We start from the raw sequence: 57282 nt of genomic DNA, 5'->3' as shown, positions 1-57282 counted from the left end.
CGGTTCTCGCGGTTCCCGATGAACCACATGTGGCGGGACTTCCTCGGCATGCTGCCCGCCCAGACGATGAAGGTGACCGGACAGATCCGCACGCCCGACGAGGTGCGCCGCAGCGACTACGACCTGATCTGCATCGGCTCGCCCACCTGGTGGCGCGACGTCAGCATGCCGCTGCGGTCCTTCCTGAAATCCCCCGAGGCGCGTCCGCTGCTCAACGGCAAGCCGTTCGCGGTCTTCGTGGTCTGCCGCCGGTACTGGAAGGAGAACCTCAACGCCGTGCGCAAACTCGCCGAGAAGGCCGGCGGCCGCTACGAGGGCGGGATCCACTTCGGCTACCCCGGGGACCAGTTGCGCTCGATGCTGTCGCTGACGAGCTACCTCGGGTCGGGGCAGTACCGCGAGAAGTACCTGGGCGTGCGCATCCCGGCCACCAACGTCAGCGAGACCCAGCTCGACGAGACCCGGCGCTTCGCCGCCGAACTCGCCGAACGGGTGGCCGCGGGGGGCGCCCGCACGTCCGGGCGGGGGGAGTGACGGCGGTGCCGCGTCGGTTCGAGGTGTCGACCCCGAGCACGGCCAGTGTCGCCGAGGTGCACGAGGCCTTCCGCAGCGAGGATTACTGGCGGGCCCGGCTGCTGGAATACGGTCGCGGCAGCATCGCGCTGGACTGCCTCGACGTCGACGGCGAGGGCACGGTGCTGGTGCGGACCACTCAGGACATGCGCAACGACGCGATGCCGGGATTCATCGCCAAAGCCATCCCCGGCGACCTCAAAGTCATCCGGCAGGAGACCTGGCGCCGCGCGGGCGAGGAGTTGCGCGCCGACGTCGCGATGCGCACCACCGGAGCACCTATATCGGGCACCGCCACAGCCACGGTGTCCCCGACCGTCCAAGGTTCGCTGCTCCGGTTCGCCGGCACCCTCACGGTCAAGGTCCCACTGCTCGGCGGGCAGATCGAGAAGTACATCAGCTCCAAGATCGTCGAGGAGATCCCCGGCGTGCAACGCTTCACGACCCGCTGGATATCCGGCACGGCGGACGAGACTGACTGATCAGCCGGGTGTGCTCGCCGACGGGTCGGGGCCGGTGCCCACCACGGCGGAAGCCCTCGCCCGTCTGGACGCGGCGATGGTCGAGGCGATGATGACCCAGCGTGCGGTTCGCCGGTTGCGGCCCGACCCGGTCGACGACACCCTGGTCCTGCGCTGCATCGAGTTGGCGCTGCGCGCGCCGACCGGGGCCAACGGGCAGAACTGGGAGTTCATCGTCGTCAAGGATCCGGTGGTCAAGGCGAAACTCGCACGGCGTTACCGGCAGGCCTGGAACGTCTACTACCGCACCGTCATCCGCAAGGTCGCCGAGCACGACGAGTCGATGGCCAAGACCGCCCGCGCCGTGCAGTGGCAGGTCGACCATTTCGCCGATCTCCCCGTTCTGGTGGTGGCCTGTCTGCGACTGACGGTCAAGGAGGGGCGGGTGCCCTACCTGCCGATGCCGCACGCCGCGGTGTCGGGTTTCTTCGGGTCGATCTATCCCAGCGTGCAGAACCTGCTGCTGGCCGCCCGCTGCATGGGTCTGGGGGCCTCGCTGATCACCCTGCCGCTGTGGAGCCTGGCCTCGGCCCGCCGGATCCTGGGCCTGCCGACCTCGGTCACGCCGTGCTGCATCGTGCCGATGGGCTGGCCTCGCGGCCGCTACGGCCCGACGACCCGCAGGCCTGTCAACGAGGTGGTCCACCTCGACACCTACGGCAACCGCGTGTGGCTGGACCGCTGAGCTAGGACCGCCGCCGCGCGGCCCGGCGCAGGGCCGGCAGCAGGATTCCCCGCGGGGCGAACCGGCCGCCGGCGCCCATCAGTTTGGGGCCCAGGCCCGGCACCACAACCCGCCTGCCCTCCTGAATCCCGGCGATCGCGGCGTCGGCGACCTCGTGTACCGGCGTGGTCATCGCGCCGAGGCCGGCCCCGGTGATCGGGGCGCCGGCGATTTCCCACCACTCGGTCGGCACCGGGCCCGGGCACAGCACCGTGCAGGAAACCCCGGTTCCGTGCAGCCCCTCGTGCACCGCCTCGGAGAACGTCTGGACGAACGCCTTGGTTGCGGAGTACACCGCCGCGTCGGGCAGCGGCTGGAAGCCGGCGATCGACCCGATATTGAGGACCGCGCCGGACCCACGGGCGATCATCCCGGGCAGCGCCGCTCGGGTGAGTTCCGTCAGAGCCAGCGCATTCACCGTGACCTGCTCGCTCTCCCGGTCCGGCGGAAGCGACTGGAACAGGCCGTTGGTGCCGAAGCCGGCGCTGTTGACCAGCCCGGCGGGCGCCGATGCGGTGATCCGGGCGGCCAGCCGGGCCCGTGCGGCGGCGTCGGCGAGATCCATCGGAAGCACCTCGGCGTCCACTGCCGGACCGAGTTCGTCGGCGAGTTCGACGAGCCGGTCGGCGCGCCGGGCCACCAGCACCAGGTGATAGCCCCGGCGACCGAGCCCCCGGGCGATCTCGGCGCCGATGCCCGAGGATGCGCCGGTGACGACGACGGCGCCGACGTCTGGTGTGGGAAGGCTCATGACTGCCGATCCGTCGAGTTGCGGTGGCTGACGATCCTATTGGGTGCCGGGCCCTACCCTGATCGCAATGCTTGAGGTCATCGACGAGGGCCGCGCCGGCCCGTCGCACCCCACTCCGCTGCTCTTCGTGCACGGCGCGTGGCACGCCGCGTGGTGCTGGAGCGAGAACTTCCTCGGGTACTTCGCCGATCGGGGATACCGCGCGCTGGCACTGAGCCTGCGCGGACACGGTGCCAGTCCCTCCGGGCGGCGGCTGCGCGACCTGTCGTTCGCGGACTACGTCGACGACGTCGCGTCGGTGGCCCGCGGGCTGCCGAGCCCGCCCGTGGTGATCGGCCACTCGATGGGCGGGGTGATCGTGCAGAAGTACCTGGAGTCCAACCCCGCCCCGGCGGCGGTGCTGATGGCGTCCATGCCGCCGCAGGGCTACCTTCGGTCCGGGTTGCGCTGGATCAGGCGGCACCCCTGGCATTTCGCGAAGCTCACCGTCACCGGCCACTCGCTGCCCTACGTCAGCACCCCGGAACTGGCCCGCGAGCGGTTCTTCTCGCCGAACACCCCGGAGCCGCTGGTGCGGCACTACGCCGGACTGCTGCAGGAGGAGAGCGCCCGGGCGGGGCTGGACGGCGTGGTGCGGTTGCCGCGGCCGGGGCGGGTGCGGGCCCCGATGCTGGTTCTGGGAGCACTCGAGGACGGCGCCGTCACCCGGCACGAGGTCCGCGCCACCGCCCGGGCCTACCGGACCGAGCCGGTCCTGTTCCCCGGCATGGGGCACGACATGATGCTGGAGCCGGGCTGGGCCGCGGTGGCCGAACACATCGACACCTGGCTGACCGGTCGCGGGCTCTAGCCAGGACGATTACGGCCGGGGGACGCGGCGCGCCGCGGTTTGCCCGATCCTGATAATTTCGTTAGAGTCCCTGCTAACGCCTGTTCACCGAGCCCGGAAAGGGTCCATCAATGCCTGCTGCTGCGCGTTCCTACGTCTCGACGGGCGTTGCCCTGGCGGGGGCGTTCGCCGTCACCGCCGCCCAGTTGGCGCCGCCGGTGCACCAGGCCGAGACCCGCGCCGTTCAGGCGGCCGTGAGCCTGACGGCGGCCGGCCAGGCGTGCTCCGGCTACCACACCGACGGTTGCGACATCTGGGCCAAGCAGACCTACACCGCAGTCGCCCTGAACCAGAACGCCATGTCGGCGGCCAACATCGCGGCGAACATCCTCACCGCCGTCGCCAGCATCCCGCGGGCCGTCGTCGACGGTCTCAACGACCTGTCCTACGCGCTGGAGCAGACCGGCAGCTGGTGGGTCTACACCTCGACCAACGCGCTGGGCTTCGACCCGGCCGACCCGCTCAAGGTCGCCGCGCTGGTCAACCTGGCCATCCCCTTCAAGGCGCTGTCCCACCCGCTGGGAGACCAGCTTTCCTGGTGGGCGCGGGCGAACCTGCCGACCAATCCCGGTTGCACCGGCAACGTCGGGCCGACCTGCGAGGACTTCGGCGCGATTCTCAACGTGATGTTCAAGGCACCGTTCCGCACGCTGGCCTCGGGCTACACCTTCCCGACCATCTACGACCCCATCAGCGAAGAGGAAGCCGCCATCGGCGAGGAGATCCCCGGCTCGACCGGCGCCGAACTGCCGTGGTCGGGCGCCTACGTCAAGATGAACCTCGCCGACTCCTTCAACTCGGTGGCCAACTACCTCAACGCCGACCCGGCACTGAACACCCCCGAGCGGGTCACCGGGGCCGAGGTCCGGGCCGCGCTGGCCCGGTTGGGCGCCGCGTCCAAGCTGGGCTTCTACCCGTTCGTCCCGAAGAGCTTCCTGCTCAAGGGCTGGCCGTACACCGCGCTGACCCCGCTGTTCACCCCGTTCATCAAGCAGCTGTGCCCGACCTGCGACCCCGCGAATCCGGGCGGTCCGGGACTGACCGAGGTGACCCCGCCGGCTGCGGCCACCCCGCCGGCAACCCTGGTCGGCGCTTCCGCCGCCGAGGCAGATCCGGCGCCCGCGGCCGCCCTCGCCGCGGCGCCGGCTGCCGACGCGAAACCGGCCAAGGACGACGCCCCGGCCGGTCTGGCCAAGAGCAGGAAGAAGGCCCGCGCGGCCGCCGTCGCCGCCCTGGCACCGAAGTCCGCCGCCAAGACCCCGACTGCCGGCAACCAGCGCCGGGCGGCCCAGCGGGCAGCCCGGGCCGCGGCCGCGGCCGCCAAGGACGCCGGCGCCGGCGCCCAGACCGGGTCTCAGGCTGAGTCTCAGGCCGCCGATTAGCATTCCGGTGTGAGTACCGATCAGCTCGACGCGATCATCGTCGGCGCCGGTTTCGGTGGTATGGGTGCTGCGATCCAGCTCAACCGGCTGGGTTATGACGACATCGCCATCGTCGATCGCGAGGACGACCTCGGCGGAACCTGGCACGTCAACCACTACCCAGGGCTGACCGTCGACGTACCGTCGACCACCTACTCCTACTGGTTCGAACCCAACCCCTACTGGTCGCGGCTGTACGCCCCCGGCGTGGAACTCAAGCGCTACGCCGAGCACGTCGCCGACAAATACGACCTGCGCCGCTACATGCGCTTCAACACCACCGTCGACAGCGCCCGATGGGACGAGGACGACCGGGCGTGGATCGTCACCCTCGCGGGCGGCGAGACGCTGCGCGCCCGGTTCCTCATCGCCGCAACGGGATACCTGTGCCAGCCCCGCATGCCTGACATTCCCGGGATCGAGACCTTCGAGGGGAGGGTCCTGCATGCCGCCAGGTGGGACGACGGCTTCTCGGCGCGGGGCCGTCGGGTGGCCGTCATCGGCACGGGATCGACCGGCGTGCAACTGATTCCGGAACTCGCCAAGGAGACCGCGGACCTCACCGTCTACCAGCGGACCCCGATCTGGGTGCTGCCCAAGCTGGACTTCGGATTCGCGCCCGCCGTCCAGCGGGGCTTCGACCGGGCTCCGCTGACCCAGCAGATCCTGCGCAAGTCCACCGACAACTTCACCGACATCCTCGTGCTCATCGCGATGTGGAAGTACCGGTACTTCAAGCCTTTCAACAAGGCGGTGGGTCTGATCGGCGCGCTGCACCGGTTCGTCTCGGTGCGGGACAGGAAGCTGCGCCGGGCGCTCAAACCGACCTACCAGTACGGCTGTAAGCGTCCGACCCTGTCGAACTCCTACTACCGCACGTTCAACAAACCGAACGTGCACCTGGAGACGGCCGGTATCGAGCGCATCGAACCCGACGGCGTGGTGGGTCGCGACGGCGGCAAGCGCGTGGTCGACACCCTGGTGTGCGCGACGGGATTCGATGTCTGGAACACCAACCTCCCGGCCATCGAGGTGATCGGCCGCGACGGGCGCAATCTCGGGAAATGGTGGCGGGAGAACAAGTTCCAGGCCTACGAGGGCCTGTCGGTTCCGGCGTTCCCGAACTTCCTGTCGCTGTCGAGTCCGTATGCCTGGGTGGGCATGTCGTGGTTCGACACCGTCGAGTGCCAGATGCGCCACATGAACCGGTTGTTCGGCGAGTTGCAGCGCCGCGGGGCGACGACGTTCGAGGTCACCGATGAGGCCAATGACCGCTTCCTGGCTCGGATGACCGATCTGCTCGCGGATTCCGTTTTCGTGCTGGGCAATTGCGCGGCGTCGCGGTCGTACTGGTTCAACGAGAGCGGCGAGGCGCCTCTGTTCCGTCCGACGTCGATCCGCAGCGCGGTCAGGGAGCAGGACCGGTTCCCGCTTTCGGACTACGCGATCGCCTGAGGTAGCATCGCGGCCATGTCTATTTCCGATGAGCTGGATCCGGTGGTGGTCGAGAAGGTCGAGGAGGGGCGTGTCCTCTTCGCCGAGGCCAGCGTCCGGCGAAATCCGCTGACGCCGTTGGCAATTCTGGCCGGGGTGGCCTACCTCGCCGCGAATGTCTTCGTCATCGTTCGCACGCCGGCCGCGTTCGTGTCGAAGAACGTGACGGGCAGCACGTCACTGCTGCTGGTGATCAGCAGCATCGTGATCTGCCTGGCCCTGATCGGCGGGGGCCTGGCGCTGCGGCGCTCCGCGGTCTCGGCCTGGTCGGCGGCTGCGGTCCTGCTGCTGGCACTGCTGGCGCCGCTGGCCACCGTGTGGGCCCTCCAGGTGAACCGGTCCGCGGGTGACAGATACAACCAGTCCGTAAATGCCACGAAACCGTGCCTCGACATCTACTCGCAGGCGCAGACCATCGCCAAGGACAATCCGAAGTTCCGGATGCCGGAGAAGGACCGCGACGAAGTCAGGTGCGCCGTCAACAAGGCGCTGGGCCGCTAGCCGGCTACTGCTGCTCGGCGCGGACCTCGACGAGGGTCTCCTCGTCGCACAGCCCCAGTTCGTGCGCCAGTTCGGCGGCGCCCTCGGCGTCGGTGACCAGGTGCAGCGGAACCCCCTCGCCGCGCAGCGCGGCGGCGCGGCTTCGCACGGCCGCATTGCGCTCGTCGTCGCTGTCTCCGACCTGCCGGATGACGATCAGCCGGACCCGGTCGGGGAATTCGCGGGCCATCTCCTCGTAGGTGAGCGGATCCCGCTGGCCGCTGTCCCCGATCAGGACGAACGGCATGTCCGGGTAGGCCTCCAGCAGCCGGCGGATGGCGGCCCGCTTGTGCTCGGCGCCGCTGCGGCGCAGGTATCGCTCGGTCGGGCCCCAGTCGGTCAGGAACATCGGGCCGACCGGAAATCCGCGCAGCTGGACGAACTCCTGCAGGGCGTCGTAGAAGGACCAGCTGCCGGTCGAGACGTAGAAGAAGGTCGGGACCGGCTTGCGGCCGCCGTCGTGGGTCGGCACGCCGCGGGCCAGCCCGCGGTACAGCGAGGCCATCCCCGCGATGGCCGCCCGCTCGCTGGCCTCCCGCAGCACGGTGCGGGCCACCATCGCGAGGCCCTCGGTAAGTCCGGTGAGCAGGATCGTGTCGTCGATGTCGGAGATGACCAGGAAGGGCGCCCTGAGCGACGGCTTGACGACCCGGCCGGTTCCCGACGCCGACTCGCCGTCCTCGATCGGCGTGGTGACGGCATGGGCCTCATGCCACCCGGTGCGCAGCCCGGGCACCGGCAGCGAGAAGTTGGCGAAGCCGCGGCTGTCGGTGACGGCGGTGGTGCTGTGCCGGCCGATGCGCAACTCGACCTCGGTCCCGACGATGCACAGCGCGGCGTGCCGGCGCAGGTTGGCCTGGGCGACCTCCCAGTAGGGGATCCGGCTGTCGCCGGGCAACTCCGGTGCCTCCACCACGCGAACCCGCACCTTGGCCACGTCGGCGGCGACGAACCCGCGATAGACGACTACGTGCAGACCGCGAAAGGCACCCGAGGTGATCTTCTGTTCGCGGCGGCGTTTGGTCAGGCTGCCCTCCACACCCGCCACGAAGGCGGCCGTCTCCGGACTGCGCAGCTTGGCGTTCAGCCCCGAAGCGATTCTGCGGGGAAGGCTCGGCACGCTTTACAGCATCCCAAACAGGCGGCCGTCGGGGTCCCGTTATCCGCCAGGTTGCGTACCGGGACTCTCCGGGCCTGACGTGCCGGGGGCCGACGGCAGGGGGCCGAAGGTGATGGTGCCCTGCTCGTTGATCCCGTTGAACGCCAGGGTCAGAGCCTGGACCTGGGAGGTGGCCGCGTCGCCGTTGATCTGCATCACGTACAGCCCGTTCTCGCCGGGGATCGTCACGGTCTCCTGCGCGATCAGGCGGGTCTCGCCGTCGCGAAGGTAGCTGCCCGCGTAGCGGACCGCGTCGTAACCGGAGAGCTGGAAGGTTTCCGGCGAGGTCTTGTTGTCATCGAACTGGGCCAGGTTCTTCAGCTCGTTGGGCGCCAGGTTGAGGATCTCGGCCGGGTCGGCGTTGCTGCCCAGTTTCGAGAACACCACCACGATCGACGGGGGGTCGGCCTCGAACGCGGGGTCGGTGTTGACGATCGCCGTGTAGGCCTCCTCGGGCGTGGCATCGCCGGCGTCCTGCCAGCCCATCACGGCCGGCATCGCGACGTTCGGAGCGTCGGGGTCGTCCTTGACCGGGGTCTCGCTGATCTCGTTCTGCTTGATGTAATCGGCTACGGTCGGTAGTTTCCCGGCGGTGCCGGTGGTGGGTGTCTTGGGCTTCTCGGAGGCCGATTCGGAGGCCTGTGCCTGCGACCCGGAGTCTTTTGTCGCGGTGTCCGAGCCCCGCGAGCAGCCGGCCAGACCGCCGGACGCGAACGGCAGTGTCAGGCAAACCGCGGCGATCGGAAGCCACCTCCGTCGGACAGCTGACATTCGCACGCTCCTTCGGGTCGTTTGCGCAGCTATGACATTGTCTGCCCGACATTATGCCCGACCGGCGATCGGCGGTTCGGCACCGGTGCCCGGCGAACCTTCGGCCGGCGGTGCGGCGCGCCGCCGCCACGGCCGGCGGCGGGGCGGTGGCTGAGATTCCGCTTCCGACCGCCCATGCCGGCGCCGGCCGCCGCGACCCGGACCGGCTGCTCGAGGGTTACCGGGCAGCCCGGGCCCAGGAGGCGCTGTTCGAGGTGCGTGGCGCCGGCAGCACGGGCTATGACGAGCTGATCGACGCCGCCGGTGAGGTCCGGCCGCACTGGCGCGAGTTGGGCGAGCTCATCGGGGATCGCGGCCGGGACGGGCTGGACCGGCTCAGCGAGGTGCTGAGCACCCTGGTCGACAACGACGGCATCACCTACATCGACCTCGGCCGCGACCCGCAGGCCGGGACCGACCCACAGGGTATCGCCATGCCCGGGCCGTGGCGCCTCGACGGCATCCCGCTGATGATGTCGGCCGGGGACTGGCACGCCCTGGAGTCGGGAGTGGTCCAGCGCTCCAGGCTGCTGGATGCGGTGCTCGGCGATCTCTACGGCGAGCAGCGAGCGCTCACCAGCGGAGTGCTGCCGCCGGAGCTGGTGTTCGCGCACCCCGGCTACATCCGCGCCGTCCGCGGCATCCGCAATCCCGGCCCGCATCAGCTGTTCATGCTGGGCTGCGACCTCAGCCGTGCCGCCGACGGACGGTTTCTGGTCAACGCCGACTGGACCCAGGCGCCGTCGGGTGCCGGGTACGCGCTGGCCGACCGCCGGGCGGTGGCCCGTGCCATCCCCGATATCTACGAGCGGATCCGGCCCAGGCCGGCGGCCCCGTTCGCCCAGGCGATGCGGCTGGGCCTGATCGACGCCGCACCGGAGTCGGCCGAGGACCCCGCGGTGGTGGTGCTCAGTCCGGGAACCCACTCCCAGACCGCTTTCGACCAGGCTTACCTGGCCACGGTACTCGGCTTCCCCTTGGTCGAGAGTGCGGATCTGGTGGTGCGTGACGGCAAGGTGTGGATGCGCTCGCTGGGTTCCCTCAAACAGGTCGATGTCGTGCTGCGCCGGGTCGACGCGGAGTACACCGATCCGCTGGATCTGCGTCCGGACTCCCGACTGGGGGTAGCGGGCCTGGTGGAAGCCCAACGGCGGGGTGCGGTGGCCGTGGTCAATTCACTGGGCAGCGGCGTGCTCGAAAGCCCTGGGCTGCAACGGTTCCTGCCCGAGCTGTGCGACTTGCTGCTCGGCGAGAAGCCGCTGCTGGACACCCCGGTTCACTACTGGGCGGGATTGGAGGGGGAGCGGTCGCTGATGATCGCCCGGCTCCGCGAGCTGCTGATCAAGTCCACGGTCAGCGGTGAGGTGATCGTCGGTCCCGCCCTCTCCGCGGGGCAATGTTCGGAGGTCGCGGACCGGATTCGCGCGCAGCCCTCGCAGTGGGTCGGTCAGGAACTGCCGCAGTTCTCCTCGGCGCCGACCGACCGGGCCGGCGGCCTGTCCGCGGCCAGCGTCGGGCTGCGGCTGTTCACCGTCGCCCAGCGCGGCGGGTACGCGCCCATGGTTGGCGGTCTCGGCTACGTGCTGGGGTCGGACTCGGGCGCGTTCACTCTCACCAAGCTTGCCGCCAAGGACATCTGGGTGCGTTCCCCGGAGCGGGCGGCCGTCGAGCGGGTGGTCAGCGCACCGTCGGTCAAACCGGCGACCGGCGCGGTCTTCGTCAGTTCGCCGCGGGTGTTGTCCGACCTCTTCTGGATAGGCCGCTACTCCGAACGCGCCGAGAATCTGGCCCGGTTGCTGATCGTGACCCGCGAGCGCTACCACGAGTACCGCAACCGGCCGGATGTGCAGGCCAGTGCGTGCCTGCCGGTCCTGCTCAGCGCCCTCTCGGAGGTCGCCGGCGCCGACAGCGCGACCGGCGTGCCCGATGCCGAACGCGTCGCCGGTGCGCCGGGGACCCTGTGGTCGCTGACCGCCGACCGTGCCGTGGCGGGTTCCCTGGCCCAGGCGGTGGACGGTCTGGCGGTGGCAGCCCGGGCGGTGCGCGACCAGATGTCGGGGGACACCTGGATGGTGCTGGCCGCGGTGGAGCGCACCCTCGCCGAGCAGGCGGCCCGGCCGCCGGAAAGCCGTCCCGGGCGCCAACGCGGCGACGACACCGCACTCGCCGCCGCTCAGCAGCGGACCCTGGCCGGCATGCTCGCGCTGTCCGGCATGGCCGCGGAGTCCATGGTGCGTGACGCGGGCTGGACCATGATGGACATCGGGAAACGGATCGAGCGGGGCCTGGCACTGACGGCCTTGCTGCGCTCGACGCTTACTGTGCGACGCATCCAGGCAGCGGAGCAGGCCATCACCGATTCGGTCCTGGTCGTCTGCGAGTCGTCGGTCATCTATCGCAGGCGCAATCTCGGGCGGGCGAGCGTCGCGGCCATCGCCGAACTGTTGCTTTTCGACGACAGCAATCCCAGATCGCTTGTCTATCAGCTGGATCGGCTGCGCGGCCACCTCCGCTCGCTGCCGGGCGCATCCGGGTCGTCGCGTCCGGAACGGTTGGTCGATGAGATTTCCGCCCGGCTGCGCCGGTCCGATCCCGGTGACCTGGAGGGCACCGACGGCCTGGGCGGGCGCGGCGAGTTGGAAGCGCTCCTGGGCGGGATGCACAGCGCGCTGGAGGACCTCTCGGACGTCATCACCAGCACGCAGCTTGCGCTGCCCGGTGACATGCAGCCGCTGTGGGGGCCCGACCAGAGGCGGGTGCTGCCGTGACGGCGCGCCGCTACCGGATCGTGCACCGAACGGAGTACCGCTACTCGGATGTGGTCACCAGTTCCTACGGTCGCGCCCACCTCACCCCGCGCGACACCGGGCGGCAGCGATGCGTGGACTTCAGCCTCGACATCGATCCCGCGCCGAGCGACCGATCGACCAGCCGCGACGCCTATGGCAATGTGAGCAGCTATTTCCATGTGACCGAGCGGCACCGCGCGCTGTCGGTGGTCGGAACCTCCGTGGTCGAGGTCGAGTCTCCGCACGGCCACCGGTCCGGTGCAGGCCTCGCCGCATGGGAGCTGTCCCGGCCGCAGGGCGCCGACGGTGTGCCGGCGGCCGAGTTCGCGCTCGACCTGCGCCCGCCGGAGATCACCGATGCGGTGCGCGCCTACGCGGCCCCCAGCTTCGGGCCGGGCCGCCCGTTGATCGAGGTTCTGACGGACCTCAACGGCCGGATCTTCCGCGATTTCAGCTATCGGTCCGGATCGACCACGGTGTCCACCGGCGTGGGTCAGGTCCTGGCGGCGCGGGAGGGAGTGTGTCAGGACTTCGCCCGGTTGGCGATCGCCTGCCTGCGCGCCAACGGGCTCGCGGCGAGCTACGTGTCGGGATACCTGGCGACAGATCCGCCGCCGGGCCGGGATCGGATGTACGGCGTCGACGCGACGCACGCCTGGGTCGCGGTGCGAACCGGTGAGAATCGCTGGCTGGGAATGGATCCCACCAACGATCAGCTGACCGACGAACGCTATATCACGGTCGGCTGGGGCCGCGACTACGCCGACGTGCCTCCGTTGCGGGGCATCATCTACACCGAGTCCGAGAACAGCACCATCGACGTGTCGGTGGACGTGACCCCGTTGTGATCGGACCCCGTTGTGATCGGACTCGGGGTGCGAAGCACCGCCCCGGGGCGCAGCGTCCGGGGCGGGTCAGTCTCGCCGGCGCGCCCGCCGGGTGAAGACCAGTCCGAGGAACGCCAGCGCCGGGGAGCCTCCGGTGACCTGGTAGCCGATGTCCCGCAGGATCGCGAGCTCGACGGCGCTCAGCTTGCGGATTCCCTGACCCGTCATGCTCTTGGCATTCATCATCTGGTCGTTGGGTCCGTAGAACGCGAAGTCGTTGAGGTGGGACACCGAACTTCCCGGCACCCACTGGCGGGGCGTGTACAGCGAGACCTTCCCGCGGTTCACGGCCACGGCATTGGGCCCGCTGAAGTACAGCCCGCCGTTGTCGCCGGTGAGGTTAGGGTTGTAGGCGGTGTTCCATTTGAAATCGCCCGTAATCACCTTGGCGCCGGCTGAATTGACGATGTAGCTGTCGAACACCGTCCACGCCGTGTCGCGATTGGCGCCTGGCTGAACGGTGTTGGACAGGAAACCGAAGGTATGCAGCAGTTCGTGCATCGCGGTCGCCTGGAAATCGAACTGGTTGCCGACCGCGGGGTCGGCGAACGCCCACGACTGCCCGAAGTTCCAGGTGATGGTGCCGTCCGCGGCCGGGCCGTTGGCGTCGACACCGGTCTGGATCTTCTTCTGCACCACGGTCTTGAGGAACCCTGCCGCCTGCGGATCGGCGAAATCACTACCCGCCGAGGCCAGCGTCAGCGACAGCGGCGCGTACTGCCCGGTGACCTCGTAGGTGACTGTCACCGGCGAGGTGACCACGAAGTACGACGCCAGGCGCGCCGCCGCGGCCTCCAGCGCGCCGCGGGCCTCCGGCGACCACAACTGCGAGCCGGACCGGTAGACGAACTGGAAGCGCAACTGCGGCGCGGCTTTGCCCTGGGTCACCGATACGCTCGCGGTCGTGCCGGAGGGGCGGCGCACACCGAGCAGGTTGATGTGGAAGCCGGTGTCGCTGGCGACTACGGCGAAGGTGTCGTTGCCCGCGAAATCCGTTCCGGGCGTGTAGGTGTAGCGGCCGTCCTGGCCCACCGTCGCGGTGCCGAAGCTGGGACTTGCGGTGATCTTGTAGGTCAGAGCGTCGCCGTCGGGGTCGACCGCGCCGATGGTTCCGGTGATCGGGCCGCCGCTCTGCCCGGTCAGCTGGACCGGGTTGACGGTCGGGGGCTTGTTGAAAAGGCTCCGGCGCACGAGCAGCGACCCGCCGCCGAAGAACGTCTTGAACTGAGACAACAGCCCGTTGGCGCCGAGGGCCGGCGAGGTGGCGGATCCGAGTGCCGTGCGCGCCGCGACCATCGGGGCCGGCCGCACGTCCGGATCGGGTCCGTCGACTGCCGCCGCCGGCGGCCGGATGTCGGTACCTGATGTCGCTGCGAGCGGAGGCGTCGCGATCCGGGGCCGGACAACCGGCCCGGCGCGCCGGTCAGCCCGGCCGGACACCGCCGCGGCCGCGCGGGGGACGCGGCTCCGGCCGGCAGCTTCCCGACCGCGCGGTGCGGCCGGCCCGTGCGCCGATGCGCTGTCGGCACCGGCGCCGGCGGAGTCGGCCGCGGCGACGGCCATCGTGCAATCCGTCCCCAGCGACAGGCCGAGTGCGACCGCGGCGGCCGCGGCGGCCGGTACGGCATACCTGACCGCCGGATGGCCGGCACGGATCGGCCCGCTGGACGGCCTCGGCATAGCAAACCCCAGTCTCGCGCGATTGCGCAGGTCAGTGTCCACCGAATCTAGCCGCGCGGCGAACCGGCCGTCAACAAGGCCACACCGGGCGGCGCCGACCGGGAGAACGTCAAAGCGCCGTCGCGCCACCCCCGCAACGCGTAGATTTCCACGCGTCACTCAGCCGGGAGGTCGCAGGTGAAGACCGAGAACATCAACCATGCGTTCCTCGACGGGGTGCTCGACGGCAGCCATGAAGACGTCTACTACCACTTCGGTATGGCGTCCCCGGACCCCGTACTGGACAAGCTGCGCGACGTCAGGGCCGTGATCCTGGCCGGATCAGGCGGCCGCATCAAGGAGTTTGCCGACCGCTGGAGCGCGATCTGCGGCGGCACCGAGATCGTGGCATTCCCCAAAGAGGACCGCTTCGTCACCCGCTACACCGCGGGTGTGCTGTTCGCCTCACACGGCATGGGTATGCCCAGCGCTTCGATCGCGCTCCAGGAACTCATGCGGCTGGTGTTCTTCCTCAAGCGCGGGAACCTGACCGCCATGGACGAGGTGTTCTGGTGCCGGGTCGGCACCAGCGGCGGTGTCGGGTTGCCCGCCGGCACCGTGGTGGTCACCTCGGAAGGAGTGATGGCCGACCTCAAGCCCTACCGGCTGCTCAAGGGCGGATCCGGCGAGTACCGCTTCGACGGCCGCTTTCCGCCGGCGGTCTACAACGCGATCATCGCCGCCAACGAACACACCGACTTCGACATCGTCTCGGGAAAGACGGTGGCCGGAAACGAGTTCTTCCTCGAGCAGTTCCGTCTCGACGGCGCGGTGTGCTTCGAAACCGCCGAGACCAAGATGGCCTGGCTGCGCTGGCTCGACGAGAACGGGGTGCGCAACATCGAGATGGAGGGCGCGATGCTGGCCGGCTATCTCAACCACTGGGGTTTCCCCAGATTCGGGATGATCTGCTGCACCCTGCTCAACCGGCTCGAGGGCGACCAGGTGACCGCCACCGCGGAACAGTTGCACAAGTTCAGCGAGGACTCCGGTGTCGCGCTGTTCAACTACCTCAGAGCCAGCCTGCTCCAGGGCTGACCGACCGACGATTCCCCGAGGAGGAGTCCTGTGAACAACCACGTCGCCGACTACACGGCACTTTTCGACCGGGCCAACCAGGCGGTGACCGCCGCGCTGGGCGCCGCCCCGGACGGGGTCGAGGTGCCAGAGGTGCTGCGCACCTCGGAGAACCTCGCCGGGCGTATCGACCACACCCTGCTCAAGGCCGACGCCACCCTGGCGGCGATCCAGACGCTGTGCGACGAGGCCAGGGAGCACCGGTTCGCCTCGGTCTGCGTCAACACCCGGTGGGTTCCCACCGCCGCCGAACTGCTGGCCGGATCCGGAGTCATGGTGTGCACCGTGGTCGGTTTCCCGCTCGGGGCGATGACCAGGCTGGCCAAAGCGGAGGAGGCCCGCATCACGGTGGCCGAGGGCGCCGACGAGGTGGACATGGTGCTCGACATCGGCGGGCTGCTCTCCGGTGACCTCGCCGCGGTCTACGACGACATGCTCGGGGTGGTGGGCGCGGCCCGGCCCGCTCCGGTCAAAGTGATCCTGGAGACCAGCATGCTCGACGACGACCAGAAGGCGATCGCCTGCCTGATCGCCCTGCGCTCGGGGGCGGCCTACGTCAAGACCTCCACCGGGTTCGGCGGCGGCGGAGCCAACGCCCACGACATCGCCCTCATGCGGGCGATGGTGGGAGACACCCTCGGCGTCAAGGCCTCCGGGGCGGTCCGCACCAGAGCGGACGCACACGCGATGGTCAAGGCGGGCGCCGACCGCATCGGCGCCTCGGCGTCAGTGGCCATCGTGTCCGGCGGCGAGGCGGCGGCGGGGGACTACTGATGGCTCTCGATGACACCCTGCTGGCCACGGCGCGTTCCTGGTTAGCCGAGGACCCCGACCCAGACACAGCCTCGGAGCTGACGGCACTGATAGCCAGAGCCGAAGCAGGGGAACAGGATTCGGTTGCCGAGCTCGCCGACTCCTTCGACGGGACACTGCAGTTCGGCACCGCGGGCCTGCGCGGCCGGCTCGGGCCGGGCAGCAACCGGATGAACCGGGTCGTGGTGGCCCGTGCAGCCGCCGGTCTGGCGGCGTATCTGGTCGCCAACGGCGGAAAGTCGGTCGTGGTCGGCTATGACGCCCGCCGCAACTCCGACGTCTTCGCCCGGGACACGGCTCGGATCATGGCCGGGGCGGGAATCGCCGCGATGGTCCTGCCGGCGGCATTGCCGACGCCGGTGCTGGCCTTCGCGATCCGCGAACTAGGCTGCGACGCCGGGGTGATGGTCACCGCCTCGCACAACCCGCCCGACGACAACGGCTACAAGGTCTACCTCGGCGACGGCAGCCAGATCGTCCCGCCCGCGGACTCGGAGATCTCGGCCCGTATCGCCGCGGTGGGCCCGCTGAGTTCCATCCCGCGCTCCGAGGACTACCGGACCCTGGACGCTTCGGTGCTCGATGCCTACGTCGACCGGGCAGTCTCGTTGCTGGGCGGCGGTCCGCGTGCGGTGTCCGCGGTCTACACCGCCATGCACGGTGTGGGCGGCGAGGTTTTCATGCGTGCCGTCGAGCAGTCCGGCTTCGGAGCGCCGACCGCGGTCGCCGCCCAGTTCGAACCCGACGGCCGCTTCCCGACGGTGAGCTTCCCCAACCCGGAGGAGCCCGGTGCGATGGACCTTTCGCTGGCCGATGCCCGCGCTCAGGACGCCGACGTCATCATCGCCAACGACCCCGACGCCGATCGCTGCGCGGCCGGGATCCGCTGCGGCGGGGACTACCGGATGCTCACCGGCGACGAGGTCGGCGCCCTGCTGGGCTGGTGGATCGCCGAACGCGGCCGGCGCGACGGAGCCCCGGCGACCGGGGTGTACGCCCAGTCGATCGTCTCCGGGACGCTGCTGGAACGCATCGCCGCCGACGCGGGTCTGGGGTATGCGACCACGCTGACCGGGTTCAAATGGATCTCGAAGGTGCCCGGTCTGCGCTTCGGCTACGAGGAGGCCCTGGGCTACTGCTGCGACCCCGAAGCGGTGAAGGACAAGGACGGCATCACCGCCTCGCTGTTGATGCTGGAGATGGTGGCGGCGCTCAAAGCCGAGGGCCGCAGCCCACAGGACGTGCTCGACGACCTTGCCCGCCGGCACGGCCTGTACGCGACGAGCCAACTGTCGGTGCGGGTTTCGGACACCTCGCTGATCGCCGGCGCGATGGCCCGGTTGCGGGCCGATCCGCCGACCGCGCTGGGTGGGCGCGGGGTGGTGCGGATGGATGACCTGGAGAAGGGGGTGGACGGCCTGCCGCCCACCGACGGGCTGCGCTTCACCCTCGACGGCGCCCGGGTCATCATCCGTCCGAGCGGCACCGAGCCGAAGCTCAAGTGCTACCTGCAGGTGGTGGTCCCGGTGGACGCCGGAGTCGACGCCGCCAAGGCTGCCGCCGGATCCGAACTGGACGCGCTGCGGGCCAGCGTCTCCGAGGCGCTCGCGCTCTAGCGTGACGACGGCGGAACACGATCGTCTCGACCAGGTCAGGGCGGGTTCGGCCGACTGGCGCCGGTGGGGCACCTACCTGAGCGAACGCGCCTGGGGCACGGTCCGGGAGGACTACAGCGCCGACGGCGACGCCTGGTCTTACTTCCCCTTCGAACACGCCCGCAGCCGCGCCTACCGCTGGAACGAGGACGGACTGGCCGGCTGGTGCGACCGCGACCAGATCATCTGCCTGGGCCTCGCGCTGTGGAACGGCAGGGACCCGATACTCAAGGAACGCCCGTACGGGCTGTCCAACGAGCAGGGCAACCACGGTGAGGACGCCAAGGACTACTGGTTCTACACCGACAACCTGCCCACCCACGCCTACGCGGCGATGCTCTACAAGTACCCGCAGGCGGCGTTTCCCTACCAGGACCTGTTGCGGACCAACCTCGACCGCGGACCTGAACTCGGCGAATACGAACTGTTCGACGCGTTGCGCGAGGACTGGCTGGCCCAGCGCTACTTCGACGTGCGGGTCGAGTACGCCAAGGCAGCCCCGGAGGATCTGGTGTGCCGCATCACGGTCACCAACCGCGGACCCGACCCGGCGCCGATCCACGTTCTCCCCCAGCTGTGGTACCGCAACACGTGGTCCTGGGACGGCGCCGATTCCGCGCCGCGGATCGTCAAGTCCGGCAACGGTTGTGCCCGTACCGAGCATCACGTCCTCGGACACCGTTGGTATGCCGTGCAGGCGGCGAGCGGCGGGATTCCGGACATGCTGTTCTGCGAGAACGAGACCAACGCCGAGATGTTGTTCGGATCCGCCAACGCGTCGGTCACCACCAAGGACGGGATCGGCGACTACGTCGTGTCCGGAGCGCTCGACGCGGTCAGCGAGTGCGAGGGCAGCAAGGTCGCCGCCCACGTTTCGGCGACGCTGGACCCGGGAACGGACCTGATCGTCACCATCCGATTCTCCCCGGCGGAGCTTCTGCTGCCGTTCGACGACGCCGATGCGGTGCTGGCCGCCCGACGCGCCGAGGCCGACGAGTTCTACGACTCGGTGGCGTCCCCGGAGCTCACCGCCGACGAACGTGTCGTCCAGCGTCAGGCGCTCGCCGGGTTGCTCTGGTGCAAGCAGTTCTACAACTATCAGGTACGCCGCTGGCTCAAAGGCGATCCGGCGCAACCGGTTCCGCCCGGGCAGCGCTGGACCGGACGCAACAGCGACTGGCAGCACTTCGTACTCACCGACGTCATCATGATGCCCGACGCCTGGGAGTACCCCTGGTTCGCGGCCTGGGACCTGGCCTTCCACTGCGTCGCGCTGGCCCTGATCGACCCGGAACTCGCCAAGCAGCAGGTGCTGTTGCTGCTGAAGTCGACGACCCAGCACCCGCACGGACAGATCCCCGCCTACGAGTGGTCCTTCGGCGACACGAACCCGCCGGTGCACGCATGGGCGGCATGGCAGGTCTACCGGCTCGACCGGATGCACACCGGTGTCGGTGACCGTGAGTTCCTCGCCGAGGTGTACCGCTCGGCGAGTCTGCACGCGATGTGGTGGCTCAACCAGAGGGACGGCCAGGACCGCGGGGTGTTCGGCGGCGGATTCCTCGGCATGGACAACATCGGGGTGTTCGACCGCGACAAGCCGCTGCCGACCGGCGGCACCCTGGCCCAGGTTGACGGCACGGCGTGGATGGCCGCCCTGATCTTCCACCTGCTGGAGATCACCATCGAACTGTCCCGCGAGGATCCCGGCTACCTGCAGATGTTCGGCCGCTGGGTCTGGGACGCCTGGCTGGTGGCCAACGCATTGGAGAAGGGCGCCGGGCACGTCAGTTTCTGGAACGAGCGCACCGGTTTCTACCACGACGTCATCGAACTGGCCGACGGCACCTGCCGCTCACTGGAGGTGTTCTCGCTGCAGGCCATCGTCCCGCTGTTCGCCGGCATCGCGGTGCCGATGACCGAGACCGACGCGGTCGGCACGATGAGCCGGCTGCTCGACGAGCTCTCCCGCATCTACGAACACACCGATCGCGACGTCCGCATCCGTCTCAGCGGCGGCGACGGCACCCACTTCATGCTGGCGGTGGTCCGGCCCGACCGACTGGCCGACATCCTCGACCGGGTCTTCGACCCCGAGCAGTTCCTGTCCCCGTACGGCATCCGGTCGCTGTCGCGCCACCACCGTGACCACCCCTACGTCTACCAGGTCGGCGGGCGCGACTACAGCGTCGGGTACGCGCCCGCGGAATCGCCGACCCGGATGTTCGGCGGTAACTCCAACTGGCGCGGCCCGGTATGGATGCCGCTGAATTTCCTTCTGGTGCAGGCCCTCAGTGCCTACGCCCGCTTCCTGGGGGATGCATTCACCATCCCCGATCCGGCCGACCCGACCGGCAGGGTGCCGCTGCGCACCGCCGCCGACCGGATGGCCCGCCGGCTCAGCGGGCTGTTCGTCCGCGGCGCCGACGGTCGCCGGCCGGTGCTGGGAGACAACGAGTACTTCCAGAGCGACCCGCACTGGCGGGATCTGGTGCCGTTCTGCGAGTACTTCGACGGCGACACCGGACGAGGTCTGGGCGCCGGTCACCAGACCGGCTGGACCGCGATGGTGGCACTGCTCCTGCAATTCGGCGGCGACCTGGGTTTCGACCGCCGCGAATCCTAGATTTCGGCGGCGTGCGTCATCTGGATGTGGTCGGGGGTGCGGCGCCGGCCGATGACCACCCAGGCGAAGATCGCTCCCGCCAGCGCGACGAAAGCCAGCACGAGCATCGAGGTGGTGATCGCGCCGGAACTCGCCCCGACGACGGCGTTCTTGACCGCGGTCACCGAGTCCTGGGGCAACCCGGCCAGCACGTCGTCGGCGCGGCCCATGTCGCCGTCCTGGACGGCGTCGGCGTAGCGGGCCGCGGTCTCACGAAGATCGGCACTCAGGCCCGGTCCGATCTTGGAGACCGTGAGTCCGCCGATGATCGAGGTGACCAGACCGACCCCGAGAGCGGCCGGGATGTTGAACGTCATCTGCATCAGACCCGAACCCATCCCGGCGCGCTCGGCGTCGACCGCCGACATGCCCGCCGTGTTGCAGGCCGGCAGCGAGATGCCGACGCCGATGCCCATGAGCGCCAGCGGAATCACCATCTGCGCCAGCGTCGTCTGTGGCCCGAAGAACAGTCCCATCCAGGCCAGCGCCGCGGCCTGCATCAGCAGCGACACGGTGATCGGCAGGCCGGGCCCGACCTTGTCGACCCAGCGCCCGGCCGGCGGCTCGAAGACCATGCAGATACCGGTGGTGATCAGGATGACGTTGGCTGCCTTGGCCGGGCTGTAGCCCAAGACGTTGATGAAGTAGAGCGATCCGACGAAGACCAGGAACGGGATATAGACGAACCCGACTGCGCTCTCGGCGAAGAAACCGCCGGAGAACAGCCGTTCCTTCCAGAGGCTGAAATCGACGAGGGGATGGGTGATCCGGGTTTCGAACACGCCGAAGACGGCCAGCAACCCGATGCCCGCGGCGATGGTTCCCCAGGTCCCGGTGGCTGTCCAGCTCACCGAGGAGTTCTGCAGGCCGTACGTCAGCAGCGTGATCCCGGTGGCCCCGAGGACCAGGCCCACCCAGTCGTACCTGCCTGTGGAGATCACACTCCGATATCCGCGGGTGGCGGCCAGCGTCACCGCGATCACCGCCGCGGTGAGCGGCAGTGCGACCCAGAACACCCAGCGCCAACTGGCGATGTCCATCATCCAGGCGGCGAACAGCGGGCCGAGCAGCAGGCCGAACCCGTGTGCGAAGCCCCACACCCCGACCGCCAGCCCGCGTTGTCGGAGCGGGAACGAGTTGACGACGATGGACAGCGTTGCGGGCGCGGAGATCCCGATCCCGATGCCCTGGACAGCCCGGCCGCTGATCATCAGCGGGCCGCCGACGGCGATGGCGGACATCAGCAGGCCGACGCCGAAGATGACGAACCCGATGACGATCATCCTGACCTCGCCGACCAGATCGCCCATCCGGCCGCCGGCCACCAGAGCGGCGCCGAAGGCGAGGCTGTAAGCGGTGATCGTCCAGGTCTGCGCGGAAAGACCCAGTCCCAGATCCTCTTTGATGGTCGGCAGCGCCGGGCCGATCACGGTGCTGAACATCTGGGCGATGAGCGCCCCGAATCCCATCGCCGCCAGAATCGCCCAGGCGGCCTTGCTCGCCTTCTGGCCGCCGACTCCGGCGGCAGTGGTGTCACCGGCCATGGCTCGGCTTCCTTTCCACGAGATCCCAGGGCCCGAACGCCTGGGGAAGAATCCCGGCCATCGTCTGGACGCCCTCGGGCGTCATCACCAGAAGATCGGGCCCGCCGTGTTCGTAGAGCAACTGGCGGCACCGACCGCACGGCATCAGCGGATCGCCGTTGCCGTCCACGCAGTACACCGCCGTGAGCCGCCCGCCGCCGGTGGCATAAAGCGCAGAGACCATGGAGCATTCAGCGCACAGGGTGATTCCGTAGGAGGCGTTCTCGACGTTCGCACCCGAGACCACCCGTCCGTCGTCGGCGAATCCGGCCACGCCCACAGGGAAATTCGAATACGGCGAGTAGGAATTGGCGGTGGCGGCGACGGCGGCCGCGCGCAGCCTCTCCCAGTCCACCTGCGGCTGAGTCATGTCCGCCTCCTCGCGCCTGCCACGCCATCGACCGCGTCAACGTAGCACCGGCGAAACCGGAAATACCCGGATTCGGCTGGCGTGAAGGGGTGCGACGGGACCGGTCGAACGACGTTGGCCTGCGACTTCCCGCCGTCCGGCGGGCCGGAGCTAGGCGGGTGCGGCGGTCAGCGGGATGTAGACCGTGCCCTGGCAGTCGCCGCTGCCGATGTTGGTGGCGAAGGTGCCGGTCAGTGATCCGTCCGACTGCGGGGTGTAGGTGGTCACCGAACTGGCCGGTTCGAAGGTGATCGTCCGGTCCGGAAGCAGGCAGTCCCAGCGCCAGTTATTGGTTCTCGACCACTGCGCGCCGTTCCAGGTGAACGTGGTCGACTGCGTCACGTTCTCCTTGGTGGCCGGACCGTCCACGATCGAGGCGACGCAGGTCCCGCTCGAACAGTCCGTGGCGAACTTGTAGGAGACGGTGTAGGGCTCCTCGGACTGCTTGGCCGCCGAACTTGTTCCCGACTTCTGGTCGGTGTGGAAGGTGATCCGGTACCAGCCGTTCCAGCTCGCCGGATCGGCCTGGGCAGGCAGGGCGCACGCCAGTGCCGTGGCCGCCGCCGCGGCGGCCACCGCCGATAGCCGCAACGTCGACCGGCTCAGCGGACGCAGACGCCGTTGACCAGCTGCTGGCAGACCGCGCCCGGTTGGCCGGCCCTCACCGACGGGCTGAACGAGTTGGTGATGCCCGGACCCACAGCCTTCTCGCTGGGGGTCAGGCTGGATGACGTCGCGCTGGGCGCCGAGGTGACGGTGGTGGTGCTGGTCGGTGCTTCCTTCTCGGTGGTCGGGCTGCACGCGGTCAAAGCCCCCATAGCCGCCAGCGCTGTACCTGCGGCGGCGATCGCGATCCGGCGCGGCAAAAGGCCAGAAGTCATGATGCGTCCTGTCTGTCAAAGTGAATCCCCTAGCCCGCCGATTTTCCGGGGGCTGTCCTGTTTCCATGGTAGCCGCCGGAGTCCGATCCCGCCCACGGCGGCCGTCAGGGGGCGGTGAAGCCCTCGCGCTTATGCGCCCCGTCGCAGAACGGTTTGTTCTCCGAGTGGCCGCAGCGGCACAGGAAACTCTTGCTGGTCTGTTTGATCACGGTGCCGTCCGACGCCAGGATCTCGACGTCGCCGGACACCTCGAGGGGGCCGTCGGTCAGGGTTTTGATGGTGACTTCACTCATGGCTGGCATTGTGCCGTACGGGTGAACCCCGGGCTCGCGACGGGGGACGCGCGGTCGGCTCAGCGCAGCGGCGTCGGTTCGACCACGCCGATCTCGGCCGGATTCGTCACCGCGGCCGGGAGGAACTTCTCGATGCAGAACACGAAGAGTGCGCCGCCGATCAGCCCGCCGATGATCGGGGCGATGACGGGCACCCAGAAGTACAACTGCGGACCGTTCGCGGAGAACCAGGCTTCGTGGTAACCGGTGATGAAGGAGGCCAGCCGGGGGCCGAAGTCGCGGGCCGGGTTGATGGCGTAACCGGCATTGGCGCCCCAGCCCAGACCGATGGCGACCACCAGCAGGCCGATGATCAGCGGGCCGGTGTTCGCCAACGGCGGGTTGTTGACCGCACTGGTCAGCGCGAAGATGACCGCCACCAGGATCGCGGTCCCGATCATCTGGTCGGTGAACGCGGTGTAGATCGACACGTTGGCGTCCGGCGAGGTGGAGAAGATTCCCTGGGTGGCCTTGGTGTGATCGGGGTCGACGTTGTGAATGAGGTCGCTGTAGTTGAACCGCACCACCAACGCCCCGACGAAGGCCCCGGCCACCTGGGCGGCGATGTAGGGGGCGATCTTGCGGGCGGGAAAACCCTTGAAGGCCGCCAGCGCCACGGTCACGGCGGGATTGAGGTGCGCGCCGCTGAGCCGCCCGGCGACATAGACCGCCATGGCCACCCCGAGACCCCAGCCCCAGGCGATCGAGTTGTAGTCCCCGGTCGATCCGGGGTCCGTCCCCAGCTTGCCGCCCCCGGTGACCACCTGTGCGACCACCCCGCATCCGAACAGGATCAGGATCATCGTCCCGAAGAATTCGGCCGAGCACTCGCCGAGCAGAGGAGTTCGTCTCACGTCAGGGACCGCCTTCCTGGGAAAAATGATGCACGGCAACGTAGCAACGCCGCCGGTGCGGGCGTGCCGAATTGGCCATTCTCCGTCGCCGGCCGCTGAGCGTTCGCGCCGACCGAGCTGTTCGAATCCGGCCATAACGGGTGGTCACTGTGGTAACTCTTTGCACCACGCACGCCGGAGGCGGCCTCAAGGCCAGGTCCGGCCGGTAGGGGACTGGAGGGGAGAGGCGGTGAAGGGCATGACTGCTGGAAGGTTTGTCGGCCGGGTCGGGGGACTGGCCGTGGCACTGGGCGTCGGTGCCGTCGTCTACGGCGGTGGAGCGACCGCGTCGGCGGACACCGCGGTTTCTGACAGCGGCGCCGGTTCGGCGCAGTCCCCGGGTGCGGCGCACGCCAAGCGCGGCCCGGCGCGACCGGCCCGCGCGGGGACGGCGGCCGCACCGCGAAGCACCGCACGCGCGAAGTCCCCGGCCGCCGGCCCGCCGTCGGCCGCTGGGGTCGTGACCGTCGCGCAACCCGCTGCGGCGCAGCCGGGTTCGGCCCGGCTCGCCGCTGCTGCGGCCCCCTCGCTGAGCGACCCGCGGCCCCGGCCGCCACTGGCGGCCGCGCGCAAGCAGCCGCTGTCCGGGTCGCTGAAAGCGGCCGGCGGTGTCACGGTGAACCCGACGGTCGAATGGGGCGGGACAATCGGGCCGGACCCCGCCAGAGGCGTTCCGGTCGCGACCGCACTGCCCGGGGTGCTCGTCGGCACCGTCAATGCAACCTCGGCGAGCGGCCTGCCACTGGCCTACGTGGGCGTCGGCAGGCCCAACGCCGGCGGCAAGATCGGCGGCGGCCCACTGCTTCCGCTGTCGAACTTCTACTCGCCCGACGGTGGGTTCAGCTACATCCCCGACGCCGCCACGTTGACCACCCCCGGAGCGGCCGAGCAGTTCAGGGTCATGGCCATGGAGCTGTCGAAGTTCGACCAGCGCATCATCAAAGTCCTGGGTCCGCTGGGCGGTCTGCTGGTGCCGCAGGCGCTGGCGGTCATCCACCGAATCCCGGTCGTCAACACCCTGGCCTCGCCGCTCATCGGCCGGGCGACCGTGGCCGAATTCACTGTGACACCCAATGCCCTGGCCGAGGACCGGCCGACGGCCTTCACCTACAAGATGCCGTCCTTCGACGGCACGTTGATCAGCCTGAACTACTTCCCGGCAACCAACGTCTCCACCGGCGCGGTCGACAACGCGCCGACCGTGCTGGCCGCCTCGGGTCTGGCGTGCGCGGCCAACACCGATCCGCTGACCCGCTACGGACAGCTGTTCATCAGTCAGCAGTTCGGCAGCCTCACCCCGGGTATCGCCCCGCTGCGGGACGACAGGTTCCAGTCGTTCGTGCTCGACCCGCAGACCTACGACGGCGGCGGCGGCTACAACGTGGTCACCTGGGATCCCCGCGGCGAGTTCGCTTCCGGGGGTCAGTTGAACATCGACAACCCGATGCTCGAGGGACGCGACGTCTCGTCGATGATCTCCTGGCTGACCGGTTCCACCAACCCGGCGGCCGGCCAGGTCTCGGCGGTCGACGGCGACCCGCGGGTCGGTATGACCGGCGGCTCCTACGGCGGCGGCATCCAGCTGACCACCGTCGACCCCCGGATCGATGCCATCACCCCGGAGATCGGCTGGAACTCGCTGATCAGTTCGCTGTACCCGGGCGACGGCAACACCGCCGCGTTCAAGACCGGCTGGGGCGCGATCCTGGTCGCGGCCCTGGCGGTCACCGGGGCGCGGGTGAACCCGTCGATCTACCAGGGCATCTTCACCGGGGCGGTGTTCGGTTTCCTGAGCCCGAGTTCCCAGGCGGTGCTGTCCAGCGTCGGCCCGACCGTCCTGCTCACCGAACAGCAGGCGCCCACCCTGCAGTTCCAGGGCATCGACGACACCTTGTTCCCGCTGTCGGAGTCGGTGGCCGCCGGCAAGACCATCAGCGCCAACGGGATCAGCCCGGACTACCGGCTGTTCTGGTTCTGCGGCGGACACGGCACCTGCGACATCGCCGAGAAGCCCGCCGAGCAGGACGCGCAGGGCGTGATCCAGAACCTGCGCTGGCTCGACCAGTACGTCGCCGGGAACGTCGATCAGCCGGCCGACGTCATCCCGAGGTTCCAGTGGTACGACCAGAACGGCCTCTACTGGAGCTCCGACAAGTTGCCGTGGGATCCGGCGTTCAACCAGGGCAGCTACGCACCGGCTGCGGGCAAGGGCGGGTTCCTGCCGCTGTGGCCGGTGCTGGGCGGCTCGGGCCCGTACCCGATCAGGGATCTGCCGTTCTCGATCGTCAACGCCGGGCCGGCCCGCAACGCGGTCAACCTCGAGCTGACCCCGCCGGTCGGCAAGCAGGTCGTCGGCTCCCCGACGCTCAGCTTCACCTACTCGGGTCTGGGCACCGGGCACACCGTGTATGCGCAGCTGGTCGATCAGACGACGCGTCTGGTGCTGAGCAATATCGTCACCCCGATCCAGGTCACGCTCAACGGTCGCGAGCAGACCGTCACCGTCCCGTTGGAAGACATCGTCTACACCGTCGAGGAGGGCGACTCGCTGCAGTTGCAGATCACCAGCTCCGCGGTGAACTACGAGAACTTCTGGAGCTACGGCTGGATCAACATCTCCGACATCAACGTCGAACTGCCGCTGCACACCCCGGGCACCTGACGCCGGACCAGCCGGGGACTCAGGGGTGACCGCCGTCAAGCCCTCCGCCCGGGCCCGTCGGTGGCGCCGCCGCGGCACGATCGCGGGGCTGGCCGTCCTGCTGGTCGGGGGGGTGGCCGCGGTCCTGGTGTGGCAGGAGCGTTCGTCGTCGCCGATGTCCGGGCCGTCGCCGACCTGGCGGGCCGGGGAGTCGACCAGTTCGGCGAACGCGGCTTCGCCGGTCGTGCCGCCCGCGCCGTCTCCCTATGACAACGCCCGGCGCCAACTGCGCGACCTGCCGGTGCGGGGGTGGGACCGCACCTCGGATTTCCAGCGCCGCCAGTTCGGCGAGGCCTGGAGTGACGACGTCAACGTGGAGTTCGGCCACAACGGCTGCAACACCCGCGACGACATCCTGCGCCGCGACCTGAAAAACCTTGTGGTGCGGCCGTTCACCTGCTTCGCGCAGAGTGGCACCCTGGTCGATCCCTACACCGGTGCGACCATCGACTTCGTACGCGGCCCGGACACCTCCAACAGCATCGAGATCGACCATGTCGTGTCACTGGCCGACGCCTGGTACAAGGGCGCGCGCGCCTGGGACGCGCAGCGGCGGCTGGACTTCGCCAACGATCCGCGCAACCTGCTCGCCGTGAGTCCAAAAGCCAATTTCGACAAAGCCTTCCGGGACGCCGCGTCCTGGCTGCCGCCCAATCAGGCCTTCCGGTGCGACTTCGTCGTACGTCAGATCGACGTCAAGACCGCCTACGGGCTGTGGCTGTCGGCCAAGGAGAGAAAGGCCCTCGCCGACGCCCTTGCGCGCTGCTGAGCGCCATCCTCAGTCCTGCTTACGAAGCAGTTTCTGCAGTGCCTTGCGGTCGGGCTCGAGCAGTTCGGCGATGCGCGGGTAGTTCACATCGGCGACGATGATCCCGCCCACGTCGTTGTTCACAGTGGAGAAGATGCCGTGCGCCTTCATCTTCTCGGTCTGGTATTTGTTGTCCTCGGTGGGGGTGACGTAGTAGACCGCTTCAGCCTTGAACCGGTGCACCAGCCAGAGATGGATCAAAGTCATCAGCCGCTTCTGACGCAACTTGGCCGAGTAGGTGTTCTGGTCGCGGACGGTCAGGATGCTGCGTCCGTGCCGGTCCTTGATCGGGTCGAAGAGCACGTCCGCGAGCTTCTCGCCGTCGGTGTCGCCGAAGATCGCCAGCTCCAGGACATCCGAGCCGGCCTGGTGCGGGCGCAGTTGCACGCGCAGCCGTTCGCCGAGCTTGTAGTGCTCGCTCCACAGCGCCAGCCAGTCCTCCAGGAGCTTCTTGGGCACCTCGGTCTGCACCAGGTGCTGCACCTGGGTCGAGCCCTTGCCCATCGCCTTGGTGGTGGCGGTGCGTCCGGACGAGGCGGCCAGCGCGGCGTCGCTGCGCGGTCCGCCGACCAGGGTCTGGGGGGTGCGATAGGGCGACTCGAGCAGGCGCATCTTGCGCTGCAAACGGGCCAGGGCCAGCATGCCCTCCTGGCGCAGCGCGGTGGCGAACTCCTCGGCGGCCACCCCGTCGATCTGGTGGCCGCCGTAGGTCATGAAGTTGAAGACGAAGCCCATCTTCCCGATCTCCTCCGGGAAGGCCCGCATCTGCTCATCGGTCATCCCGGTGGTATCCCAGTTGAACGAGGGCGAGAGGTTGTAGGCCAGCATCTTGTCCGGGTACACCGCATGCACGGCTTCGGCGAACTCGCGGGCATCAGCCAGGTCCGCGGTCTTGGTCTCCATCCAGAGCAGGTCGGCGAACGGCGCCGCGGCAAGGGATTTCGCAATCGCGTACGGAATGCCGCCGCGCACCTGGTAGTAGCCCTCCGGGGTGCGGGCCAGCTCGCAGTCCCAGGCGGCGCTCACGCCGAGTTCGGCGGCCTTCTCCCGGGCCGCGTACAGCGAGGCGGTCCGGGCGAACTCCACCCATTCGACCGGTTTCATCGCCATCGCCTCACCCTCGGCCTCCTTGAACCGCAGCACTTCGGCGACGGCGTTGCCGTAGGTCTCAAGGCCGGCGTCGGACTGCCACGCATCGACGAACTGGGACTCGACCCGGTCGAAGAGCACGTCGACCGAGCCGGTCCGGTCGGCGTTCCAAGCCGCGGCGGCCTCGTCGATCAGCGCGGTGATACCGCGGCTCTCAAGCCAGGCGCCGGCCTGAACGTACTCAGCCTCGGGCAGGGCGTAGAGCAGGTGCCCGTTGAGTTCGGTCACCCCGCTGTCGTGGAACCGGCGCATCATCGCCAGGAAGCACGCTTTGTACGGCGGGATCGTGAGGTTGGTGGCTCCGAGCAGGAACGGCTGGTCCCGCTCGTCGGCCCGGCCGTCGATCAGGTTGGCGGCCTCGGCGTCGGTTCGGGCCACGATGATTCCGGGCACGCCCATGATGTCGAGCTGGAACCGGGCGGTGTTGAGCCGCTTGATCTGTTCGTCCGACGGCACGAGCACCTTGCCGCCCTGGTGTCCGCACTTCTTGGTGCCGGGGCGCTGGTCCTCGATGTGGTAGCCGGAGACCCCGGCCTCGACGAAACGACGGATCAGGTTGCGCACGTGGGGATCCCCACCATGCCCGGTGTCGGCGTCGGCAATGATGAACGGCCGGTAGTCGACGGCCGGGGTGGCCGCGCGCTGTTCCGGCGTCATCTGCAGCCGCAGGTACTGCTGGTTGCGGTCGGCGGTGAGCAGGGCGCGCACCAGCCCGGCTGCCTCGTCGGGCACCTGGCTGAGCGGGTAGCTGGCCAGGTCCGGACCCGGATCCTCGGTGGTGGAGCCCTTCGCCGAGGTGGCCCAGCCGCCCAGATAGATGCCCTCGATCCCGCAGCGTTTCATGGTGGTCACCTGGCCCGGAGAGTAGGGACCGAAGGTGGTGATCGACTTGTGGTCGGCGAAAAGCTCGCGCAGCCGTGCGTAGAAGGCAGTTGCGGCGTCCCGCGCCACGGTGTACTCCACCGGTATCGTGCCGCGCTGCTCGACCACCTGGCGGGCGGTGTACAGCCGGGTGATGCCGTCGAACCGCGGGCTGTCGAAGTACCGCTGGGTCTCGGCGACCTGCTGCTCGAACGTCGTGGCTGAGTCCGCTCCGGCACTGGACATGGCTGCTCCTATCGCCCGGTTGAGCTGGCTTGCGATCAGGGTTTTATCTAACCCCGCCGGGATCGCGTGATCGCGGCGGGGGTGCGGCCATGCCGGTGGACCCGGCTCTGCTAGCTCGCCGGCACCTCGGCCGGCGGTTCGGCGGGCCCGGGTCCGGGTTCGCCGAGCCCGTCCGGTCCCGAGAGGTGGTCGACCGGGCCCGGCCCGGCGGTGTCGGCCACCGGAGCCGCGTCGGCCGGAGCCGCGGGGGCTGGTGCGGCGAGGTCAGCCGGCGGGCCGGCGTCGGCCGGTTCCGGGCCCCGCTGGTCCGGGGGCGCCTGCTCCGGGGGCACCTGCTCGGGCGCGGCCTCCGCGGGGATCTCGGCCGCGGTGATCTTCTCCTCGGCCTGCACCGGCAGATACATGTGATGGCTGAACTGCGACTGGTATGCGCCCCCGCCGCCGACGCGAACTCCGGCGCCGCCCTCACCGCTGGAGACCGGGGTGCCGTCCGGGAGGGTAACCGCGGCGTGGCCGCTGTTCCATCCGATCACCACCGAGTTCGGTGCGGAGCCGTAATGGAATCCACGCGCCAGCAGAGCAGGTTCGATGTTGCCGGTGTTGAACCGGCTGCCGAACGCGGGACGACCCGAGGCCACGTTGGCGACCCACGACGCCAGCCCGGAGCAGTCCGTGCCCGCCGGGGTGTCTCCACCGGGGATATACGGAGTGCCGGAGACCTGTGCGATAAGCGAAGCAATTGCCGCGATAGCAAACATGACACCAACGCTAACAATGCAAATGCCGTATCACCAAAACCTGTGGCGGGTCTCACTTTTCATTTCATCAGTGCTGCTCGTGATAAATAAATCCGTTTCCTCCCAACGATTTACATCTATCCGATACCGATTCGATACAGCAAATCTGTTATCTAGCAGCGGCATTCACCGATCTGTTTTCGTGCCGTAATGCCGCCAGGTTCTTAGTCGCCCGCACTTTTACCAGCGAGGATGCAGCAGGTTTGGCTGATTGCCGACGGACACGCGAAAAGTCACGGCAGGATTGGTCTATGCGAGTGCTGGTGCAACGCGTCACCTCCGCACAGGTGACGGTCGAGGGCGAAGTCGTCGGCGAGATCCGGCCGGAGCACCAGGGTCTGCTCGCCCTGGTGGGGGTGACCCACGACGACACCGCCGAGATGGCACGGCGACTCGCCGAGAAGCTCTGGGGTCTGCGGATCCTCGACGAGCAGCGCTGCGCCGCGGACGTCGGGGCGCCGATACTTGTGGTCAGCCAGTTCACCCTGTACGCCAGCACGGTCAAGGGCCGGAGGCCGTCCTGGAATGCCGCAGCCCCGGCTACGCTGGCCGAGCCGCTCGTCGCCGCCTTCGCCGAGGAGCTGCGCCGGCTGGGCGCCGAGGTGGCGACCGGTGTGTTCGGCGCGCACATGCAGATCGCTCTGGTCAACGACGGACCGGTCACGCTGGTGCTGGAGCTCTGAGGGCCGGCTGCGGCCGGGGCGATTTGTTACCGATCCGCGCCCCGGCGTCGACTTTCGGCGTGAGACAGTGAAGCCCTATGCACACGCACGACTACATCAGCTACGAGGAGTTCGGCCGGCGCTTCTTCGAGATCGCCGTCACCGAGGAGCGGGTGGCCGCTGCGTTCGCGGAAATCGCCGGCGGCGACATCGTGATGGGCCCGATGGCGCAGGGGCCTGCTGGTCTGGCCAAGGTCACCGCCCGGGTCAAGATCCAGCAGCCCAACGTGACCCGCAGCGTGGGGGACACCATCACCTTCGCCGTACGCATCCCGCTTCTGATCGAACTGATCGTGGATCTGCGCCTGGACAAGCAGAAGTTTCTCGTCGACGGCGATATCGCACTGCGCGCCACCGCGAGGGCCGCGGAGCCGCTGATCATCGTCATCGACGTCGCCAAGCCGAGGCCTTCGGACATCGCGGTGCACGTGACCTCCAAGTCCTTCCGCGGCGAGATCGTCCGGCTCATCGGCGGGGTGGACGGCGAGATCCGCCGCTTCGTGGCCGCCTACGTCGCCGAGGAGATCGACAGCCCGGCATCCCAGCAGGCGAAAATCATCGACGTCGCCACCCAGGTGGCCGCGGCCTGGGACGCCTAGAGGTCCAGCAGCAGGTGCCCGTCAGCCGGGGCCCGGGACACGCACGTCAGCATCAGGCCGCCGTCCCGCTCCGGTGCGGTCAACAGCGAATCGCGGTGCTGGACAACGCCGTCGAGAACGCCGATGCGGCAGGTGCCGCAGAATCCCTGCTGGCAGGAGTAGGGGGCGGCAACGCCGGCCCTTCGCAGCGCCGCCAGCAGCGTCTCGTCGGCGGCCACCTCCACGGTCGTTCCGGTGGACGCAACAGTGGCGGTGAAGCACCGCCCGTCCAGCACGGGAGGGGCCGCGAAACGCTCGTAGTGCAACTCGACCTCTTCGCGGTCACTGAGCCGCAGTCTCACCTGGGTCAGCATGTCGACGGGACCGCAGGCGTAAACCGTTGTCCCGTCTGGGCATTCGCCAAGAAGGTCCGCGGCGGTGGGGATGCCGTGGACATCATCGGTCCTGATCTGTATCCGGTCGCCGAAGCGGCGCACCTCGTCGAGGAAGGGAAGGCTGTCGGCGCTTCTGCCGACATAGATCATCGACCAGTCGACGCCGAGCCGCTCGGCCATCCCGAGCATCGGCAGGATGGGCGTGATGCCGATGCCTCCGGCGATGAATCGCAGCCGCCGGGTCGGCGATCCGTACCCCGGGACGCTCAGCGGGAAGGCATTCCGCGGCCCGCTGGTGGTAACGGACGACCCCACCGGCAGGGCGTCGTGCACCTCGATCGAACCCCCGCCCCCGTCGGGGATGCGGCGCACCGCGATCCGATACCGGCGGCGCTCTGCCGGATCGCCGCACAGCGAGTACTGCCGGACCCGTCCGCTGGGCAGTCCGATGTCGAGGTGAGCACCGGGATGCCAGGCCGGCAGCGGCGATCGGTCAGCCGCCGACAGGGTCAGTGCCACGACGTTCTCGTCGTGGGCGACCACCTGCCGTCCGGCCACCACCAGGGTCAGGGACCGGCGTTGCTCGGCGGGCCGGGTCGGTCGCCGCAGCCCGGTGATCGCCCAAAGACCGGCGACCGCCGCGTCGGCCAGCGCGAGCAGCGGGTTGGGGGCCGAGCGCAGACGGTCCAGCACTAGAGGTGCGCAGCGCGGGCGGCCGGGGAGCTCGCCAGGTAGGCCACGGCCTGCGCGGTGGATCCGACGTCCAGCGGCGAGTAGTCACGGCGGAAGTAGGCCAGCGTGTTGGTGCCGAACAGACTTCGGAACTCGGGCAGCAGGCCCAGCCTCGAGTCGCTCATGCGCGTCCGCTCCATCTGCCACAGGCTCATCCGTGCGTGTGGATCGTTGCGGCACAGGTAGTAGGTGGAGCGCTCGAAGAACGCGTACATCAGCGTCGCGGCCATCGCCATCGCGCGAATCCGGGCCAGGTAGCTGTCGTGGAAGTAGGTGGCGACGTCGTGCGCCACACAGCGGTGTTCGACCTCCTCGCTGCCGTGCCAGCGGAACAGGTCGACCATGGTCGGATCGGCGCCGAAGTCGTCCCAGGCGGAATTGAGGGCGAAGTCGCCGAGCACCGCCGTGTAGTGCTCGATCGCGGCGATCACCCACAGCCGTTCGCAGAGTTGGTTGTACCGCCTTGCGGGGTTCTTCGAGACGCTCGGGGCGAGGATCCTGCCCACGACGTAGTCGACCTGTCTGAGGATCGGCCTGGGATTCACCCCCCGGGCCTCCATGAACTCGTGCAGAACCTGCTCGTGGGTGTCGGCGTGGACGGACTCCTGGCCGATGAATCCCCGCATGTCCTCGGCGAGCCGTTCGTCCCTGACCAGTGGCAGCGCCTCGTTGTAGGTGCTCACGAACCATCGTTCGGCGGCCGGCAGCACGACGTTGAGCAGGCTGATCATGTGTGATGCCACCGGGTGGCCGGGAATCCAGTGCAGCGGGGACCCGGAGGGGTCGAAGTCGACCCTGCGGGCCTGGATCTGCACCGGGCCGGGGTCGATCTCCCGGGCGAAGCGGCGTGGCCGCAGCATCGGCTACCTCCCGAACGTTCTCGAGGCGATCCTAGCCCGGATCAGCCCACCGGGGTGGGCACCACGGTCACCACGCCGGGGGCTCCCGCGGTGGGCCGCGCGGCCTCGGTGGCCGGCGCCCCGGAAGTGCCCGAAGCGCCCTGGGTGCCCGCGGTGGCGGTGGTCGCGGGCTGCTGGGGACCGGCCGAGGCGGTGCAGTCGAGGTCCAGCTGCATCTTGTGTGAGGCGCTGAGCACCTTCTGGCTCTTGACGACGCACTGCGCCTGGGGAAGATCGCTGCCCACCGACCCGCCGAAGACCGTCTTGACGCCCTGCGCCCGGAGGATCGCCACCGCCTTGGCATACGGTTCGCCGACCACGTTGAGAGTGTTGACGCCCGGGTCGGCGAGTCCGGTGCCGGTTCCGGACCCGACGGCCAGGGCTCCGGCGGCGGAGCCGGCCGCAACGGCGGCCAGGATGAGCTTTCTCACGCAAGACCTTCCTGTACTGGACTCGAAGATAGCGCAGCGCGGGCGGGCGCCCCGGTCACAGGTGTATCGCCGCCAGGTCAGGGGATGTTTCAGAACGCTTCGCGGTGGAGTTCCTGCTCGACGACGGCGCCGATGTCGGACAGCCTCCGCATCGACGAGACCGACCGCGCCGTGCGCATGTTGGCCGCCAGCATCTCCTGGTGGCGGTGAACGAAACCCCAGTACCCGGCGGTGAACGGGCAGGCGTCCGGGCCCAGGCGTTTCTTGGGGTCGAACCGGCACGCCCCGCAGTGGTCGCTCATCCGGCTGATGTAGGCGCCCCCGGAGGTGTAGGGCTTGGTGGCGACTCTGCCGCCGTCGGCGTGCTGACTCATGCCGATGACGTTGGTGGGCATCACCCACGCGAAGCCATCGACGAAGGCCGAGGCGAACCAGTCCGACAGCGCGCGGGGGTGATAGCCCCGCTGCAGGGCGTGATTGCCCAGCACCATCAGCCGCTGGATGTGGTGCGCCCAGCCCCGGTCCCGAACCCCCGACAGTGCCTGGCGCAGACACTCCGCCTCCACCGCGCCGGCGTCCAGGCCGGCCCACCAGTCGGGCAGCGGGGTGTGCGCCCCGAGGTGGTTGGCGTCGAGGTAGTCCGGGCCGAAGTGCCAGTAAAGCTGCCACATGTACTCACGCCAGCCGAGGATCTGACGGACGAATCCCTCGACCGCGGCCAGTGGCGCGGCGCCGCCGCGGTAGGCCTGCTCGGCGGCGTGCACGGCGTCCAGCGGATGCAGCACCCCCAGGTTGAGCGGCACCGACAGCAGCGAGTGCGACATCGCCCAGTCGGCTCCCATCATGGCGTCCTCGTAGCGGCCGAACAGGCTCAGCCGATGGTCGATGAACTGCCGTAGCGCCGCGTCCGCCTCGGCGGGGGTGACGGCGAACAGCCGCGGCCCGTCGGCGCCGACGGTCTCGATGGCCATCGCGTCGAGGTCGCGCCGCACCGCGGCGTCGATGTCGTCCTCCTCCGGCCGGTAGGGCGGCGGGACGTCGAGCGAGTGCGCCCCCCTCGGCGGTGGCTCGCGGTTGTCGGTGTCGAAGTTCCACCGGCCGCCGGCCGGGTCGGAGCCCTCCATCAGCACGCCGAACCGCCGCCGCTGCTCGCGGTAGAAGTCCTCCATGCGGAACCGGGTCCGGCTTGCGCCGTCTTTCCGGCGTGCCCACCGCCCGAACTCCTCGCGCGACAGGGCGAAGGTGGGGGTGGGCAGGACGTCGGCGACGAGTCCGTCGCGGCGTAGCTGATGGACGAACCGTTCGGCGGCGTGCGAGGTGGGCTGGTGAACCAGGACCGGCTGGCCGTAGCTGCGCAGCGCCTCGATGTAACTGTCGGCCCGGATGAGCGTGGCCCGCTCGCCCAGTTCGGCGCCGGCGTGCCGCAGCGCCGAGAGGATCAGGTGCAGCTTCTGGCGGTGAAAACGTCGGCGGCGCAACGCCGAAGTCGCCTCGACGAGCAGCACGGGACGCTCGGCATGCTCCCCGCCGTAAACCCGGGGGCCTAGCTGGTCGGCGAACAGCCACAGCGGGGTGTCATCGCTCGTCATCGAGTCGATGCTAACGGTCTGCAACCTCCTGGTTCTGCGCTACGATCCGGCCGTTCGGCAACGCGGCAGATCGAGGAGGCCTTGGATGGTCCGGCTACCGGAGTTGCGCGCGCTTCGCTCGCTGGGGTTCCAGTCGAAGCTGTTGGTGATGCTGCTGACGGTGAGCGTGCTGTCGGTGCTCGTCGCCGGGCTGATCGGCTACGTCTCCGGCACCAATTCGTTGCGTGACGCCGAGTACCAACGACTCACCCAACTGCGGGAGTCCCGCGCCCGGGAGGTCACCACCTTCTACACCGGCCTGAGCAACGCTGCGACGGTGCTCACCCATTCCAACGCCGCGATCACGGCGATGAAAGACTTCACCGGGGCGTTCGCCGAGCTGCAGAAGACCCCATTGCCGCCCGGCGCGAAGGAGGCGGTGGACAAGTACTACACGGACGTCTTCGACCCGGCCCTGGAGAAGTACAGCGGTCAGAAGGTCGACGGGGCGTTGTACCGTCCGACGTCCAACGCCCAGACCTATCTGCAGAGCCTCTACACGGTGCCGGCCAAAGGCGACTTCGCCGCTTCGGCGAAGATCATGAACGCCGGTGACCCGAGCGCCTGGACCAAGTTCAACGAGCGTTACCAACCCTTCTTCGGTGACTTCGCCAGCAGGTTCCCGTTCGACGACGCCCTGCTGATCGACACCGACGGCAACGTCGTCTACTCGACACTGAAGCAGATCGACCTGGGCGCCAACGTCAACGGCGGCTCGTTCAAGGCCGGAAAACTGGCCGAGGGTTTCCGCAAGGCCATGCAGGCGACATCGGTGGACGAGATCGTCCTGACCGACTTCGAGGAGTACGCCCCGGCCTACGGACTGCCGACACCGTGGATCCTCACCCCGGTCGGTGACGGTGGCGGTATCTACGGCGTTCTGGCCATGCAGCTCTCGTCGGAGGAGCTGGACAACGTCATGACCGGTAACCGCGGCTGGGACCGCGACGGGCTGGGAAAGACCGGTGAGACCTATCTGGTCGGACCGGACAAACTGATGCGCTCGGTGTCCCGACTCCTACTCGAGGACCCGGAGCGTTTTGCCCGCGAATCCGCCGAACACGGCACTCCTGAGGACATCGTCAAGCGGGAACTCGCCGCCGAGGACACCGTGTTGCTGCAGTCGATGGGCGACAGCACATCGGTCGCCGAGGCGCTCAGCGGGAATACCGGGGTGCGCACGGGAGACAACTACCTTGGCCGGAATGTCAAAGTGCTGTCCGCCTACGGACCGCTGAATCTGCCAGGCCTGCGCTACGCAGTCATCGCCAGGATCCATGAGAGCGAGGCGCTGGCGCCGGTCGCCAGGTTCGCGCGCAACATCGCCCTCTCAACGGGCGCGATCGTGCTGTTGGTGTGTCTCTTGGCTCTGCTGTTCGCCCGAATCCTGACCAGGCCGGTGAAACAGCTCGCAGCCGCCGTTGAACGAGTCAAGGGTGGGGAGCTCGGAATCCGCGTTCCGGTGACGTCACGTGACGAGATCGGAGAACTGGCCTCGTCATTCAACGACCTGAGCACCAGCCTGCAGACCAAACAACAGCTCATCGAAGCCCAGCGCAAAGAGAATGACGAGCTGCTCGCCAGCCTCATGCCCGAACCGGTGGCCCGCCGGTTCCGGGAAGGTGAGGAGAACATCAGCACCGAACACCGCGACGTCTCGGTGATCTACGCCCAACTGCTCGGGTTCGACGAGTTCGCCCGCACCCTAAGCACCGAAGAGTCGGTGTCCATGCTCAATTCGCTTGTGGAGGCGTTCGACGGCGCCGCCGAACGGCACGGGGTGGAGCGGGTACGCAGTATGCAGGACAACGGATTGCTGGCCACCTGCGGTCTGGTGGTGCCGCGGGTCGACCACGCCAGTCGCACCATCGCGTTCGCCCGGGAACTCGCCGACATTCTCGACCGTTTCAACGACCAGCACGCTTCGGCGTTGTCCATGCGGATCGGGATCGACAGCGGACCGGTCACCAGCGGTCTGGTCGGGGAGCGCTCCACCGTCTATGCATTGTGGGGCGAGGCCGTCGACCTCGCCCACCGGGTCCACGCCGCGACACGAACTCCCGGCGTCTTCGTCAGCGACCGGGTATACAACTCGGTGGTCGGCATCTACCCGTTCACCGAAGCCGGCACCATCAGCGGGTCCGACGGTCCCGAAGCGGTGTGGCGTTTGGACGTCGGAACGCGGCAGCCGGCATGACCACCCTGACCGGTCAACCGTGGTTCTGGCCGGCCCTCGCCGTCGTCGTCGGGTTGCCGCTGGCCCTGCTGATCCTCAACGAAGTCCAGGGCGTACTGCTCCGGCGAGGTAGCGCCTATGCCAGACCCGTTGCGCTGCTGCGCAATTGGTTACTGCCGGCCGCCGCGGTATACCTGCTCATCGACCAGTTGAACCACGGTGACGAACTTGCCGCCCACGCCACCTGGACAAAGGTGGCGGCCACCGTCGTCGGGTTTGTCATCATGCTGGTGCTGCTGTCAGGCGCGAACGCGGCGCTGTTCGGTGAAGCCCGTGCCGGAACGTGGCGTGATCGGCTGCCCGGGATATTCGTCGACCTCGGCCGGCTCATCCTGATCATCATCGGCATCGGACTTCTGCTCTCCTGGGTGTGGGGCGCCAACATCGGCGGGTTGATCACCGCCGTGGGAGTAACCTCGATCGTCATCGGACTGGCCGTGCAGAACGCCGTCGGCCCGGTGATTTCGGGTCTGTTGCTGCTCTTCGAGCAGCCTTTCCGGATCGGGGACTGGCTGGACACCAAATTCGGCAAGGGCCGTGTGGTGGAGGTGAACTGGCGCGCGGTTCACCTCGATACCGAGAACGGTCTGCAGGTGGTGCCCAACGCCGCCCTCGCCGGCGACGCGTTTGTCAATCTCAGTCGCACGACGGCTCCGTACTTCAAGGCCAAGGCGACCTTGACCTTCTCCGCCGACGACCCGCCAGGTCAGGTCAAATCCGCGCTCTTGGCGGTCGCCGAAGCGCTGCCCGCCAAGCTGGTGGGCACCTCGGCGGCAGTAGTGGCTATCGGCGATTCGACGTACCGGGTTTCGGTTCCGATCGCCTCACCCGCCGACGACGGCGGCACCACCACACTGTTGCAGCACCGCGCCTGGTACGCGGCCCAGCGGGCGGGGTTGCACCTGGGCGGCATGAAGACGAACGGCAAGCAGAAGCGTGCCTACGTCACTGAACAGATCCAGATGATCGGTGCCGCCTTCGGACTCGGCCCCGAAGCGATTGCGACCATGCTGGCCGGCGCCCGGGTGCTGCCGTTCGCCGAGGGCGAGATCATCCAGAACGTCAGCACTGTTCCGCAGGCCGTCGGCTTCATCACGGACGGAGATGTCGGGATGTTCGCCGTCGCCCCGGACGGACGGCGGCTCTCGCTGGGGACACTCACCGTGGGCGATTACATCGGTGGATCTTCACTGACCCGGCAGCGCATGATCACCGGTGTGGTGGCGCTAACGGACACCACCCTGGTCGCGGTTCCGCGAGAAGCCATGAACATCGTTGTCGAGCAGGACCATCGGTTGGCTCGCCAGATCGGGGAGACGATCGACCTGCGCCGGCGGGCGGCCCGAGAGGCGCTGGCCGAAGCCGCGCAGGTGGTTCGCTAACCCAGCTGCTCTACCAGCCGGTCCAGAAAGACGGTGTGGCCGTTGAGCAGTTTGGCCCGTGCCTGCTCTATCGGCAGCCAGGCCACCCGGTCGAGCTCGGGAAATTCCCGCAGCCGCCCGGAGCCCCGCGGCCACTCGAGGGTGAAGGTGTTGCTGCAGAACCCGGCCAGGTCGAGGTCGGCTCCGACGGCGAACACGGTGAGCACCTTGCTGCTGGGCTGCCTGGCCGAGCCGAGATCCAGGCGCGGACCCTCCGGCGCCGGGCAGCCCAGTTCCTCGGCGAACTCGCGTCGCGCCGCCGCCCACGGATCCTCCCCGGAGGCGTACTCGCCCTTGGGAATCGACCAGGCGCCGTCATCCTTGCGGGCCCAGAACGGCCCGCCGGGATGGCCGATGAGAACCTCCAGCGCCGCACCGGCGCCGCGGTAGAGCAGCAGACCCGCGCTCAGTGCCGGCACAAGCCTCAGCCGGAGCCCGGATCGGTGGCCTCCCGCATGGCCTCGGCCAGCGCCGCGGCCCGCCGGTCGGTCAGCACATCCTCGTTCAGCATCTGCTGACCGTCCGGGCCGGCCAGCGGCACCCGCCAGTTCGGGTACTCGTCGGTGGTGCCGGGCTGGTTCTGGGTGCGGCGCTCGCCGACCGCGTCGGTCAGCGCCAGCGCCAGCAGCCGCGACCGGGTGCGGCCCAGATAGCGGTACAGCGCAACCGTCACGTCCTCTTCGTCGGCCTCGGCTCCGAGCAGCCCGACCCGGCGCAACTCGGCCAGCCAGGCCTCCTGCTCGGCCTGGTCGTCGGCCAGTTCCTCCTCGGCCGGCCGGGTGAGCAGCCCGAGCTCGTGGCGCAGCCTGACGTGGGCGCCCTCCAGGTAACCGGGGGTGGGCGGCAGGTCGTGGGTGGTCACCGAGGACAGGCACAGCTCCCGCCAGCGCTCGGCCTCCAGTGGCCCGCCGTGGCCGTCGCGGTCGAGCTCGAACCACAGGATCGAGGTGCCCAGCAGTCCGCGGTCGCGCAGGTAGTCGCGCACCCAGGGCTCGACGGTGCCCAGGTCCTCTCCGACCACCACCGCACCGGCCCGGTGCGCCTCCAGCGCGACGATGCCGATCATGGCGTCGTGGTTGTAGCGGACGTAGGTGCCCTTGGTGGGTAGCTCGCCGTCGGGGACCCACCACAGCCGGAACAATCCGATGACGTGGTCGATCCGCACGCCGCCGGCATGGCGCAGGATCGCCTCGATCAGGGCCCGGAACGGTTGGTAGCCAAGCTCTTCGAGCCGGTCGGGCCGCCATGGCGGCTGGGACCAGTCCTGGCCCAGCTGATTGAACTCATCCGGCGGGGCACCGGCGGTCACGCCCTGGGCCAGCACGTCCTGCAGCGACCACGCGTCGGCGCCGTTCGGGTGGACTCCGACGGCGAGGTCGTGCATGATGCCCAGCGGCATCCCGGTCCGCAGCGCCTGGGATTGCGCTGCGGCCAGCTGGTCGTCGAGCTGCCACTGCATCCAGCGGTGGAACTCCACCGCGCGGTGGTGCCGATCGGCGAACTCGGCGACCTCGGGACTGGCCGGATTCTGCAGTCCCGCAGGCCATGTGCGCCAGTCGTTGCCGTGTTCCTCGGCCAGCGCGCACCAGGTCGCGAAGTCGTCGAGTGCGGTGCCCTCCCGCTCTTTGAACGCCTCGAACGCCAATTGGCGGCCGGCCGAGCGGGCCACCTCGTACACCTTGTACAGCGCTGAGCGCTTGGCGGCCCAGACCGCATCGCGGTCGATGATGTCGGATGCGGCGGCATGGGACTGCAGTGCGGTCCGCAGTTTCGCGATCTTGCCGCGGCCGCGCACGAACGCGAACTCCGGTATGGCCTCCACGCGCAGATAGAGCGGGCTGACGAATCGCCGCGAGGTGGGCAGGTAGGGGGACGGCTCCATCGGCTTTCCGGGGGCCGCCGCGTGCAGCGGATTGATCAGGACATAGCCGGCGCGGTGCCGCGAACCCGCCCAGACCGCCAGGTCCGCGAGATCAGTGAGGTCGCCGAAACCCCAGGATCCCCGCGATCGCACGCTGTAGAGCTGAGTCGCCAGGCCCCAGACCCGCCGGGCTCCCATCCGGGCCGGCAGGCCCAGCCACGACGGGGTGACGATCAGCGGGGCCTCGGCTTCGAAGTTCCCCGAGCGCAGGTGCACCCGGTGGTATCCGAGCGGAAGATCGCCCGGCAGCACGAAGGTGGCCTCACCGACGAGCCTGCCCTCGAGCGGAAACGGGGGAGTGAAGTTGTCGGCCTGGCGCAGGCCGGCGCGGACCGTGCCGTCCTCCAGGCGCACCCACACCTGGGCCGGAGCGCCGTGGTCGACGTGAACCCAGAACGCGGTGTCGCTGCCCGAGCGCGCGACGATGGTCGGCGGCAACGCCCGTGCCCAGTGCCGCCGGTCCTGCTCGGCCAGCGCCGCGGCGCGCTCCTCGGCGGTCCCGGCGGGCACCCCGAGGGCGGCCAGGGCCGCAACGATGGTCCGCTCCTCGACGGCGACCCGGGTCCCGGTCCAGTCCTCGTACGCGGCCGCCACTCCGAGCCGGTGGGCGAGTGCGGCCAGTGCCGGGTCGGTCATGACGGTCATCTTGCTCTGTCGCCGGCATCCGCGGCGCGGTTCGGGGTCAGCCTGCCGAGCCGGACAACTCGACGGTCAGCACCCCGGCGATGATCAGCGCGATGCCGGCCAACATCGTCGGGGTCAGCGGCTCGGCGAACAGGAATCTGGCCGACAGTGCGACCAGCGCCACGCCGCACGCCGACCAGACGCCGTAGGCGATGCCGACCGGCATGCCCAGCGCCAGGGTCCAGGAGATCAGCGCGAAGGACAGCACATAGCCGATCACGACGGGGGCGATCCACGCCCGCTTGCGGAATCCGTCGGAGGCCCGCATCCCCAGCGTGGAGAGCACCTCCAGCAGGATGCCGCCGCCCAGCGTCAGCCACATCATGACTCGGCCGCCGGGCGCGGCATCGCCGGGTGCGAACCCAGCTCGACCATCAGCACCCCCGCGATGATCAACCCGATGCCGGCCATGACCGGTGCGGTGAACGGCTCGCCGAAAACCGCCGAGGCGAGCACGGCGGTCAGGGCGGTCCCCGACGCGGCCCAGATCCCGTAGGCAACGCCCACCGGCACCCCCGCGCGAAGCACCCTGGTCAGCAGCGCGAAGGAGGCGGAGTAACCGGCCACCACCAGTACGATCCACAGCCGCTGGTCCTGAAACGCGCGCAGCGCGAGTGTCCCGGTAACCTCGGTGGCGATCGCCCCGGCCAGCAGCGCCCATCTCCGCATGGTTGTCGACGATAGCGACGCGGCGGCCGGACTAAGCTTCCTCTCGGGAGGTGTCAGGTGGACCGAATCGCCGACGTGGTGTCCGTCCTTCCGCCGCCGATGCGCGATCCGGTGCTGTTCGCCGTTCCCGTCTTCCTGCTGCTGCTGGCCATCGAGTGGACCGCCGCGCGCCGACTCGAGCACGTCGGCCCCGCGCCCGGGACCGAACCCGGCCGGCCCGCATCGGGGGCCTACCTGGGCCGTGACGCGCGGGCCTCGATCCTGATGGGCCTGGTGTCGGTCGCCACGATGGGTTTCTGGAAGTTCCTGGGTCTGCTGGGCTATGGCGCGCTGTACGCCTACGTCGCACCATGGCATCTCTCGGCGCGGCAGTGGTACACCTGGGTGATCGCGATCGTGGGGGTGGACGTGCTGTTCTACGCCTACCATCGCATCGCCCACCGGGTCCGGCTGATCTGGGCCACCCACCAGGCGCACCACTCCAGCCGGTACTTCAACTTCGCCACCGCGCTGCGCCAGAAGTGGAACAACAGCGGGGAACTGATCATGTGGATTCCGTTGCCGCTGCTGGGCGTTCCGCCGTGGATGGTGTTCACCAGCTTCTCGATAAGCCTGGTCTACCAGTTCTGGATCCACACCGAGCGGATCGGCACCCTGCCGCGTCCGATCGAGTTCGTCTTCAACACTCCGTCCCACCACCGGGTGCACCATGGGACCGACGCGATGTACCTGGACCGCAACTACGGCGGCATCCTGATCATCTGGGACCGGCTGTTCGGATCATTTCAACCCGAGTCGGTCCGGCCGCACTACGGCCTGACCAAGCAGGTGAACACGTTCGACATCTGGAAGCTGGAGACCCACGAGTACCTGGCGATCGCGCGCGACGTGCGCTCGGCCACCGGATGGCGAGACCGGCTCGGATACGTCTTCGGCCCGCCCGGATGGGAACCGGTGCACCGGAGCACCTCCGCCGCCTCCAGAGAATTCGTCGCGAAAGGCTAGGAGCGTTGGACGTCAACGAGACATTGCTGCCCGGCGTCGGGCTGCGCTACGAGTTCGACAACGCCGACGGCGATCGCATCGGGGTGATCGCCCACCGCAAGGGCGACTTCGAGGTCCTGGTGTACCAGGCCGCAGACCGCGACACCGGAAGACGGGTGTTCCGGCTCACCGATCGGGAAGCCGAGACGCTGGCGCAGATACTCGGCGCCCCGCGGATGGTGGAGAGCTATGCCGACCTGACCAGGGAGGTGCCCGGACTGGAAGCCGGACAGGTCGGGGTCGGAGCGCACTCGCCGTTCGTCGGGCGACCGCTGGGCGACACCAAGACGCGCACCCGTACCGGCGCCTCGATCGTGGCGATCGTCCGTGACGACGAAGTGCTGGCCTCGCCGGGGCCCGAGGAGATGCTGCGCGACGGGGACGTTCTGGTGGTGATCGGCACCGCCGACGGGATCGCGGCGGCGCGGCTCATCGTCGAACAAGGCTGAGCCGGTGGAGATTTCGGCGCCGCTGCTGCTCGAGCTAGGCGCCATCCTGATCGTGCTGACCGTCCTGGGCTCGCTGGCCCGGCGTTACGGGCTGTCGCCGATCCCGCTGTACCTGCTGACCGGTCTGGTCCTCGGCACCGGCGGGGTCGCGCCGGTGGATGCGGCCGCCGACTTCGTCGAGACCGGCGCGTCGATCGGGGTCGTGCTGCTGCTGCTGACCCTCGGGCTGGAATTCTCCGTCGGCGAGTTCTCCGAGTCACTGCGCCGCCACCTTCCATCGGCAGCCGTGGATCTGGTGCTCAACGCCGTCCCCGGGGCCATCGCGGGGTGGCTGCTCGGCCTTGACGCGGTCGGCATCGTGGCGCTGGCCGGTATCACCTACATCTCATCTTCCGGTGTGATCGCACGCCTGCTCAGTGACCTCGACCGGCTCGGGAACCGGGAGACCCCGGCGGTGCTGTCGGTACTGGTGCTCGAGGACTTCGCGATGGCCGCCTACCTGCCGGTGCTGACGGTGCTGGCCTCGGGAGGCACCGCGGCCGAAGCGCTGATCTGGACGGCGGTGGCGCTGGGCGCGCTGGCACTGGCCTTCCTGGTGTCTTTCCGCTGGGGCCACCGGGTGGGCCAGGTGCTCGGCCACCCCGAGGACGAGCAGCTGCTGCTGCGCATCCTCGGACTGACGCTGATCGTCGCCGCGGTCGCCGAGCAACTGCACGCATCAGCCGCGGTGGGTGCGTTCCTGGTCGGGCTCACCCTGACCGGGCCGACCGCCGAGCGCGCCCGCACGGTGCTGTCGCCGCTGCGCGACCTGTTCGCGGCGGTGTTCTTCGTCGCGATCGGCCTGACGGTGGCGCCGGCCGACCTGCTGCCGATGCTGCCGGTCGCCCTGGCGCTGGCGGCGGTGACCGCGTTGACCAAGGTGATAAGCGGCGCCTACGCGGCCCGGCGCGAGGGTGCGGCGCGGCGCGGGCAGCGCAGGGCCGGGACCGCCCTGATCGCACGGGGAGAGTTCTCGCTGGTGATCATCGGACTGGCCGGGGCCGGCGCCGGGATACTCAGCGCCGTGGCCACCCCCTACGTCTTCATCCTGGCGTTCGCCGGACCCGTGCTCACCCGGTTCGTCCGGTGAACCCGGAAGCAGCACAATAGGAGAGAAATGAGAACGGTGCCGACGGTCTTCGACAGTGACGTCGACCAACGCCTGATCACGGCCGCGCTGGAGCCGTCGGTGGTCGGGTCGATGTGGCTGGACCCCGAGGTGGTGGGACCCCGGCCGGTATTTCCGGCGCTGTCCGGTCCGCTGCACTGTGACCTGCTCGTGGTCGGAGGCGGATACACCGGGCTGTGGACCGCCCTGCACGCCGCCGAGCGCAACCCGGGAGAGACGGTCGCGCTGATCGAGGGCTCCCGGCTGGGCTGGGCGGCATCCGGGCGCAACGGCGGCTTCGTCGACGCCAGTCTCACCCACGGCGCGCACAACGGAAAATCGCGCTGGCCCAACGAGTTCTGCCAACTCGAGAGGCTGGGCATGGAAAACCTCGACGGAATGCAGGCCGAGATCGAGGCCTGCGGAATGAACGTCGGGTGGGAACGAACCGGAATGCTGACCGTGGCCACCGAACCGCACCAGGTCACCTGGCTGGAGGAGATGGCCGGCGACGGCCAGGGCCGCTTCCTCGGCGAGGCCGAGGTTCGTGCCCGGGTCGACTCGCCGACCTACCGGGCCGCCGTGTTCGAGTCGGAGTCCTGCGCGATCGTGCACCCGTCGCGACTCGTGTTCGAACTGGCCAGGGTCTGCGCGGAACGCGGGGTGCGGATTCTCGAGAACACCACCGCCGTCGCCGTCCGGCGGGAATCAGGCTCGGTCAGGGTCACCACCACCGGCGGCGTCGTCAGGGCGCGGCGTGTTGTGCTGGCCACCAACGTCTTTCCCAGCCTGCTCCGGCGCAACCGGCTCTACACGGTTCCGGTCTACGACTACGTGCTGGCCACCGAGCCGCTCACCGACGCGCAACTGGGCCGGATCGGCTGGCAGGGGCGGGAGGGGATCAGCGACAGCGCGAACCAGTTCCACTACTACCGGTTGTCGGCCGACAACCGGATCGTCTGGGGCGGATACGATGCGGTGTACCACTACGGCCGGCGGGTCGATTCGCGTCGCGAGGAACGCCCGGAGTCGTTCCGCAAGCTGGCGGCGCACTTCTTCATCACCTTCCCGCAACTGCGCGACGTCCGCTTCAGCCACCGGTGGGCCGGACCCATCGACACCAACACCCGGTTCTGCGCGCACTGGGGTCAGGCGGGCGGCGGGCGCATCGCCTACGTCAACGGTTTCACCGGTCTGGGTGTGGCGGCAACCCGGTTCGCCGCCGACGTCTGCCTGGACCTGCTGGACGGGCGTCCCACCGAACGGACCCAGCTCGAGATGGTCCGCCGCAAGCCGCTGCCGTTCCCGCCCGAGCCGATGGCCAGCTTCGGCATCCAGGCGACCCGGTGGTCACTGAACCGTGCCGACCACCACGCCGGAAGGCGAAACCTGCTGTTGCGCACCCTCGACCGCCTGGGCCTGGGCTTCGATTCATAGTGCCGTCGGGTACTGGTGGCGCCGGGACGGTTGGTATTGCCCACCCGGCGGCTGACCGCCGGGATTTTCCAGTAGGCTCGCGGACGCCCGCCCGCGCCGTGGGCGGCCTACAGGAGGTAGAAACAGTCGTGGGAGACACACTCAACGCAGGACAGCAGCTGGGCAGAGGCGCCTCGCTCACATCCAGCAATGGGGCTTACACCCTGACGCTGCAGGACGACGGCAACCTCGTCCTGGCCGCGCGCGGGGAGGCCGTCTGGGCCACCGGTACCGACAACCAGGGCGCGGACCGGGCCGAGGTGCAGTCGGACGGCAACTTCGTCATCTACGCCGGCGACAAGCCGGTCTGGCACACCGACACCAAAGGCAAGAAGGACGTCCGGCTGGTCCTGCAGGACGACCGCAACGTCGTGCTGTACTCGGCGGACGGAGCCGCCTGGTCGTCGCGCACCGAGACCGACGCTCCGCCGCCGCCGGTGGTCGAGGCCGAGGTCGCCCCGGTGGCCAACGAGGTGCGCACCCACACCGTGGTTGCCGGCGACACCCTGTTCAACATCGCCAAGCAGTACCTCGGCGACGGCAACCGCTACATGGAGCTGGCCAAGGCCAACAACATCCCCAATCCGGACCACATCGAGGTCGGGCAGGTCATCTCCATCCCCTGAACTGGGGCTTAGGGAATTTCGCCGGCACCCCGGACGGCGACCGGCGAGGATCGCGGTAAAGAGTCGGTAACGATCTTCCATCGGAGCCGATACACAGCTCATACGCTGTTGCGATCCTCCGAACGGGTCGCTGACCGGATCGAGGTGAGTGGTGGGCGGTTTCCCGCGAGCCATCGTCCTCGCCGCGGCGGCCGGAGCAGCGTTGACCGGTCTGGCTCCGGCCGCCGCGTCGGACACCGGGGTCGAGGTATTTCCCGGCATGGAGATCCGCCAGGGCACCACCGTGTGCACCCTGGGTTTCATCGACCCCGTCGCCCGGATCGGGTACTCCGCCGGCCACTGCCGCGGAAGCGACTCGGTGACCGACCGGGACGGCCGGGTCGTCGGCGTCGTCGTCGCCGCCCGGGACAACACCCCCAACGGTGCCGTGGTGCGTACCGACGAGGTGATCACCGACTACGAGACGATCGCGCTCGCGCGGGGCGTGACCGTCAACCCGATCCTGCCCGGCGGCCGCCGACTGGTGGTCGACCCAGTGGCGCAATTGGTTCCCGGCCAGCCGATCTGCCATTTCGGGGTGGTGACCGGCGAGAGTTGCGGTTCGGTGGAGCGGGTCAACAACGGCTGGTTCACCATGACCAACGGCGTCGTCAGTCAGCGGGGCGACTCCGGCGGGCCGGTCTACACCCTGGCCGCGGACGGCACCGCGGTGATGGCCGGGCTTTTCAACAGCACCTGGGGCCAGCTGCCGGCGGCGGTGTCCTGGCAGGCCACCGGACAGCAGGTCCGCGCGGACAACGCCGCGGCCGTCCTCAACGTCGCCGCCACCGGTAACTAGAACACGTTCTAGCCAGCCGGGCGCACCGGCGATATTCTCGTGCCCATGAGCGGGCTGGACGTTCCGGCCACGATCGACGCTTCCGAGGTGACCGACTGGTCCGACGACGTCGACGTCGTGGTGATCGGTTTCGGTATCGGCGGGGGGTGCGCGGCGGTCACGGCCGCCGCCGCCGGGGCGCGGGTTCTGGTCCTCGAGCGAGCCGCGGTGGCAGGCGGTACCACCGCTCTGGCCGGCGGCCATTTCTACCTCGGCGGGGGCACGGCCGTCCAGCAGGCGACCGGCCACCCGGACAGCCCCGGGGAGATGTACAAATACCTCGTCGCGATGTCGAGGGAACCCGAGCACGACAAGATCCGCGTCTACTGCGAAGGCAGCGTCGAGCACTTCAACTGGCTTGAAGAGCTCGGTGTGCATTTCGAACGCAGCTACTACCCGGAGAAGGCGGTGATCCAGCCCGGCACCGAGGGTCTGATGTACACCGGCAACGAAAAGGTCTGGCCCTTCAAGGATCTCGCGGTGCCGGCGCCGCGCGGGCACAAGGTCCCGGTGCCCGGCGACACCCGGGGCGCGGCCATGGTGATAGACCTACTGCTCAAGCGAGCCGCTGAGCTCGGTGTGCAGATCCGCTACGAGACCGGCGCGACGCAGCTGATCGTGCACGACGGTGCGGTTAACGGGGTCCGCTGGCGGCGATTCGCCGAGACCGGTTCGGTGCGCGCCGGATCGGTGGTGATCGCTGCGGGCGGGTTCGTGATGAACTCCGACATGGTGGCCGCCAACACCCCCAAACTGGCGGAGAAGCCTTTCGTCCTCGGCAACACCTACGACGACGGACTGGGCATCCGGCTCGGTGTCTCGGCGGGCGGGGCCACCAAACACATGGATCAGGCCTTCATCACGGCTCCGGCCTACCCGCCGGCGATCCTGCTGACCGGAGTGATCGTCAACAGACTGGGCAGGCGGTTCGTCGCCGAGGACTCCTACCATTCCCGCACTTCGGGTTTCGTGATGGACCAGCCCGACAGCGTGGCGTACCTGATCGTCGACGAGGCGCACCTGCAGCGTCCGGAGTTCCCACTGATCAAATTCATCGACGGCTGGGAGACCGTCGAGGAGATGGAGTCCTCGCTGGGCATCCCGGCCGGAAGTCTGGTCGAGACGCTGAACCGCTACAACACCTACGCGGCCAGGGGGGAGGATCCCGACTTCCACAAGCAGCCGGAGTTCCTCGCCCCGCAGGACCGCGGACCGTGGGCGGCTTTCGACCTGTCGCTGGGCAAGGCCATGTACTCCGGCTTCACCGTGGGTGGACTGGCCACCGGTGTCGACGGCCAGGTGCTGCGGGAGGACGGCAGCGTCGTCCCGGGTCTGTACGCCGCCGGGGCGTGTGCCTCCAATCTCGCCCAGGACGGCAAAGGTTATTCCAGCGGAACGCAATTGGGGTCGGGGTCGTTCTTCGGTCGCCGCGCCGGAGCGCATGCGGCGCAGTGGGCGGGGGCGCTCGGCGAAGGGTTCGGCCGGCGTCGGGCCTAGAGCCCGACCGGTTCGGGGTTTCGGTCCAGTTCCCAGCTGCCGTCACCGAGCAGCCGCAGGTGGTGGTCGTGGTGCTGCTCGACCGTCGCGCGGTGGGTCACCGAGACGACGATGCTGCGCGGGAGTCGCTCCCGCAGCATCCGGTAGATGGCGAACTCCTGGCCCTCGTCGATGGCGGAGGTGGACTCGTCGAGGAAGATGACCCTGGGTTTCTGCAGCAGCACCCGGGCGAAGGAGATCCGCTGCTGCTCGCCCGGGGAGAGCACTTTGGTCCAGTCCTGGACCTCGTTGAGCCGTCCGCCCAGGTGGCCCAGGGCGACGGCGTCGAGTGCGGAGACGAGATCCTCGTCGGCGATGGTGCACTCCCGGTCCGGGTAGGACAGCACCGCCCGCAGGTCCCCGAGCGGCAGGTAGGGGACCTGGGACAGGAACATGGCGTCTCCGTCTCCGTCGGGCCGGCTCACGGTCCCGCTGGCGTACGGCCACAATCGCGCGATGCTGCGCAGCAGGGTGGTGCGTCCGCATCCCGACGTCCCGGTTATCACCAGGGAATCGCCGGGCTCCAGTCGCAGGTTCAGCCCGTGCAGCAACTGGCGGCCCTGCGGGTTGCGGACCTCGACGTCGCGTAACTCGATCGACCCGTCGTGGCTCTGCTCGGCGGTCAGCCTGGGCAGCGCCCGCGCCTGTTCGTCGGCGGTGACCAGACCGTCGAGGCGGATGATGGTGGCGCGGTAGGCGGCGAACGAGTCGTAGACGGAGCGGAAGAAGGACAGCGAGTCGTGGACGCTGTTGAACGCGCTGGCCGACTGGGTGACGTCGCCGAACGTGATCTGGCGGCTGAAGAGCCGCTGCGCCTGCACGATCAGCGGCAGGGGATTGATGAACTGGGTGATCGACTGGTTCCAGCCGAGCAGGGCCAGGGTGCGCAGCACGTACCCGCGATAGTTGGAGATCACCGCGGCGAAACGCGCGCGCAGAACTGACTTTTCGGCGCCCTCACCGCGGTAGAAGCTGATCGACTCGGCGGCGTCGCGCATCCGGACCAACGCGTACCGGAATGCGGCGTTGGTCAGTTCGTTGCGGAAGCTGAAGCGGATCAGGGGCCGCCCGATCCAGAAGGCGACGACGGTGGTGGCGAACACGTACGCCAGGGCGATCCAGAACAGCGCGTGGTTGAGGGTGAACCCCAGGAAGGTCAGCGGGCCGGACAGATTCCACAGGATGGGCGTGAAGGCCACCACCGACACCATCGCGTTGATCGCCCCGAACAGCAGCGTGGTCGTGGTTCCCACCGTCGGGGTGTTGGCGCCCGTTCCGGTGCCCGCGGTGAACGCGTCGATGTCGAGTTGGATGCGCTGGTCGGGGTTGTCGACCGGGTTGTCCAGGAACCGCCCGCGGTAGAACGACTCGTCGTCGAGCCAGTCCCCGGTGAGCCGGTCGGTCAGCCACACCCGCCAGCGGATGATGAAGTGCTGAGTCAGGTAGATGTCGATCAGCTGCCGCCCCACATACGCCGCGGCGATCAGGGCGAAGGTGATGATCGCGGTCCAGAATCCGCGGACGCCGGACTCCCGCACCGCCTCGTCGCCCGCCCCGGCCCCCTCGAAGGCCACCTGCAGCGAGGAGTACAGGTCGTTGGCCTGGTAGCTCAGCAGGACCTGCAGGCGCACCGCGATGAGCGTCGTGAACAGCAGCACGCCCAGCCACAGCCAGACCCTGAGGCTGCCGGGGCCGCGGAAGTACCCGCCGGTCACCCGCCAGAACTGCCGGCCCCATCCGGTGTAGCGGGCCAGCAGTACCAGTGCGACGACCGTCGCGGCGGCGGTGATCAGCCAAGCCTTGCCCGTCCACAGCAACGACTGCGGGATCTCATGCGCCCAGTCCAGCGAGGGCTCGTACATCTCCATGGCCGTCCACCTCCGCGGCCCAGCATGGCAGCAACTCCCGGGGCGTCCGGGCCGATTGACGGACCCGGGCTCAGACGGTGGCGGGCTCCGGCCCGCGGACCGGGCCGAGCCGCCACTCGCCCTCTCCGAGCAGTTCCAGATGCTGTTGGTGGTAGGTGTCGACGGCGGGCCGGTGGCTCACGCTGACCACGATGGTGTCCGGTAGTTCGGTGCGGACCAGGTCGTAGACGGCGTATTCGAGCCCCTCGTCGAGTGCCGAGGTGGCCTCGTCGAGAAACACCGCCTTCGGCTTGGTGAGCAGGATCCTGGCGAAGGCGATCCGCTGCTGCTCGCCCGGCGAGAGTACCTTGGCCCAGTCCTCGTCGTCGTTGAGCCGTGCCGTCAGATGCGTCAGCGCCACCTTAGACAGCGTCCGCTGGAGCTCCTCGTCGGGGACGTCCCCGGACGCGGCGGGGTAGGACAGCACCGTCCGCAGGTCGCCGAGCGGCACATACGGCATCTGTGAGAGGAACATCGTGTCGTGGTCACCGAGCGGCCGCGACACCGATCCACTGGTGTAGGGCCACATCTCCGCCACACTGCGCAGCAGGGTGGTCTTCCCGGTGCCGGAGCGACCGGTGACCACCAGGCTCTCGCCGGGCTCAAGGCGCAGGTCCAGCGGGTCCACCAGCTGGCCGCCGCTGGGGGTGCGGACTTCGACGCGGCGCAGTTCGACCGAGCCGTCGGCGCTGGGCAGGGTCTGCAGACTCGGCATGTCGCGGGCGTCGGCGTTGGCCTCGACGAGTCCGTGCAGACGGATGATCGCCGCGCGATAGGCGGCGAACTGGTCGTAGGCGTTGCGGAAGAACGACAGCGAGTCGCTGATGTTGGAGAAGGCACTGGCCGACTGAGTGACATCGCCGAAGTCCATTTCGCCCTTGAAAAGCCTTGGCGCCTGGACGATCAGCGGCAGCGGGGTGATGATCTGGCTCATCGCCAGGTTCCACCCGGTGAACCCCAGCGTGCGCCGGACGAAGGCGCGGTAGTTGGAGATGATCGACATGAACCGGGTGTTCAGGATCTTTCGCTCGGTGTTCTCGCCGCGGTAGAAGCCGACCGCCTCGGCCGCGTCACGCAAGCGGACCAGTGCGTAACGGAAGGCGGCGTTGGTCAACTCGTTTCGGAAACTCAGCCGGATCAGCGGCCGGCCGATCCAGAAGGCCACGACGGTAGCGAAGAACACATAGATGAACGCCACCCAGAACAGTGCCCGGGGCAGGGTGACGCCGAACAGCGTGACCGGACCCGACAGGTTCCACAGGATCGGTATGAAGGCGAACACCGTGCACACCGATGAGATGGATCCGAACAGGAGTATCGAACCGGTTCCGACCGTCGGGGAGTTCGGCGACGCGCCGACACCGGTGGTGAAGACGTCGACGTCCTGCTGGATGCGCTGGTCGGGGTTGTCGGTGTTGTTGTCGGTGAACCGGCCGCGGTAGTAGGCGTGATCGCCGAGCCAGTCGCTGGTGAGGCGGTCGGTCAGCCAGGTGCGCCAGCGGATGATGAAGCGCTGGGTGAGGTAGATGTCGAGCATCACCTGGCTGATGTAGATCGTCGCCAGGATGCCGAAAATACCCAGGGCCACCCAGAAACCGTGGATCGCGTCGTCGCGGATCACGTCCTCGTTGGCGCTGGTGGCCTCGAAGGCGATCTGCAGCGAGGTGTACAGGTCGTTGCTGAAAAAGCTGAGCAGCACGTTGATCCGCACCGAGATCATCACCGACAGCAGCAGCACCGCCAGCCAGATCCAGACCTTCACCGACCCGCGGCCTTTGAAGTAGTCGCCGGTGATGCGCCAGTACTGCCTTCCCCACACGGTGAACCTGGACAGCAGGAAGAGCACGATCAGCGTGGCCACCGCCGCGATCGCCCAGTACCGCAGGATCCACAGCAGGGACGGGACGAGTTCGTGCCCCCAGTCCATTGACGGCTTGTAGGGCTCCAACGCGCTCTCCTCCCGGCGGCGGCTCATCCGGTCGCGGGTATACCGCTGTCCTCGGCGAAAGCTACCGCAGCACCGGCGCACGGCACCACGTCCACTCCGCTGGACCCGCTGGACGGGCCCGCCCGGGACAGGGTCACACTGGTTAGGCTCGGCTGATGGAGAACAGCGTCCATGCCGGCCGGCTGATCGCCCGCAGGCTCAAGGCAAGCGGCATCGACACCATGTTCACGCTCTCCGGCGGCCACCTGTTCTCCATCTACGACGGCTGCCGCAGCGAGGGCATCCGGCTGATCGACACCCGCCACGAGCAGACCGCGGCGTTCGCTGCCGAAGGCTGGTCGAAGGTCACCCGTGTCCCGGGGGTGGTGGCGCTGACCGCCGGCCCCGGTGTCACCAACGGGATGAGCGCGATGGCCGCCGCCGGCCAGAACCAGTCACCGATGCTGGTGCTCGGCGGTCGCGCCCCGGCGCTGCGCTGGGGAATGGGCTCGCTTCAGGAGATCGACCACGTGCCCTTCGTGGCACCGCTGACCCGCTACGCGGTGACCGCGCAGTCCGCCGCGGCGGTGGGAGACCGCGTCGACGACGCGCTGCGGGCCGCCGTCGGCGCCCCGTCGGGAGTGGCGTTCGTGGATTTCCCGATGGACCACGTATTCGGCGAGGCCACCGACCGCGGCGAGCCCGGCGCGCTGTCGGAACTGCCGGCGCAGCCGCACGCGGACGGTGACATGCTCGACCGCGCCGTCCGGCTGCTGTCGGGCGCGCAACGGCCGGTGATCATGGCCGGCACCAACGTGTGGTGGGGCCGCGCAGAGAGGGAACTGCTGCACCTGGCCGAGAAACTGCGAATCCCGGTGCTGGCCAACGGAATGGCGCGCGGGATCGTCGGCGCCGACCACGACGTGGCGTTCTCCCGGGCCCGGTCGGCCGCCCTTTCGCAAGCCGACGTGGCTCTGGTGGTCGGCGTGCCGATGGACTTCCGGCTCGGGTTCGGCGGGGTGTTCGGCGCGCAGACCGAACTTGTCGTCGCGGATCGCTGCCGGCCGGGCCGGGAGCATCCGCGCTCGGTGGCCGCGGCGCTCTACGGCGACCTGGCAGTCACGCTGGCCGCGCTCGCCGAAGCGCGCGCAACCGAGCACGAGGACTGGATCGGCGGGTTGCGCACCATCGAGACCGAGGCCCGCGCCGCCGAAGCCGGCGAACTGGCCGACGACCGCACCCCGCTGCACCCGATGCGGGTCTACGCCGAACTGGCCCCGCTGCTCGACCGCGATGCGATCATCGTCGTCGACGGCGGCGACTTCGGCTCCTACGCAGGCCGGGTGATCGACAGCTACGTCGCGGGCGCCTGGCTGGACAGCGGCCCGTTCGGCTGCCTGGGTTCGGGACCTGGATACGCCCTGGCCGCCAAGCTGGCCCGGCCGGACCGGCAGGTGGTCCTGCTGCAGGGCGACGGCGCCTTCGGGTTCTCGGGCATGGAGTGGGACACCCTGGTGCGACACGGGGTCCATGTGGTGTCGGTGATCGGCAACAACGGCATCTGGGCGCTGGAGAAGCACCCGATGGAGGCGCTGTACGGGTACTCGGTGGTAGCCGACCTGCTGCCCGGCACCCGTTACGACGAAGTGGTGCGCGCGCTGGGCGGGCACGGTGAGTTCGTCACAGCCCCGGGCGAACTGCGCCCGGCGCTGCGGCGGGCCTTCGAGTGCGGCCTGCCGGCCGTGGTCAACACGCTGACCGACCCCGCGGTGGCCTACCCGCGCAGGTCGAATCTGGCCTGAGGCCGCCGGGTACCGTTGACGGCGTGGCACGAAGCTCGTCGAAGACACCCAAATCCACCCCCGCCGGCCAGGGCCGGGTAAGCCGCGGTTTCTGGCGGCTGCTCGGCGCGTCCACCGAGAGGGTCGAGGCCCAGGGCATGTCCGAGGTGCAGGCCTCGGCGCAGTTCGACGAGAAAGCCGCTGCCCTCGACGACGAGCAACTGGCCAGGGCCGCGCAGCTGCTGGATCTCGGCGGTCTGGCCGACTCTCCCGACGTCCCCCAGTTCCTGGCCGTCGCGCGGGCGGCCGCCGAGCGCGCCACCGGCCTGCGCCCTTTCTACGTTCAGTTACTCGGCGCGCTCCGGATGATGGCCGGCGACGTGATCGAAATGGGAACGGGCGAGGGCAAGACGCTGTCCGGCGCCATCGCCGCGGCGGGCTACGCGCTGTCGGGCCGGCGGGTGCACGTGGTCACCATCAACGACTACCTGGCCCGTCGCGACGCCGAGTGGATGGGACCGCTGATCGAGGCGCTGGGCTGCACGGTCGGGTGGATCACCGAGGACTCCACCCGCGAGCAGCGGCGCGCCGCCTACCGGTGCGACGTCACCTACGCATCGGTCAACGAGATCGGCTTCGACCTGCTGCGTGACCAGCTGGTCGTCGACGTCGCCGACCTCGTCTCACCCGATCCCGACGTCGCCCTCATCGACGAGGCGGACTCCGTTCTGGTCGACGAGGCGCTGGTGCCGCTGGTTCTGGCGGGTACCTCTCACCGCGAGACGCCCAAGCTCGAAATCGTCCGGCTGGTCGGCGATCTGGTCGCCGACCCCGACGCGGACAGGTACTTCGCCACCGATGACGACAACCGCAACGTTCACCTCACCGAGGCCGGGGCGCAGAAGGTGGAGCGTGCACTCGGCGGCATCGACCTGTACTCCGAGGAACACGTGGGCACCACGCTGACCGAGGTCAACGTCGCCCTGCACGCCCACGTGCTGTTGCAGCGCGACGTGCACTACATCGTCCGCGACGGCGCGGTCCAGCTG

50 protein-coding genes (1 of these 50 only partly in view) are annotated in these 57282 nt (G+C 69.0%); 28 read left to right on the top strand and 22 right to left on the bottom strand.

All coding sequences use genetic code 11. The features are described 5' to 3' along the window. The 3 genes from ACKOQ4_RS08130 to ACKOQ4_RS08120 form a co-directional block, all read left to right on the top strand. Positions 1 to 534 carry the 3' portion of a flavodoxin family protein gene (locus ACKOQ4_RS08130; RefSeq protein WP_526290634.1) on the top strand. The gene continues 168 nt to the left of window position 1, outside the view, so only the last 534 of its 702 coding nucleotides appear in the window; the start codon falls outside the window, past its left edge; the stop codon is at positions 532 to 534. 5 nt (positions 535 to 539) lie between these two features. Next, a complete protein-coding gene (locus ACKOQ4_RS08125) occupies positions 540 to 1055 on the top strand; it encodes a DUF2505 family protein (protein WP_526290632.1) in 516 nt (171 codons plus the stop codon). Positions 1056 to 1131: 76 nt separating this feature from the next. Continuing rightward, positions 1132 to 1779, top strand: coding sequence for a nitroreductase family protein (locus ACKOQ4_RS08120; RefSeq protein WP_526290658.1), 648 nt, complete (start codon positions 1132 to 1134; stop codon positions 1777 to 1779). Between the two features lies 1 nt (position 1780). Here ACKOQ4_RS08120 and ACKOQ4_RS08115 read toward each other — a convergent pair whose 3' ends face one another. Beyond that, positions 1781 to 2569, bottom strand: a complete 789-nt coding sequence (locus ACKOQ4_RS08115) for an SDR family NAD(P)-dependent oxidoreductase (protein ID WP_526290630.1) — start codon at positions 2567 to 2569, stop codon at positions 1781 to 1783. Between the two features lie 67 nt (positions 2570 to 2636). On the opposite strand from ACKOQ4_RS08115, the gene ACKOQ4_RS08110 reads away from it, so the two are divergent. From ACKOQ4_RS08110 to ACKOQ4_RS08095, 4 genes are all read left to right on the top strand, one after another. Next, positions 2637 to 3419, top strand: a complete 783-nt coding sequence (locus tag ACKOQ4_RS08110) for an alpha/beta hydrolase (protein ID WP_526290628.1) — start codon at positions 2637 to 2639, stop codon at positions 3417 to 3419. A gap of 110 nt (positions 3420 to 3529) precedes the next feature. Next, positions 3530 to 4840 (top strand): hypothetical protein, encoded by a 1311-nt coding sequence (locus tag ACKOQ4_RS08105; RefSeq protein WP_526290626.1) that lies wholly within the window; start codon positions 3530 to 3532, stop codon positions 4838 to 4840. 9 nt (positions 4841 to 4849) lie between these two features. Further along, a complete protein-coding gene (locus ACKOQ4_RS08100; protein ID WP_526290624.1) occupies positions 4850 to 6334 on the top strand; it encodes a flavin-containing monooxygenase in 1485 nt (494 codons plus the stop codon). A gap of 15 nt (positions 6335 to 6349) precedes the next feature. Beyond that, on the top strand, positions 6350 to 6874 hold the full coding sequence (locus tag ACKOQ4_RS08095; protein ID WP_526290622.1) for a hypothetical protein: 525 nt from the start codon (positions 6350 to 6352) through the stop codon (positions 6872 to 6874). 4 nt (positions 6875 to 6878) lie between these two features. Here the strand turns inward: ACKOQ4_RS08095 and ACKOQ4_RS08090 are convergent, their stop codons facing one another. Further along, a complete protein-coding gene (locus tag ACKOQ4_RS08090; RefSeq protein WP_526290620.1) occupies positions 6879 to 8033 on the bottom strand; it encodes an App1 family protein phosphatidate phosphatase in 1155 nt (384 codons plus the stop codon). A 39-nt stretch (positions 8034 to 8072) separates the two neighbouring features. Further along, positions 8073 to 8843, bottom strand: a complete 771-nt coding sequence (locus ACKOQ4_RS08085) for an LpqN/LpqT family lipoprotein (RefSeq protein WP_526290618.1) — start codon at positions 8841 to 8843, stop codon at positions 8073 to 8075. Between the two features lie 155 nt (positions 8844 to 8998). Between ACKOQ4_RS08085 and ACKOQ4_RS08080 the strand changes: the two genes are divergently transcribed. Together ACKOQ4_RS08080 and ACKOQ4_RS08075 are read left to right on the top strand one after the other, a co-directional pair. After that, positions 8999 to 11650 (top strand): circularly permuted type 2 ATP-grasp protein, encoded by a 2652-nt coding sequence (locus ACKOQ4_RS08080; RefSeq protein ID WP_526290656.1) that lies wholly within the window; start codon positions 8999 to 9001, stop codon positions 11648 to 11650. Then, positions 11647 to 12519, top strand: coding sequence for a transglutaminase-like domain-containing protein (locus ACKOQ4_RS08075; protein ID WP_526290616.1), 873 nt, complete (start codon positions 11647 to 11649; stop codon positions 12517 to 12519). The genes ACKOQ4_RS08080 and ACKOQ4_RS08075 overlap by 4 nt, the downstream gene beginning before the upstream one ends. Positions 12520 to 12585: 66 nt before the next feature. Here the strand turns inward: ACKOQ4_RS08075 and ACKOQ4_RS08070 are convergent, their stop codons facing one another. Next, entirely contained in the window at positions 12586 to 14238 is a 1653-nt protein-coding gene (locus ACKOQ4_RS08070; protein WP_526290614.1) for an Ig-like domain-containing protein, read from the bottom strand. 177 nt (positions 14239 to 14415) lie between these two features. Here ACKOQ4_RS08070 and ACKOQ4_RS08065 point away from each other — a divergent pair, with 177 nt between their 5' ends. The 4 genes from ACKOQ4_RS08065 to ACKOQ4_RS08050 are packed head-to-tail and all read left to right on the top strand — an operon-like array spanning position 14416 to position 20448. Further along, positions 14416 to 15315, top strand: a complete 900-nt coding sequence (locus tag ACKOQ4_RS08065) for a uridine phosphorylase (RefSeq protein ID WP_526290612.1) — start codon at positions 14416 to 14418, stop codon at positions 15313 to 15315. Between the two features lie 30 nt (positions 15316 to 15345). Next, entirely contained in the window at positions 15346 to 16128 is a 783-nt protein-coding gene (gene deoC / locus ACKOQ4_RS08060; protein ID WP_526290610.1) for a deoxyribose-phosphate aldolase, read from the top strand. After that, on the top strand, positions 16128 to 17783 hold the full coding sequence (locus ACKOQ4_RS08055) for a phospho-sugar mutase (protein WP_526290608.1): 1656 nt from the start codon (positions 16128 to 16130) through the stop codon (positions 17781 to 17783). The genes deoC and ACKOQ4_RS08055 overlap by 1 nt, the downstream gene beginning before the upstream one ends. A gap of 1 nt (position 17784) precedes the next feature. Further along, positions 17785 to 20448, top strand: coding sequence for an MGH1-like glycoside hydrolase domain-containing protein (locus ACKOQ4_RS08050; protein ID WP_526290606.1), 2664 nt, complete (start codon positions 17785 to 17787; stop codon positions 20446 to 20448). Here the strand turns inward: ACKOQ4_RS08050 and ACKOQ4_RS08045 are convergent. The 6 genes from ACKOQ4_RS08045 to ACKOQ4_RS08020 all read right to left on the bottom strand — a co-directional run bounded on the left by ACKOQ4_RS08045 (position 20445) and on the right by ACKOQ4_RS08020 (position 24546). Then, complete coding sequence (locus tag ACKOQ4_RS08045; protein WP_526290604.1) at positions 20445 to 22031, bottom strand: MFS transporter; 1587 nt, start codon at positions 22029 to 22031, stop codon at positions 20445 to 20447. The two genes, ACKOQ4_RS08050 and ACKOQ4_RS08045, sit on opposite strands and share 4 nt — an antisense overlap. After that, positions 22021 to 22440, bottom strand: a complete 420-nt coding sequence (locus ACKOQ4_RS08040; RefSeq protein WP_526290602.1) for a cytidine deaminase — start codon at positions 22438 to 22440, stop codon at positions 22021 to 22023. Before ACKOQ4_RS08040 ends, ACKOQ4_RS08045 begins: the two co-directional genes overlap by 11 nt. Positions 22441 to 22590: 150 nt before the next feature. Further along, positions 22591 to 23055 (bottom strand): Rv2253 family sensor-like surface protein, encoded by a 465-nt coding sequence (locus ACKOQ4_RS08035; protein WP_526290600.1) that lies wholly within the window; start codon positions 23053 to 23055, stop codon positions 22591 to 22593. A 26-nt stretch (positions 23056 to 23081) separates the two neighbouring features. Further along, positions 23082 to 23360, bottom strand: a complete 279-nt coding sequence (locus tag ACKOQ4_RS08030) for a hypothetical protein (RefSeq protein ID WP_526290598.1) — start codon at positions 23358 to 23360, stop codon at positions 23082 to 23084. Positions 23361 to 23464: 104 nt separating this feature from the next. Continuing rightward, positions 23465 to 23653 carry a CDGSH iron-sulfur domain-containing protein gene (locus tag ACKOQ4_RS08025; protein ID WP_526290596.1) on the bottom strand — a complete coding sequence of 63 codons (189 nt, stop codon included), beginning with the start codon at positions 23651 to 23653 and terminating at the stop codon, positions 23465 to 23467. 59 nt (positions 23654 to 23712) lie between these two features. Then, the gene (locus ACKOQ4_RS08020) at positions 23713 to 24546 is read right to left on the bottom strand and encodes an MIP/aquaporin family protein (RefSeq protein ID WP_526290594.1); all 834 of its coding nucleotides are present in this window, start codon (positions 24544 to 24546) and stop codon (positions 23713 to 23715) included. A gap of 238 nt (positions 24547 to 24784) precedes the next feature. Here ACKOQ4_RS08020 and ACKOQ4_RS08015 point away from each other — a divergent pair, with 238 nt between their 5' ends. After that, a complete protein-coding gene (locus tag ACKOQ4_RS08015; protein WP_526290592.1) occupies positions 24785 to 27247 on the top strand; it encodes a CocE/NonD family hydrolase in 2463 nt (820 codons plus the stop codon). A gap of 25 nt (positions 27248 to 27272) precedes the next feature. Continuing rightward, the gene (locus ACKOQ4_RS08010) at positions 27273 to 28055 is read left to right on the top strand and encodes a GmrSD restriction endonuclease domain-containing protein (RefSeq protein WP_526290590.1); all 783 of its coding nucleotides are present in this window, start codon (positions 27273 to 27275) and stop codon (positions 28053 to 28055) included. A gap of 9 nt (positions 28056 to 28064) precedes the next feature. Here ACKOQ4_RS08010 and aceA read toward each other — a convergent pair whose 3' ends face one another. Together aceA and ACKOQ4_RS08000 are read right to left on the bottom strand one after the other, a co-directional pair. After that, positions 28065 to 30350, bottom strand: coding sequence for an isocitrate lyase ICL2 (aceA, locus tag ACKOQ4_RS08005; protein ID WP_526290588.1), 2286 nt, complete (start codon positions 30348 to 30350; stop codon positions 28065 to 28067). Positions 30351 to 30460: 110 nt separating this feature from the next. Continuing rightward, positions 30461 to 31108, bottom strand: a complete 648-nt coding sequence (locus ACKOQ4_RS08000; protein WP_526290586.1) for a peptidoglycan endopeptidase — start codon at positions 31106 to 31108, stop codon at positions 30461 to 30463. Between the two features lie 290 nt (positions 31109 to 31398). Here ACKOQ4_RS08000 and dtd point away from each other — a divergent pair, with 290 nt between their 5' ends. Both dtd and ACKOQ4_RS07990 read left to right on the top strand, forming a co-directional pair. Beyond that, positions 31399 to 31830, top strand: coding sequence for a D-aminoacyl-tRNA deacylase (gene dtd / locus ACKOQ4_RS07995; RefSeq protein ID WP_526290584.1), 432 nt, complete (start codon positions 31399 to 31401; stop codon positions 31828 to 31830). A gap of 77 nt (positions 31831 to 31907) precedes the next feature. Continuing rightward, positions 31908 to 32468 (top strand): hypothetical protein, encoded by a 561-nt coding sequence (locus ACKOQ4_RS07990; protein WP_526290582.1) that lies wholly within the window; start codon positions 31908 to 31910, stop codon positions 32466 to 32468. Here the strand turns inward: ACKOQ4_RS07990 and ACKOQ4_RS07985 are convergent. The 4 genes from ACKOQ4_RS07985 to ACKOQ4_RS07970 form a co-directional block, all read right to left on the bottom strand. Then, complete coding sequence (locus tag ACKOQ4_RS07985) at positions 32465 to 33535, bottom strand: PDR/VanB family oxidoreductase (protein ID WP_526290580.1); 1071 nt, start codon at positions 33533 to 33535, stop codon at positions 32465 to 32467. The two genes, ACKOQ4_RS07990 and ACKOQ4_RS07985, sit on opposite strands and share 4 nt — an antisense overlap. Next, positions 33535 to 34434, bottom strand: a complete 900-nt coding sequence (locus tag ACKOQ4_RS07980) for a metal-dependent hydrolase (RefSeq protein WP_526290578.1) — start codon at positions 34432 to 34434, stop codon at positions 33535 to 33537. The genes ACKOQ4_RS07985 and ACKOQ4_RS07980 overlap by 1 nt, the downstream gene beginning before the upstream one ends. Before the next feature lie 41 nt (positions 34435 to 34475). Then, positions 34476 to 34904, bottom strand: coding sequence for a hypothetical protein (locus ACKOQ4_RS07975; RefSeq protein WP_526290576.1), 429 nt, complete (start codon positions 34902 to 34904; stop codon positions 34476 to 34478). A gap of 89 nt (positions 34905 to 34993) precedes the next feature. Next, positions 34994 to 36493, bottom strand: a complete 1500-nt coding sequence (locus tag ACKOQ4_RS07970) for a cryptochrome/photolyase family protein (RefSeq protein ID WP_526290574.1) — start codon at positions 36491 to 36493, stop codon at positions 34994 to 34996. Positions 36494 to 36578: 85 nt separating this feature from the next. On the opposite strand from ACKOQ4_RS07970, the gene ACKOQ4_RS07965 reads away from it, so the two are divergent. After that, on the top strand, positions 36579 to 38729 hold the full coding sequence (locus ACKOQ4_RS07965) for an adenylate/guanylate cyclase domain-containing protein (RefSeq protein WP_526290572.1): 2151 nt from the start codon (positions 36579 to 36581) through the stop codon (positions 38727 to 38729). After that, positions 38726 to 40150 carry a mechanosensitive ion channel domain-containing protein gene (locus ACKOQ4_RS07960; protein WP_526290570.1) on the top strand — a complete coding sequence of 475 codons (1425 nt, stop codon included), beginning with the start codon at positions 38726 to 38728 and terminating at the stop codon, positions 40148 to 40150. Before ACKOQ4_RS07965 ends, ACKOQ4_RS07960 begins: the two co-directional genes overlap by 4 nt. Here the strand turns inward: ACKOQ4_RS07960 and ACKOQ4_RS07955 are convergent. From ACKOQ4_RS07955 to ACKOQ4_RS07940, 4 genes are read right to left on the bottom strand one after another with little or no spacing between them, the layout of a single operon-like run. Next, a complete protein-coding gene (locus ACKOQ4_RS07955) occupies positions 40147 to 40608 on the bottom strand; it encodes an NUDIX hydrolase (protein WP_526290568.1) in 462 nt (153 codons plus the stop codon). The two genes, ACKOQ4_RS07960 and ACKOQ4_RS07955, sit on opposite strands and share 4 nt — an antisense overlap. A 5-nt stretch (positions 40609 to 40613) precedes the next feature. Further along, on the bottom strand, positions 40614 to 42755 hold the full coding sequence (gene malQ / locus ACKOQ4_RS07950; RefSeq protein ID WP_526290566.1) for a 4-alpha-glucanotransferase: 2142 nt from the start codon (positions 42753 to 42755) through the stop codon (positions 40614 to 40616). Positions 42756 to 42792: 37 nt separating this feature from the next. Continuing rightward, entirely contained in the window at positions 42793 to 43116 is a 324-nt protein-coding gene (locus ACKOQ4_RS07945; protein ID WP_526290654.1) for a DMT family transporter, read from the bottom strand. Next, positions 43116 to 43463 carry a DMT family transporter gene (locus tag ACKOQ4_RS07940; protein WP_526290564.1) on the bottom strand — a complete coding sequence of 116 codons (348 nt, stop codon included), beginning with the start codon at positions 43461 to 43463 and terminating at the stop codon, positions 43116 to 43118. The genes ACKOQ4_RS07945 and ACKOQ4_RS07940 overlap by 1 nt, the downstream gene beginning before the upstream one ends. A gap of 57 nt (positions 43464 to 43520) precedes the next feature. On the opposite strand from ACKOQ4_RS07940, the gene ACKOQ4_RS07935 reads away from it, so the two are divergent. From ACKOQ4_RS07935 to ACKOQ4_RS07905, 7 genes are all read left to right on the top strand, one after another. Next, positions 43521 to 44468 carry a sterol desaturase family protein gene (locus tag ACKOQ4_RS07935; RefSeq protein WP_526290562.1) on the top strand — a complete coding sequence of 316 codons (948 nt, stop codon included), beginning with the start codon at positions 43521 to 43523 and terminating at the stop codon, positions 44466 to 44468. A 5-nt stretch (positions 44469 to 44473) separates the two neighbouring features. Continuing rightward, positions 44474 to 44956 carry a cation:proton antiporter regulatory subunit gene (locus ACKOQ4_RS07930; RefSeq protein WP_526290560.1) on the top strand — a complete coding sequence of 161 codons (483 nt, stop codon included), beginning with the start codon at positions 44474 to 44476 and terminating at the stop codon, positions 44954 to 44956. A gap of 4 nt (positions 44957 to 44960) precedes the next feature. Next, a complete protein-coding gene (locus ACKOQ4_RS07925) occupies positions 44961 to 46085 on the top strand; it encodes a cation:proton antiporter (protein WP_526290558.1) in 1125 nt (374 codons plus the stop codon). Positions 46086 to 46121: 36 nt separating this feature from the next. Beyond that, entirely contained in the window at positions 46122 to 47540 is a 1419-nt protein-coding gene (locus ACKOQ4_RS07920) for an NAD(P)/FAD-dependent oxidoreductase (protein ID WP_526290652.1), read from the top strand. 128 nt (positions 47541 to 47668) lie between these two features. Then, positions 47669 to 48205, top strand: coding sequence for a LysM peptidoglycan-binding domain-containing protein (locus ACKOQ4_RS07915; RefSeq protein ID WP_526290556.1), 537 nt, complete (start codon positions 47669 to 47671; stop codon positions 48203 to 48205). Between the two features lie 151 nt (positions 48206 to 48356). Then, positions 48357 to 49043, top strand: coding sequence for an Rv1815 family serine proteinase (locus ACKOQ4_RS07910; protein WP_526290554.1), 687 nt, complete (start codon positions 48357 to 48359; stop codon positions 49041 to 49043). Between the two features lie 45 nt (positions 49044 to 49088). Further along, entirely contained in the window at positions 49089 to 50579 is a 1491-nt protein-coding gene (locus ACKOQ4_RS07905) for an FAD-binding protein (protein WP_526290552.1), read from the top strand. Here the strand turns inward: ACKOQ4_RS07905 and ACKOQ4_RS07900 are convergent. Together ACKOQ4_RS07900 and ACKOQ4_RS07895 are read right to left on the bottom strand one after the other, a co-directional pair. After that, positions 50576 to 52486: an ABC transporter ATP-binding protein/permease gene (locus tag ACKOQ4_RS07900; RefSeq protein WP_526290550.1), complete on the bottom strand. Its 1911-nt coding sequence runs from the start codon at positions 52484 to 52486 to the stop codon at positions 50576 to 50578. The two genes, ACKOQ4_RS07905 and ACKOQ4_RS07900, sit on opposite strands and share 4 nt — an antisense overlap. Before the next feature lie 70 nt (positions 52487 to 52556). Further along, positions 52557 to 54500, bottom strand: a complete 1944-nt coding sequence (locus tag ACKOQ4_RS07895; protein WP_526290548.1) for an ABC transporter ATP-binding protein/permease — start codon at positions 54498 to 54500, stop codon at positions 52557 to 52559. A 128-nt stretch (positions 54501 to 54628) separates the two neighbouring features. On the opposite strand from ACKOQ4_RS07895, the gene ACKOQ4_RS07890 reads away from it, so the two are divergent. Together ACKOQ4_RS07890 and ACKOQ4_RS07885 are read left to right on the top strand one after the other, a co-directional pair. Beyond that, a complete protein-coding gene (locus tag ACKOQ4_RS07890) occupies positions 54629 to 56254 on the top strand; it encodes an acetolactate synthase (RefSeq protein WP_526290546.1) in 1626 nt (541 codons plus the stop codon). A 23-nt stretch (positions 56255 to 56277) separates the two neighbouring features. After that, a partial coding sequence (locus ACKOQ4_RS07885; RefSeq protein WP_526290544.1) for a preprotein translocase subunit SecA occupies positions 56278 to 57282 on the top strand: 1005 nt, incomplete at its 3' end.

This window comes from Mycobacterium sp., from assembly GCF_046095365.1.
GTDB lineage: Bacteria > Actinomycetota > Actinomycetes > Mycobacteriales > Mycobacteriaceae > Mycobacterium.
The sequence above is the reverse complement of the archived record's forward strand: the minus strand, read 5'-3'. Positions and strand labels throughout refer to the sequence as shown.

Coding starts and splice junctions, on each gene's coding strand:
- ACKOQ4_RS08120 (WP_526290658.1), top strand. CDS start 1,132: ATGGTCGAGGCGATGATGACCCAGCGTGCGGTTCGCCGGTTGCGGCCC.
- ACKOQ4_RS08115 (WP_526290630.1), bottom strand. CDS start 2,569: ATGAGCCTTCCCACACCAGACGTCGGCGCCGTCGTCGTCACCGGCGCA.
- ACKOQ4_RS08110 (WP_526290628.1), top strand. CDS start 2,637: ATGCTTGAGGTCATCGACGAGGGCCGCGCCGGCCCGTCGCACCCCACT.
- ACKOQ4_RS08105 (WP_526290626.1), top strand. CDS start 3,530: ATGCCTGCTGCTGCGCGTTCCTACGTCTCGACGGGCGTTGCCCTGGCG.
- ACKOQ4_RS08095 (WP_526290622.1), top strand. CDS start 6,350: ATGTCTATTTCCGATGAGCTGGATCCGGTGGTGGTCGAGAAGGTCGAG.
- ACKOQ4_RS08085 (WP_526290618.1), bottom strand. CDS start 8,843: ATGTCAGCTGTCCGACGGAGGTGGCTTCCGATCGCCGCGGTTTGCCTG.
- ACKOQ4_RS08070 (WP_526290614.1), bottom strand. CDS start 14,238: ATGCCGAGGCCGTCCAGCGGGCCGATCCGTGCCGGCCATCCGGCGGTC.
- ACKOQ4_RS08055 (WP_526290608.1), top strand. CDS start 16,128: ATGGCTCTCGATGACACCCTGCTGGCCACGGCGCGTTCCTGGTTAGCC.
- ACKOQ4_RS08045 (WP_526290604.1), bottom strand. CDS start 22,031: ATGGCCGGTGACACCACTGCCGCCGGAGTCGGCGGCCAGAAGGCGAGC.
- ACKOQ4_RS08040 (WP_526290602.1), bottom strand. CDS start 22,440: ATGACTCAGCCGCAGGTGGACTGGGAGAGGCTGCGCGCGGCCGCCGTC.
- ACKOQ4_RS08030 (WP_526290598.1), bottom strand. CDS start 23,360: ATGACTTCTGGCCTTTTGCCGCGCCGGATCGCGATCGCCGCCGCAGGT.
- ACKOQ4_RS08025 (WP_526290596.1), bottom strand. CDS start 23,653: ATGAGTGAAGTCACCATCAAAACCCTGACCGACGGCCCCCTCGAGGTG.
- ACKOQ4_RS08015 (WP_526290592.1), top strand. CDS start 24,785: ATGACTGCTGGAAGGTTTGTCGGCCGGGTCGGGGGACTGGCCGTGGCA.
- aceA (WP_526290588.1), bottom strand. CDS start 30,350: ATGTCCAGTGCCGGAGCGGACTCAGCCACGACGTTCGAGCAGCAGGTC.
- ACKOQ4_RS08000 (WP_526290586.1), bottom strand. CDS start 31,108: ATGTTTGCTATCGCGGCAATTGCTTCGCTTATCGCACAGGTCTCCGGC.
- dtd (WP_526290584.1), top strand. CDS start 31,399: ATGCGAGTGCTGGTGCAACGCGTCACCTCCGCACAGGTGACGGTCGAG.
- ACKOQ4_RS07990 (WP_526290582.1), top strand. CDS start 31,908: ATGCACACGCACGACTACATCAGCTACGAGGAGTTCGGCCGGCGCTTC.
- ACKOQ4_RS07980 (WP_526290578.1), bottom strand. CDS start 34,434: ATGCTGCGGCCACGCCGCTTCGCCCGGGAGATCGACCCCGGCCCGGTG.
- ACKOQ4_RS07970 (WP_526290574.1), bottom strand. CDS start 36,493: ATGACGAGCGATGACACCCCGCTGTGGCTGTTCGCCGACCAGCTAGGC.
- ACKOQ4_RS07965 (WP_526290572.1), top strand. CDS start 36,579: ATGGTCCGGCTACCGGAGTTGCGCGCGCTTCGCTCGCTGGGGTTCCAG.
- ACKOQ4_RS07960 (WP_526290570.1), top strand. CDS start 38,726: ATGACCACCCTGACCGGTCAACCGTGGTTCTGGCCGGCCCTCGCCGTC.
- malQ (WP_526290566.1), bottom strand. CDS start 42,755: ATGACCGTCATGACCGACCCGGCACTGGCCGCACTCGCCCACCGGCTC.
- ACKOQ4_RS07945 (WP_526290654.1), bottom strand. CDS start 43,116: ATGTGGCTGACGCTGGGCGGCGGCATCCTGCTGGAGGTGCTCTCCACG.
- ACKOQ4_RS07940 (WP_526290564.1), bottom strand. CDS start 43,463: ATGCGGAGATGGGCGCTGCTGGCCGGGGCGATCGCCACCGAGGTTACC.
- ACKOQ4_RS07905 (WP_526290552.1), top strand. CDS start 49,089: ATGAGCGGGCTGGACGTTCCGGCCACGATCGACGCTTCCGAGGTGACC.
- ACKOQ4_RS07900 (WP_526290550.1), bottom strand. CDS start 52,486: ATGGAGATGTACGAGCCCTCGCTGGACTGGGCGCATGAGATCCCGCAG.
- ACKOQ4_RS07895 (WP_526290548.1), bottom strand. CDS start 54,500: ATGAGCCGCCGCCGGGAGGAGAGCGCGTTGGAGCCCTACAAGCCGTCA.
- ACKOQ4_RS07890 (WP_526290546.1), top strand. CDS start 54,629: ATGGAGAACAGCGTCCATGCCGGCCGGCTGATCGCCCGCAGGCTCAAG.